The sequence below is a fragment of the Acinetobacter sp. P1(2025) genome (genome assembly GCF_051390655.1).
Lineage (GTDB): Bacteria > Pseudomonadota > Gammaproteobacteria > Pseudomonadales > Moraxellaceae > Acinetobacter > Acinetobacter junii.
In genome coordinates, this window is the sequence record NZ_JBPKBJ010000018.1 from 1 (window position 1) to 52,399 (window position 52,399).

Annotated in this window: 47 protein-coding genes, 1 tRNA gene and 1 pseudogene; 17 read left to right on the forward strand and 32 right to left on the reverse strand. The window is 38.5% G+C overall.

Annotated elements, in window-relative coordinates:
- Positions 1 to 95: 95 nt before the first annotated feature.
- The gene (locus ACSC97_RS06455) at positions 96 to 731 is read right to left on the reverse strand and encodes a hypothetical protein (protein WP_436659981.1); all 636 of its coding nucleotides are present in this window, start codon (positions 729 to 731) and stop codon (positions 96 to 98) included.
- 485 nt (positions 732 to 1,216) lie between these two features.
- Between ACSC97_RS06455 and ACSC97_RS06460 the strand changes: the two genes are divergently transcribed.
- From ACSC97_RS06460 to ACSC97_RS06475, 4 genes are all read left to right on the forward strand, one after another.
- A tRNA-Arg gene (locus ACSC97_RS06460) sits at positions 1,217 to 1,293 on the forward strand.
- Between the two features lie 186 nt (positions 1,294 to 1,479).
- A complete protein-coding gene (locus ACSC97_RS06465) occupies positions 1,480 to 1,977 on the forward strand; it encodes a YcxB family protein (RefSeq protein ID WP_436659983.1) in 498 nt (165 codons plus the stop codon).
- A gap of 33 nt (positions 1,978 to 2,010) precedes the next feature.
- Positions 2,011 to 2,652 carry a fumarylacetoacetate hydrolase family protein gene (locus tag ACSC97_RS06470; protein WP_099948057.1) on the forward strand — a complete coding sequence of 214 codons (642 nt, stop codon included), beginning with the start codon at positions 2,011 to 2,013 and terminating at the stop codon, positions 2,650 to 2,652.
- 67 nt (positions 2,653 to 2,719) lie between these two features.
- Positions 2,720 to 3,616: a polysaccharide deacetylase family protein gene (locus ACSC97_RS06475; protein WP_436659985.1), complete on the forward strand. Its 897-nt coding sequence runs from the start codon at positions 2,720 to 2,722 to the stop codon at positions 3,614 to 3,616.
- A gap of 2 nt (positions 3,617 to 3,618) precedes the next feature.
- Here the strand turns inward: ACSC97_RS06475 and ACSC97_RS06480 are convergent, their stop codons facing one another.
- Complete coding sequence (locus tag ACSC97_RS06480; protein ID WP_234856499.1) at positions 3,619 to 4,419, reverse strand: helix-turn-helix domain-containing protein; 801 nt, start codon at positions 4,417 to 4,419, stop codon at positions 3,619 to 3,621.
- 103 nt (positions 4,420 to 4,522) lie between these two features.
- Here ACSC97_RS06480 and ACSC97_RS06485 point away from each other — a divergent pair.
- Positions 4,523 to 5,430 (forward strand): annotated as a pseudogene (locus ACSC97_RS06485) (DMT family transporter).
- Positions 5,431 to 5,456: 26 nt separating this feature from the next.
- Here ACSC97_RS06485 and ACSC97_RS06490 read toward each other — a convergent pair.
- Positions 5,457 to 6,707 carry a YihY family inner membrane protein gene (locus tag ACSC97_RS06490; RefSeq protein ID WP_004951878.1) on the reverse strand — a complete coding sequence of 417 codons (1,251 nt, stop codon included), beginning with the start codon at positions 6,705 to 6,707 and terminating at the stop codon, positions 5,457 to 5,459.
- Positions 6,708 to 6,819: 112 nt separating this feature from the next.
- Here ACSC97_RS06490 and wrbA point away from each other — a divergent pair, with 112 nt between their 5' ends.
- Positions 6,820 to 7,419 carry an NAD(P)H:quinone oxidoreductase gene (wrbA, locus tag ACSC97_RS06495; protein ID WP_004951881.1) on the forward strand — a complete coding sequence of 200 codons (600 nt, stop codon included), beginning with the start codon at positions 6,820 to 6,822 and terminating at the stop codon, positions 7,417 to 7,419.
- A 41-nt stretch (positions 7,420 to 7,460) separates the two neighbouring features.
- Here the strand turns inward: wrbA and lgt are convergent, their stop codons facing one another.
- The gene (gene lgt / locus ACSC97_RS06500; RefSeq protein WP_004951884.1) at positions 7,461 to 8,273 is read right to left on the reverse strand and encodes a prolipoprotein diacylglyceryl transferase; all 813 of its coding nucleotides are present in this window, start codon (positions 8,271 to 8,273) and stop codon (positions 7,461 to 7,463) included.
- A gap of 105 nt (positions 8,274 to 8,378) precedes the next feature.
- Here lgt and ACSC97_RS06505 point away from each other — a divergent pair, with 105 nt between their 5' ends.
- Complete coding sequence (locus ACSC97_RS06505; protein ID WP_004951887.1) at positions 8,379 to 9,161, forward strand: NRDE family protein; 783 nt, start codon at positions 8,379 to 8,381, stop codon at positions 9,159 to 9,161.
- A gap of 48 nt (positions 9,162 to 9,209) precedes the next feature.
- Here ACSC97_RS06505 and ACSC97_RS06510 read toward each other — a convergent pair whose 3' ends face one another.
- The 5 genes from ACSC97_RS06510 to rdgB form a co-directional block, all read right to left on the reverse strand.
- Entirely contained in the window at positions 9,210 to 11,405 is a 2,196-nt protein-coding gene (locus ACSC97_RS06510) for a PhoX family protein (protein ID WP_436659989.1), read from the reverse strand.
- A 181-nt stretch (positions 11,406 to 11,586) separates the two neighbouring features.
- Entirely contained in the window at positions 11,587 to 12,297 is a 711-nt protein-coding gene (gene tatC / locus ACSC97_RS06515) for a twin-arginine translocase subunit TatC (protein ID WP_373868756.1), read from the reverse strand.
- 71 nt (positions 12,298 to 12,368) lie between these two features.
- Positions 12,369 to 12,812, reverse strand: coding sequence for a Sec-independent protein translocase protein TatB (gene tatB / locus ACSC97_RS06520; RefSeq protein ID WP_416703211.1), 444 nt, complete (start codon positions 12,810 to 12,812; stop codon positions 12,369 to 12,371).
- A gap of 12 nt (positions 12,813 to 12,824) precedes the next feature.
- A complete protein-coding gene (gene tatA / locus ACSC97_RS06525) occupies positions 12,825 to 13,040 on the reverse strand; it encodes a Sec-independent protein translocase subunit TatA (RefSeq protein WP_004760687.1) in 216 nt (71 codons plus the stop codon).
- A 242-nt stretch (positions 13,041 to 13,282) separates the two neighbouring features.
- Positions 13,283 to 13,906 carry an RdgB/HAM1 family non-canonical purine NTP pyrophosphatase gene (rdgB, locus tag ACSC97_RS06530; protein ID WP_436659992.1) on the reverse strand — a complete coding sequence of 208 codons (624 nt, stop codon included), beginning with the start codon at positions 13,904 to 13,906 and terminating at the stop codon, positions 13,283 to 13,285.
- Positions 13,907 to 14,052: 146 nt separating this feature from the next.
- Between rdgB and ACSC97_RS06535 the strand changes: the two genes are divergently transcribed.
- Positions 14,053 to 14,310, forward strand: coding sequence for a cytoplasmic protein (locus ACSC97_RS06535; protein ID WP_125299759.1), 258 nt, complete (start codon positions 14,053 to 14,055; stop codon positions 14,308 to 14,310).
- An 85-nt stretch (positions 14,311 to 14,395) separates the two neighbouring features.
- Here ACSC97_RS06535 and ACSC97_RS06540 read toward each other — a convergent pair whose 3' ends face one another.
- The 6 genes from ACSC97_RS06540 to ACSC97_RS06565 all read right to left on the reverse strand — a co-directional run bounded on the left by ACSC97_RS06540 (position 14,396) and on the right by ACSC97_RS06565 (position 22,026).
- Positions 14,396 to 14,983, reverse strand: a complete 588-nt coding sequence (locus ACSC97_RS06540; RefSeq protein WP_436659994.1) for a tetratricopeptide repeat protein — start codon at positions 14,981 to 14,983, stop codon at positions 14,396 to 14,398.
- Positions 14,980 to 15,573 carry a methionine biosynthesis protein MetW gene (metW, locus tag ACSC97_RS06545; RefSeq protein WP_004909236.1) on the reverse strand — a complete coding sequence of 198 codons (594 nt, stop codon included), beginning with the start codon at positions 15,571 to 15,573 and terminating at the stop codon, positions 14,980 to 14,982. Before metW ends, ACSC97_RS06540 begins: the two co-directional genes overlap by 4 nt.
- Complete coding sequence (gene metX, locus ACSC97_RS06550; RefSeq protein ID WP_004951903.1) at positions 15,573 to 16,733, reverse strand: homoserine O-succinyltransferase MetX; 1,161 nt, start codon at positions 16,731 to 16,733, stop codon at positions 15,573 to 15,575. Before metX ends, metW begins: the two co-directional genes overlap by 1 nt.
- A gap of 99 nt (positions 16,734 to 16,832) precedes the next feature.
- The gene (gene leuA, locus ACSC97_RS06555; protein ID WP_005403228.1) at positions 16,833 to 18,530 is read right to left on the reverse strand and encodes a 2-isopropylmalate synthase; all 1,698 of its coding nucleotides are present in this window, start codon (positions 18,528 to 18,530) and stop codon (positions 16,833 to 16,835) included.
- A 455-nt stretch (positions 18,531 to 18,985) separates the two neighbouring features.
- A complete protein-coding gene (locus tag ACSC97_RS06560) occupies positions 18,986 to 19,669 on the reverse strand; it encodes a Fe2+-dependent dioxygenase (RefSeq protein ID WP_168154847.1) in 684 nt (227 codons plus the stop codon).
- Between the two features lie 98 nt (positions 19,670 to 19,767).
- Positions 19,768 to 22,026 carry a TonB-dependent receptor gene (locus ACSC97_RS06565; RefSeq protein ID WP_151825808.1) on the reverse strand — a complete coding sequence of 753 codons (2,259 nt, stop codon included), beginning with the start codon at positions 22,024 to 22,026 and terminating at the stop codon, positions 19,768 to 19,770.
- Between the two features lie 384 nt (positions 22,027 to 22,410).
- Here ACSC97_RS06565 and tig point away from each other — a divergent pair, with 384 nt between their 5' ends.
- The 4 genes from tig (at position 22,411) to ACSC97_RS06585 (ending at position 26,751) form a co-directional block, all read left to right on the forward strand.
- Positions 22,411 to 23,742, forward strand: coding sequence for a trigger factor (tig, locus tag ACSC97_RS06570; RefSeq protein WP_004909227.1), 1,332 nt, complete (start codon positions 22,411 to 22,413; stop codon positions 23,740 to 23,742).
- Between the two features lie 197 nt (positions 23,743 to 23,939).
- Positions 23,940 to 24,545, forward strand: a complete 606-nt coding sequence (gene clpP / locus ACSC97_RS06575) for an ATP-dependent Clp endopeptidase proteolytic subunit ClpP (RefSeq protein WP_004909225.1) — start codon at positions 23,940 to 23,942, stop codon at positions 24,543 to 24,545.
- Positions 24,546 to 24,572: 27 nt separating this feature from the next.
- Complete coding sequence (clpX, locus tag ACSC97_RS06580) at positions 24,573 to 25,883, forward strand: ATP-dependent Clp protease ATP-binding subunit ClpX (protein ID WP_039048174.1); 1,311 nt, start codon at positions 24,573 to 24,575, stop codon at positions 25,881 to 25,883.
- A gap of 151 nt (positions 25,884 to 26,034) precedes the next feature.
- Positions 26,035 to 26,751 (forward strand): DUF2846 domain-containing protein, encoded by a 717-nt coding sequence (locus ACSC97_RS06585; RefSeq protein ID WP_004909219.1) that lies wholly within the window; start codon positions 26,035 to 26,037, stop codon positions 26,749 to 26,751.
- A 23-nt stretch (positions 26,752 to 26,774) separates the two neighbouring features.
- On the opposite strand, the gene ACSC97_RS06590 is transcribed toward ACSC97_RS06585, so the two are convergent.
- The 3 genes from ACSC97_RS06590 to ACSC97_RS06600 all read right to left on the reverse strand — a co-directional run bounded on the left by ACSC97_RS06590 (position 26,775) and on the right by ACSC97_RS06600 (position 29,949).
- Complete coding sequence (locus tag ACSC97_RS06590; protein ID WP_283324450.1) at positions 26,775 to 27,317, reverse strand: DUF2059 domain-containing protein; 543 nt, start codon at positions 27,315 to 27,317, stop codon at positions 26,775 to 26,777.
- Positions 27,318 to 27,416: 99 nt separating this feature from the next.
- Positions 27,417 to 28,943: a fumarate hydratase gene (locus ACSC97_RS06595; protein WP_004909213.1), complete on the reverse strand. Its 1,527-nt coding sequence runs from the start codon at positions 28,941 to 28,943 to the stop codon at positions 27,417 to 27,419.
- Between the two features lie 139 nt (positions 28,944 to 29,082).
- Positions 29,083 to 29,949: a helix-turn-helix transcriptional regulator gene (locus ACSC97_RS06600; RefSeq protein WP_436660000.1), complete on the reverse strand. Its 867-nt coding sequence runs from the start codon at positions 29,947 to 29,949 to the stop codon at positions 29,083 to 29,085.
- Positions 29,950 to 30,131: 182 nt separating this feature from the next.
- Here ACSC97_RS06600 and ACSC97_RS06605 point away from each other — a divergent pair, with 182 nt between their 5' ends.
- Positions 30,132 to 31,028 carry a DMT family transporter gene (locus ACSC97_RS06605; RefSeq protein WP_436660002.1) on the forward strand — a complete coding sequence of 299 codons (897 nt, stop codon included), beginning with the start codon at positions 30,132 to 30,134 and terminating at the stop codon, positions 31,026 to 31,028.
- A gap of 67 nt (positions 31,029 to 31,095) precedes the next feature.
- Here the strand turns inward: ACSC97_RS06605 and pta are convergent, their stop codons facing one another.
- From pta to ACSC97_RS06620, 3 genes are all read right to left on the reverse strand, one after another.
- Entirely contained in the window at positions 31,096 to 33,231 is a 2,136-nt protein-coding gene (gene pta, locus ACSC97_RS06610; protein ID WP_436660004.1) for a phosphate acetyltransferase, read from the reverse strand.
- A gap of 34 nt (positions 33,232 to 33,265) precedes the next feature.
- Positions 33,266 to 34,441: an acetate/propionate family kinase gene (locus ACSC97_RS06615; RefSeq protein WP_005403220.1), complete on the reverse strand. Its 1,176-nt coding sequence runs from the start codon at positions 34,439 to 34,441 to the stop codon at positions 33,266 to 33,268.
- Between the two features lie 285 nt (positions 34,442 to 34,726).
- Positions 34,727 to 35,992 carry a glutamate-5-semialdehyde dehydrogenase gene (locus ACSC97_RS06620; protein WP_039048171.1) on the reverse strand — a complete coding sequence of 422 codons (1,266 nt, stop codon included), beginning with the start codon at positions 35,990 to 35,992 and terminating at the stop codon, positions 34,727 to 34,729.
- Between the two features lie 355 nt (positions 35,993 to 36,347).
- On the opposite strand from ACSC97_RS06620, the gene ACSC97_RS06625 reads away from it, so the two are divergent.
- A complete protein-coding gene (locus ACSC97_RS06625; protein WP_125299767.1) occupies positions 36,348 to 37,658 on the forward strand; it encodes an alpha/beta fold hydrolase in 1,311 nt (436 codons plus the stop codon).
- A gap of 43 nt (positions 37,659 to 37,701) precedes the next feature.
- Here ACSC97_RS06625 and ACSC97_RS06630 read toward each other — a convergent pair whose 3' ends face one another.
- Both ACSC97_RS06630 and nagZ read right to left on the reverse strand, forming a co-directional pair.
- Entirely contained in the window at positions 37,702 to 38,544 is an 843-nt protein-coding gene (locus ACSC97_RS06630; protein ID WP_436660008.1) for a class I SAM-dependent methyltransferase, read from the reverse strand.
- A gap of 129 nt (positions 38,545 to 38,673) precedes the next feature.
- Positions 38,674 to 39,693, reverse strand: coding sequence for a beta-N-acetylhexosaminidase (nagZ, locus tag ACSC97_RS06635; protein WP_004951937.1), 1,020 nt, complete (start codon positions 39,691 to 39,693; stop codon positions 38,674 to 38,676).
- Positions 39,694 to 39,928: 235 nt separating this feature from the next.
- Between nagZ and ACSC97_RS06640 the strand changes: the two genes are divergently transcribed.
- Positions 39,929 to 42,112, forward strand: a complete 2,184-nt coding sequence (locus tag ACSC97_RS06640; protein ID WP_436660010.1) for a carboxy terminal-processing peptidase — start codon at positions 39,929 to 39,931, stop codon at positions 42,110 to 42,112.
- Between the two features lie 49 nt (positions 42,113 to 42,161).
- On the opposite strand, the gene ACSC97_RS06645 is transcribed toward ACSC97_RS06640, so the two are convergent.
- The 5 genes from ACSC97_RS06645 to hflX all read right to left on the reverse strand — a co-directional run bounded on the left by ACSC97_RS06645 (position 42,162) and on the right by hflX (position 45,818).
- The gene (locus tag ACSC97_RS06645) at positions 42,162 to 42,620 is read right to left on the reverse strand and encodes a DUF2147 domain-containing protein (protein ID WP_436660012.1); all 459 of its coding nucleotides are present in this window, start codon (positions 42,618 to 42,620) and stop codon (positions 42,162 to 42,164) included.
- 236 nt (positions 42,621 to 42,856) lie between these two features.
- Positions 42,857 to 43,300: a DUF2147 domain-containing protein gene (locus ACSC97_RS06650; RefSeq protein ID WP_420481976.1), complete on the reverse strand. Its 444-nt coding sequence runs from the start codon at positions 43,298 to 43,300 to the stop codon at positions 42,857 to 42,859.
- An 87-nt stretch (positions 43,301 to 43,387) separates the two neighbouring features.
- On the reverse strand, positions 43,388 to 44,056 hold the full coding sequence (locus ACSC97_RS06655) for an LrgB family protein (RefSeq protein WP_004909187.1): 669 nt from the start codon (positions 44,054 to 44,056) through the stop codon (positions 43,388 to 43,390).
- A gap of 12 nt (positions 44,057 to 44,068) precedes the next feature.
- Positions 44,069 to 44,431, reverse strand: a complete 363-nt coding sequence (locus ACSC97_RS06660; RefSeq protein ID WP_005403212.1) for a hypothetical protein — start codon at positions 44,429 to 44,431, stop codon at positions 44,069 to 44,071.
- Between the two features lie 37 nt (positions 44,432 to 44,468).
- Positions 44,469 to 45,818: a ribosome rescue GTPase HflX gene (gene hflX, locus ACSC97_RS06665; protein WP_004951954.1), complete on the reverse strand. Its 1,350-nt coding sequence runs from the start codon at positions 45,816 to 45,818 to the stop codon at positions 44,469 to 44,471.
- Between the two features lie 395 nt (positions 45,819 to 46,213).
- Here hflX and ACSC97_RS06670 point away from each other — a divergent pair, with 395 nt between their 5' ends.
- Positions 46,214 to 47,041: a lysophospholipid acyltransferase family protein gene (locus ACSC97_RS06670; RefSeq protein ID WP_005403210.1), complete on the forward strand. Its 828-nt coding sequence runs from the start codon at positions 46,214 to 46,216 to the stop codon at positions 47,039 to 47,041.
- On the opposite strand, the gene ACSC97_RS06675 is transcribed toward ACSC97_RS06670, so the two are convergent.
- Positions 47,034 to 48,599: a phospholipase D family protein gene (locus tag ACSC97_RS06675; RefSeq protein WP_227540274.1), complete on the reverse strand. Its 1,566-nt coding sequence runs from the start codon at positions 48,597 to 48,599 to the stop codon at positions 47,034 to 47,036. The two genes, ACSC97_RS06670 and ACSC97_RS06675, sit on opposite strands and share 8 nt — an antisense overlap.
- A gap of 163 nt (positions 48,600 to 48,762) precedes the next feature.
- Between ACSC97_RS06675 and ACSC97_RS06680 the strand changes: the two genes are divergently transcribed.
- Complete coding sequence (locus ACSC97_RS06680; protein WP_436660017.1) at positions 48,763 to 49,773, forward strand: metallophosphoesterase; 1,011 nt, start codon at positions 48,763 to 48,765, stop codon at positions 49,771 to 49,773.
- A gap of 42 nt (positions 49,774 to 49,815) precedes the next feature.
- Here the strand turns inward: ACSC97_RS06680 and ACSC97_RS06685 are convergent, their stop codons facing one another.
- Genes ACSC97_RS06685 through ACSC97_RS06695 form a run of 3 tightly spaced genes read right to left on the reverse strand, consistent with a single transcriptional unit; the run spans position 49,816 to position 52,006 of the window.
- Positions 49,816 to 50,295: an OmpA family protein gene (locus tag ACSC97_RS06685; protein WP_004964195.1), complete on the reverse strand. Its 480-nt coding sequence runs from the start codon at positions 50,293 to 50,295 to the stop codon at positions 49,816 to 49,818.
- Positions 50,296 to 50,303: 8 nt separating this feature from the next.
- Positions 50,304 to 51,527 carry a diguanylate cyclase domain-containing protein gene (locus tag ACSC97_RS06690; RefSeq protein WP_004951965.1) on the reverse strand — a complete coding sequence of 408 codons (1,224 nt, stop codon included), beginning with the start codon at positions 51,525 to 51,527 and terminating at the stop codon, positions 50,304 to 50,306.
- A gap of 5 nt (positions 51,528 to 51,532) precedes the next feature.
- Positions 51,533 to 52,006 carry a YfiR family protein gene (locus ACSC97_RS06695; protein ID WP_436660019.1) on the reverse strand — a complete coding sequence of 158 codons (474 nt, stop codon included), beginning with the start codon at positions 52,004 to 52,006 and terminating at the stop codon, positions 51,533 to 51,535.
- Positions 52,007 to 52,399 lie beyond the last annotated feature (393 nt).

Sequence of the window (52,399 nt, forward strand, 5' to 3'; positions counted from 1 at the left end):
ATATAAATGGGTAGAGTACAGGTTGCTGTAGAAGCATGTTTAATTCGTCTAATCACAGATACTTTATAAAGCATTTTAATACTTTTTTGAATCTGTCAATGCGTAAGTCCTAAGTAATTGATTAAATCATTGCTATTATTGAATTGGCTAAGAACATCACCATTCATTGATTGATTAATCGTGTTGCTTAAAAAACTAAAAGAGCCGCTGTTGCTACTACTTGTGATTGTTTGGACAGTGTTGGTAACAGTGGTAAATGTAGTTGATTGGCTAGAGCTGAATGTATTTGTAATTGTACTACTCGATTGCTCAACAAATTGTTGCGTTACAGCAGCATTTTTGACGTTTCCAACAATATTAATTGGTGCATCTAAAGGATTGCTACTTGGAAGGTTCGGAACACCACCACTCATATTGGGTACAACTTTGAATGGAATGCTTACTAGACTTTTATAATTCCCAGCACTGCTCGATAGATCGTCAAAACTACTGGTAAAGGTTGTGACGGGATTAAAGCCTCCTAGAATATTCGTAACTGAACTAAATGAATTCGTGTTGATATTGCTGGTAATGCTACTCACCATGCTGCTTATGCTTTGCATGGCAAGAAATTGAGATGTAAGTGAGTAAGGAACTTGCGTTAAGCTACCTGCTGGTGACACCGCAAAATTACCATCAAACGAATCTGAGGTAATGCTTTGAATTGGCGATAGAAGACTTTTAAAGTGCATAAGGGTACCTATATATTATTAAAATGATTCCATTTCGAATATTTTTTGATCGATGATATTGTTTTTGTGATTAATATCACATTAATCTTTTTTAGTGTTATGTTTGTCGTTTTCTTTGTCAATGTTGAGTAATAAATCTATAAAAGTGTGTAAATAGTCATTTTATTCAATTATTTATGGTTTTTAAAAAATAATCAGCTAGGCTAATAAAATTCAATATTAATGATTATATTTGTTTATATATTATGAATATCATATGTTTATGCTGACCATTTTTACCAATAGGACAGAAATGTGATGCTGGTCACAATTTATTGCTATTCGTCTGAAAATTGTATTTAAATATTTAGGCGTTAAGGTTTTTAGCAATGTGTTTTTATTTGAACTTAAGATTGATAGGCGAATCTATCACCATTTGACGACGATAAGATGAAAAAACGCTTATCAATATGAAAAAAATGCGTATAATGCCCCCTATCAAATATGCGCTCATAGCTCAGCTGGATAGAGCACTTGGCTACGAACTAAGGGGTCGGGAGTTCGAATCTCTCTGAGCGCACCAATTTGAAGAATTAACCGCTTAACAGCGGTTTTTTTGTGTCTAAAATTTATGTAATTTGCATATAAGTTTATAAATCCAAAAACTGAATCTGTTGCAAAGTTCATAGCAAAAAAAACAACAGTGATAGTGTGCCAAAATTAATTTATGTTCTAATAGGGCACGTCTTTCAAATGTAAGAAATAAGAAATGTCTGAACAACGTCCAACACTATCGCTGCGTTATTATCTCAATTTAGAAGAGTCTCAAGATGGTTTTGCTTTAGTGACTTTTGGCAAGAAAACCATCACTCGTTTTCTGACACCAGTGATTAGTATTGCAGTGATTCTATGGGGATTCTATTTAGGTTTAACGGGTGTTGGTCGTTATTATGTTGCATTGGGTGTTTTTTTCTTGCTTATGCAAGGGTTAATGCGTTATTGGTTATTACCATTGCTGTTTAAACGACAATTTGTTCGTTACCAGTTTGGCAAAAGTGAACAGGGAATTGATTTATATCAAGACCAATTTGAGCTTTACGCAGCAGGGAAAAAGCAAACAGTACAATACACAGAGGTTCAATCTTTTGCGATTGGAAAGCTAACGTATATGTTGGAGTTAAAAAATCATACTGTTGTTATTGTGCCTAAACGCGCATTTACAGATTCTAATGATCAAAATAAGTTTGAAAATAGCTTTAAAAAATAAATTTTTCATCGGTTATAAAAGCAAGGAGCTTTCATGAGTACACATCCTTCAAAAATTGTTTGTGTGGGTCGAAATTATGCAGAACATGCAAAAGAATTAGGAAATGCTATTCCAGATCGCCCGATTTTATTCATGAAGCCTCCAAGTAGTTTAGGTTCCTTAGAAAAAGGAATTGATTGGAATAAAGCATTGGGTGAATGTCACTACGAATGTGAAATTTGCGTACAAATTGCACATCCACTTTCAAAAGAAACTGACATCTCAAAGGCATTAGAAGCCGTAGGTGCAATTACTTTAGGTTTGGATTTGACTCTTCGTGATCTCCAAAGTGATTTAAAAGAAAAAGGGCAGCCTTGGGAGCGAGCAAAAGCATTTGATGGCGCTTGCTTGCTTGCGGAATGGATTGAGATTGATGAAATTGGCGATTTGCAAGAGCTAGAACTTATTCTGATGATCAATGGAGTTGAACGTCAACATGGATTTAGTCGCGATATGCTATTTGATATCGGTGCTTTGTTAGTTGAGATCAATCAATCATTTAGTTTACAAACTGGTGATGTGATTATGACAGGTACTCCAGCAGGTGTAGGGGCATTGAAACCCCATGATAAATTGACAATGAAATTGATTACTCAGACTGGTGAGTATGATTGGGATACTTTTGTTAATGCATAATGCATGATCTTATGGCATTGATTTGAATGAATTAATGCCATTTTTTATATAAAGAATGAAAAATAAAATGAAACTGTGTTTTTTCCTTGTGATCTTATTGATCACAACTATCAGTCATAGCAAGCAGCTGGCTTTAAGTTTTGATGATGGGGTCAATCCTGATCTAAATCCGAATGCCCAACAAATTAATCAAAGAATTCTAGAACAACTTAAACAAAATCATATACGAAGTATTGTTTATCCAAGTGTAATTAAAATCGGTGATTATAAAGGCTTGAGCTTGGTTGCCGCATGGGGAAAGCAAGAGCATAAAATCGGTAATCACAGTGAATTGCATTCCAATTTAAACAAGGAGCAGGTCACAACGCAGCAATATATTGATCAAATTTTCAGAGCCGAACAAGTATTTAAACCATTGACTGGTTGGGTTCCCAGATATCGTTATCCGTTTTTGAAAGAAGGCAATACCATAGAAAAAAGAGATACAGTGGCGCATTATTTACAACAGCAGGGTTATGAATCAGGTGCTGTGAGTATTGATGCTAGTGACTGGTTTTATAATTTAAAATATCTTTCTTATACTAAAAATGGACAAACAGCTGATCTTGAAAAATTAAAGAATGCTTATATTGATCATTTATTGGATCGAGCAAATTATTATGATCAATTGGCGATACAGACTGTCGGGTATTCTCCAAAGCATGTATTGCTACTTCATGTAAATGCAATCAATGCAGCATTTCTCAATGATGTAGTCGAGGCATTTAAGCTGCATCAGTGGCAATTTATAGATAGTGAAACTGCTTACCAAGATCCGATATATCGATTAAAAACAAATGTTTTGCCAGCAGGGGAAAGTATTGTTTGGTCTTTAGCTAAACAACAAGCTAAGGCTCAGTTGCGTTATCCTGCTGAAGATGCGCCATATGAACTTGAGCGACTAAAACGGTTTGGTTTGGAATAAATTTAGCGTCCTTGATAGTATTTTCTAAACTGATCAGGGGTGTAATTCATCCAACGTTTAAACATATAAATAAAGGCTGATGAACTTGCATAACCTAAGTCTAGAGCAATACTTTCAATCGTGTAACCTTGATTTAATAAAGACATCGCTTTCATTACCTTTAAACGTTGTCGCCATTCGTGTAAGGACATCCCGAGTTCTTTTTGACAATGTCTCGCCAATGTTCTTTCAGTCATATTTATCATCGCTGCCAGCTCAGCTAGAGTGCTGTTGTCAGCAGGATGTAAATGTAGGTGATTTAATATTTGAGCTAAAGCAGGGTGCTCTGTACTGGGTAAATAACTCCCGATGATTTCGGCATGGCTTAAGGTATCAAGTAGAACATGCAATATTCGCAAATATTCCGGATCGTGATCTTTAAAAGCATGTTTTTGTATATGTTCAAGTAGTGCTGGCACCAGTGGTGCGGTCAGTAAAATTCCTGCCCGTTGGGGCATTTTTTCACAAAGTGATTCATGAACATAAAGGGTGCAATGCGTTACATCATTTCGATTCACACCACTATGTTGAGTATGTGGCGGTAACCAAATCCCATACGGTGGTGGAGTGAGATAATGTACCTGATCAATATTTACTTCTAAAACACCATCAAAAGCATAGATAAACTCTCCCCAAGCATGCGCATGTTGAGGATAAACCGTTGCAGCAGGTGCATCGCGTATGCTGAGCCACAGAAGTTCAGGTATTTCGTTATAAGCAGGGAGTTCCTGAAAATCTTGAACTCGCTGTGCTGATTTTTTCATAGAAAGAATTGCCTGAAAACACACATATTTTGTCTATTTTTCACTATATCATTAAAATACGACAGTCTTATAGTGGTTCAATATCGTGTATATGGAGCTTGCTATGGACGAGCGTAAAGCCTTAGATCAGACAGCCTCAAGTCTAATGATCGTGTTGTGTATGGTTTGGGGGCTACAGCAAGTTATTTTAAAAATGGCAGCTTCAGACATTAGTCCTTTGATGCAAATTGCTTTGCGATCTGGGTTAGCAGCATACTTTTATTGCCGTTGGTGTTGCTTGATCAAAAAAGTCAATTAATGAATCCCAAGAATGTGAAAGCTGGAGCATTAGTCGCTGTTCTATTTTCTTTAGAATTCTTTTTACTCGCACAAGCACTCCAGTTGACTTCTGCTTCGCATGCAGTTGTTTTGCTTTACACAGCCCCTATCTTTGTGGCGCTAGGTTTACATTGGAAGTTACCATCTGAGCGCCTAACGATATTGCAATGGACTGGCATTGGTATCGCTTTTATCGGTATTGTGGTTACTTTTATTCGTCCGCAACAGATTGGGGTAAATACATTTCAGCAACAGATGTTATGGGGAGATTTATACGCCTTAGCTGCGGCAATTGCTTGGGCGGCCACTACAGTTACGGTACGTTTATCCTCTTTGGCTCAAGCTGCAGTCACCCAAACTTTATTTTATCAGTTGGCTGGTAGCTTTATTCTGTTGCTAGGTTTGGCATTTTTCATGGGACAAGCAGTTGTACAGTGGACACCATTAGTAATAGGGAGTTTAGCTTTTCATACTTTGATCGTATCTTTTGCTAGTTTTTTAGCATGGTTTTGGTTATTACGAAATTATTTAGCCTCTCGACTGGGAGTGTTTTCATTCCTCACCCCTTTGTTTGGAATCATATTTGGCGTATGGCTGTTAGATGAGAATATAGAAGCAAATTTCATTTTCGGGACGGCATTGGTATTACTTGGAATTTTAGTTGTGAGTTTGCAGGGATGGTTGAGGAAATAAAAAGACCTCCGAAGAGGTCTATTCAATTATTTTTGTTCAAAAATAGTTGAAAGTGGGATGGAGAGTTTTGCTGCTAAGTAGTCATTACTTTCCACTAGCGATGGCCCAAGGCGTTCAATCCATTCATCATCTTCATGAATATTGGCAACATCGTGGCGTAATGGCAATGGATACGGTAGAGCTGTAAAAAAGCTCCAAAAATCGACTTGTGCTAGATTTCGTACCAGAACATATTCGTCCGTATCGGTGCGTTTAATCAGATTTTGCTTTTCAAGCTGAAGAATGTAAGAGGGTAAACGACCAAGCTCACCACGACCAATAATATTGAGTAGCTCTTGTTCGCTAACACTTTCACCGATTTGTTGCTTACGGTAAAACAATTCTAAAATATCCAATAACATCAAAATTGGATGGCGCTTTTTTTCTTTACCAGAATGAAAGGCGGTGAGTGCATAACTCACTTCTACACCCAATAAAATGATATTCCAAGACAGATAGATCCAAAGTAGAAAAATAGGAACTGCTGCAAAAGCACCATAAACGATTTCATAGCTGGTGAAATTACTCATGATCCAGCCAAATAAACGTTTTAAAATTTCAAAAACGGTCGCACTGAAACATGCCGCAATCACAGCTGAAAAAATTGGTACCGTCCGATTGGGGATCGTCCAATATAAAATGAAGAATCCGACAATGGTCAAAATAAAGGAAATGAGCCATAAAATTAACGCACCATCAAGCTGATAACCCGCGAAGTTATTACTTAAAACATTCATTGATGCGACAGTTGAAGAAAGTACAAACGCACTTCCCAGCACAATTGGACCTAATGAAATGATTGTCCAATAGCGCATGAAACCGACAAGACCAGTTCGTGTTTCTTTGACACGCCAAATGCGATTAAATACTGTTTCAATCGAAGTCAGCATTAAGACTGTGGTCACAAATAAAAACAACACACCAATCACAGTCAAATTACTGGATTTTTCAGTAAATGCATTCAGGGCTTTGTCAAAGGCGATCGTGCTTTTAGGTAAAAAATTACTATAGATCAGTTGTTGTAACTGCTGTCTTGCTGGCTCTAATGCTTTGATGGAGGAGATGATGACTAAAAAAACTGTCAACATCGGAACAACAGCAAAAAGGGTCGTATAGGTAAGTGATCCAGCTTGCTCTCGGCATCGGTCAGCCTCAAAACGTCGTAACACAAATACAATAAATTGAAACCATGTTTTCTCTAAAAACGCTCGGTTTTTTAGATAACGGTCTAAGATCATGGGTTCTATCCTAATTATTTTTAATCAAATCCTATGCATACATAGGAATTACTACCGCGAAAAGTATAAAAAATGTCGTATAGTGTTCTTTTTAACAAAATACTTGAAAGCGATGCAACCTTACGTTCTTGTACTTTATTACAGTAAATATGGTTCAACCAAACAAATGGCACATTTGATTGCTGATGGTGTAGAAGCAACTGGCGTTACGGCTCGTATCAGAACAGTCCCCAATCTTGCGACTGTTGTGACTCAAGCTGAAGCAAGTATCCCTAGTGAAGGCGATATATATTGTACTTTAGATGATTTAACCCACTGTTCTGGTTTGGCACTTGGTTCACCGACTCGTTTTGGAAATATGGCGAGTGAAATGAAATATTTTTGGGATCAAACGACCAGTTTGTGGTTGAATGGGGCATTACATAATAAACCTGCCTGTGTATTCACTTCTTCTGGTTCGATGCATGGTGGACAGGAAAGTACATTACTAACAATGCTGCCTCCTTTGTTTCATCACGGCATGATCATTTTAGGTCTACCTAATTCAATCCCTGCATTATCAAATACCAAAACAGGTGGAACACCTTATGGGGCGAGTCATGTTAGTGGGCCGCGTCATGATCAGAGTTTAAGCCAAGATGAAAAACTCTTGTGTGAAGCTCAAGGTAAGCGTTTGGGCGAAGTGGTTAAGGCATTATCGGTTCAATTATAAGTTTTGAAACTTAATAAAAAGGGAGCATTTGCTCCCTTTAATTATTTTTTAAGCTGCCAATCATAGATATTTTTACGGTAGGCGTACCAAATCATCCAGAGTCCAATGATGATCATTGGGAAGCTGAGAATCTGTCCTTTGGTCATCCAGCCGAATAGGATAAAACCTTGGTCTGCATCGGGTTGACGGAAGAATTCCATAAAGAAACGCGCGACTCCATAACCAACCAAGAACAAAGCAGATACTGCCATGCGCGGGCGAGGTTTAGAGCTAAACCACCATAAGACGATAAATAGAATCAGGCCTTCACAGATTGCTTGATAGATTTGCGATGGATGACGAACTAAACCTAAAGGGTCAGTTGGGAAAATCATACCAAATGCATAGTTCGGATCTTGAACTTGGCGACCATAAAGTTCACCACCAATAAAATTCCCAAAACGACCAAACATCAAGCCTGTCGGTACGCATGGGGCTATAAAATCTAAAGTCTCAAACCAAGTCTTTTGATATTTTTTACACCAAAATAACATGGCAATAATGACACCAAGGAAACCCCCGTGGAAACTCATACCGCCTGTCCACACTTGGAATAACCAAAGTGGATTTTCCAGAAATTTCCCAAACTCATAAAATAAGACGTAACCGACGCGTCCACCGAGCACTACACCTAATGCACCGTAGAACACAAGGTCGGAAATCATGTCTCCTGTCCAGCCATCACGTTGTTTGGCACGATAGGAAGCGAGTCCCCATGCAAAAAGAAATGCCAATAAATACATAAGTCCATACCAATGTACTTTGACAGGTCCTAAACTCAATGCAACTGGATCTATATTTGGATAGGTCAGCATTGCTGTTCCTCAATTTTGAATTTGAAATTAAGTTTTGAGCAGATTGTAGCGGAATGATCTGAAAAATGTTGTACATTCAATGTGTAAAGATGTGAGAACAAAATAATGTGTATTGTTGCTTTTGCATGGCATGTGCTTGAAGACATGCCACTTTGTTTACTTTCAAATCGTGATGAATTTTACCATCGACCGAGCGCAATGCTGCATTCATGGGAGCAGAGTTCGATCATAGCAGGCAAAGATTTGCAATCGGGTGGATCATGGATGGGGGTCACAGCTTCAGGTCGCTGGGCGATTGTGACTAATTTTCGTAATGGACGAGATCAAAATCATTACGAACCTTCACGTGGCAAACTCATTCAAGATTTTTTAGAAAGTGATTTAGCACCTATACGTTTTGCTCAACAATTGGAAGGCAAACAACAGGATTATGCAGGATTTAACCTGTTTGTCGGGGATAGAGAACAAGCTGTTTACATGAGTAATCGGGGAGAAGCACCACAGGTTTTGGCAAATGGTGTATATGTCGTTTCAAATGGGCTAATGTCAGAGGACTGGGAGAAAACGAAGCATTTGCGTAAGCGGTTTACCCAAGAATTTTTGCCGATGTTACAGCAGACTCACATTCCTCAACATGATCTAAATTATGCTGCATGGGATATTTTGGAAGATGAGCGGAAAATTATTCCAGATCTATTACCCGATACGGGGATTAGTAAAGAAATGGAAGAGTTACTTTCTTCGACTTTTATTCAAAGTCCGATTTATGGCACACGATGTTCCAATTTTTTAAGAATGACGACTGATCAATGGCAATGGATTGAAAAAACACAACAAGGTGAACAGCAAGGAAATTTCATCGAATTAACTATTCCATTAGTAAAATAAAAAAGAGCCTATCATTGTAGATAGGCTCTTTTGGGGTGATTTTAGGGTTTAGCCTGCAATCACACCACCATCTTTACGAGTGATCACAACAGTCGCTGAACGTGGACGTGCAGTTTTGTTGCTTGGGTTCGTTTGAGTTGCTGGCCAGTTACTTGAAGGAGATGCATAGTCTGCAGAGTCTTCACCTGGATGCTGAACATTAATAAAGATTGCTTTGTAATCAGGTGTCATCGCAATACCCGTGATTTCACATTCTTTCGGTCCAACAAGGAAACGACGCAAGGTTTCATCTGTTACTTTCTTACCAACTAAGGTTTCAGTACCATTTGAAGTCGTTGCTTTAGCTCCATCACCAATCTGACCTGGAAGTGCAGCTAGCATCATACAGTTCGTTACGTCAGTGTATGCGCCGTCATCTGTCTGAATCCAAAGAACACCACGAGGGTCAAACCACATACCATCTGGGCTTGAAAGATCATTATTATCTGTCAAACCTGAAAGGTTGATGTTTGCAGCCATAGAAGCTTCAGCACCAAATAGATAGATATCCCATTTGAAACTTTCAGCAGTAGTTAAGTCAGCAGTTTCACGGAAACGAATAATGTGACCGTTTACATTGCCTTTTTGAGTTTTTGTATTGTTATATAAGTCTTCATAACTGCGAGGGTTCGCCGCATCTGTTGGATAGTTTGAACCACGGTTCGAGTTGTTGGTCAATGTAACGTAGACTTCACCATTCTCTGGATTTACCGTACACCATTCTGGACGATCCATTTTTGTTGCACCAACCGCATCAGCTGCTAAACGAGCAAAAGTCACAACATCAGCTTGAGAACTAAATGGATAGACTGAATTACTTTGGTTCAAACCATTCTTACCAAAAGATAATTCGATCCATTGACCTGTACCGTCATTATTGAATTTGGCAACATAAAGTTTACCTGCATTCATATATTTATCACCAGCAGCATAGCCACCGTTGATATCTTTGGCATCCCATTTTGCATCTGAAACGAATTTGTAGATATATTCTCCACGAGAGTCGTCACCCATATAGAATGCTAATGGTTGTCCTGCGATTGCACGGCAAGCACTATCTTCATGAGCAAAACGACCTAATGAAGTACGTTTTACAGGATTTTGGCGACCATCAAACGGATCAATTTCTACCATCCAACCAAATGTATTAGGACCATTACGGTAATCTTCGGCTGCTGTAGTAGCTTTTACATCAGCTGACCAACGATCATATAAGTCTTGAGACTCGACACTGCCAACAGCAGTTTCCCAACCATAACGAGAACTTGAACCCGCTTTTAAACCATAGCGTTTAAGTGCAATAATTTCTTCTGGACGACGCAAAGTGTCATCTGTCGCACTACGAGCAAAGTAACCAATAAAGTTTTCTTCAGTCGTTAGGTATGTTCCCCAAGGTGTATAACCATTACCACAGTTATTATGTGTACCGCGAGTTTGGCGAGCTGCTGGAGAATAGGCAGTAGCTAGAAGAGTTGAGCCTGCAGCAGCACCTGCCAAGTCCATCACTGTAGAGCCTGTAATACGACGGTTAAAAACTGAGTTTTTAACAACTTCTACTTTTTGTGAAGTTTTGTCTTTTTTGATTTCGATCACCGAAACACCGTGAGCATTCACTTCACGAATAACTTCATCCTCAGGTCGACGACCATCAACTTTCGTTGGACCTTTAGGGTGCAAGAATGTTGGATTGATATATTCATGGTTCATGACTAATAAACCACGATCTGAAACACTTTCATCAAAACGTTGTGTTGTTGAATTCATGCCGAAATAGTGCATACCATCATGACAATCACCAGAACGGAATTGAAAACTTGGACCAGAAGGAATGTTGTTATCATCCCAAGCACCATATGTCGGATTGATTGAATCCCCTAAAGCATAAAGTACAGTTGCTTCATAACCTTCAGGCACTGTTACGATGTCATTTAAATTTTTAGCAACAGGAGAGAAGTTTAATTTTTCTGGTTTTTTATTTGGATCAACAGGTGTTGGCGGTGTTCCACCGTTATTGCTCGAATTATTATCGTCGTCGTTACAGCCAGTTAATGTCGATGCTAAAGTTAATGCAACAGCACCACTCGCAGTTTTAGTGATGAGACTGCGGCGGCTAATGTGCTGTTCTAAAATGTCACGGAAATGAATATTATCCGATGTGTTGTTATCCAACTCTTGATCTTCATGATATGGCGATAGCTCGGTCATGGAATTTTTCCTAAAAAATATAACAGTTGTTCTAAAAGTTTTCCCCCAATAAACTTAATGTTTAAATGTGACGAAGCCTTGACACTTGTGTGACAGCTTTGTGAAAAATCAATTAAAAATTAAAGTAATAAAATTAAAAAAACAGGCGAGAAGCCTGTTTGTAGTTATAAGAACTAAGTAATCAAGTTGTTTTTCTTTTTTCGATAATCTTGCCAAAAAATAATCCAATCTCAAACAATAACCACATCGGAACGGCTAACATGATCATAGAAATAGCATCAGGCGGTGTAACAAACATTGCTACGAAAAAACAGCCAACAATGATAAATCTTCGTTTCTCAATCAGACTTTGTGTACTCACGACTCCAATCAGAATCAAAAGTAGTGTAATCACTGGAATCTCAAAGGTTAAACCAAATACGAGAAATAGCTTTAAACAGAACGCTAGATAGCTATTGATATCTGTCATTGGCGCTACAGTTTCAGGTGAAACACTGATGAAAAAATGTAAAATCGAAGGTAATGCAACAAAATATGCAAAGGCAATTCCTGCATAAAATAGAAAAATACTGCTTAGTAATAACGGAAGAGCAAGTGTTTTTTCGCGTTCATATAATGCAGGTTTAGCAAATGCCCAAATCTGATAAATAATAAAAGGCATTGCTAACATCAGTGCAACAAAAAAGTTCAGCTTAAAGGGTGCCATGAATGTTGCAGTCACATCTGTTGCGATCATTGATGAGCTAACAGGAAGCTGAGCTCGCAAAGGTTCAGAAAGTAACTGATAGGTACGATTTGCAAATGGTAATAAACAAAAGAATAAGAGTAATAAAATTCCAACTATCTTGAATAAATGCTGACGCAAGATCATTAAATGCTTGGTAATCGGCATTTCTTCAAGTTCAATCTTTTGTTTTGATTCTTCAATCGATTGAGCAGGTAACTGAGAATGAGAGGATGTACTCATACGGCCACCTTAAATTCAGGTTGATGATCTGGTGCAGTAAAAATAGTGGTCTGAGCCTTTTGAATATTTTTTTCCACATATACAAATGAAGAATGCTCTTTCACATAGTGATAAGTAGGATAACTAATGTTATCTATTGTTTGTTCTTGTTTACTTGGTTGAACAAACATTTCTCGTTTTTGTTGTTCGAGCTCAGACATTTGAGCTTGCATTTTTTGTTCTAGTTCAGCAATACGTTGCATTTCTTGCTGCATCTGCTCGCGTAATTCAGATAGGCGTAATTCACGATCAATATCGTTTTGCACATTACTGACAAGGCGCTTTACTTTGCCATACCATTTCCCGATAAATCGAGCTGCTTGAGGTAATTTATCTGGTCCAAGCACAAGTAAAGCAATAATGCCGAACACCAAAAGTTCGGACATTCCAACATCTAACATATTGTTGCTCGCTTAACTTTTGATTGAGCTTTCAGTATTTTTTACTTGTGCATCAATCGTACGGGGTTCATTTAGAGATGCTGCCGCTTCGTCATCTTTCATTGATTTTTTGAAATCTTTAACGGCACCACCGACATCTTTACCTAAGTTTTTAAGCTTTGATGTACCGAAAAGTAAAATAACCACGATTGCGAAAATGAGTACGTGCCAAATTGATAAACCAGCCATAATTTTATTCCTATCAAACTTTGTATATATCTCAACAGCTTGGCATGACAAATATGTGACACTTATATTGCAATTTTGCGACAGACGGATAAGTAACTTTAAATAGTTGAATAGATAATTTTACTTTTTGGTTTGTAATCAAGGTTTAATACAAGGTTTTTGTTATTCTAAATTCAGCGTGTTTGATTTTTATTTTATCTAAAAGTGCTCTAGTTTTTATTAACTAGAGCACGCAGTGCGATTTATATTAAGCTAGCTTTGAAGAGCTGCATCGCTTTACCACGATGACTAATTTTACTTTTTTCTTCTTTGCTGAGTTCAGCACTCGAACAGTTACGTTCAGCTACCCAAAAGAGGGGATCATAACCAAATCCATTTTCTCCGCGAGCAGTTTCTAAAATTTCACCTTTCCAAATACCTTGAAAGATTTGTGGTAGAGGGTCTTCGGCATGGGTAACCAATGCAAGTACGCAAACAAACATGCCTTCAATCACTTCGCTGTCTTTGCGGAAAGGTGCGAGGTCAGCTAAAAGTTTTTGGTTGTTGGCAGCATCGTTACCATGTTCGCCAGCATATCGCGCTGAGTAAATGCCTGGTGCTCCCCCTAAGATTGGCACACATAAACCCGAGTCATCTGCAATAGCAGGTTTGCCTGAAAGTTTAGATGCATGGCGAGCTTTAATAATTGCATTTTCAACAAAGCTTAAACCATCTTCAATCGCATCTTCGATATTGAGTTTACCTTGAGGAATGATTTCGACGGGTAGATTGAGTTGTTGAAATATATGATCAAATTCAGCAATTTTACCTTTGTTATTGCTTGCAAGCACAAGGCTGCCTTGATTAAGCCATAATGGAGTAGACATATTTATAATGCTGTTAACGAGAATTAGGTGTATCTTATCGTATTCTTGATGATAGGTTTAGAATTTAGAAAAATTTGAGCATATCTTGTGTATGTGCTATTTCATAATAGGTATAAGTAATAATCTCTACCATTCTAGTTAGAATAATGAATAATTTTGATCAAGCTGACGTCGTTAAGGCTCATAAATCTTCAAGCTATCATCGTCATATTTTAAGAGATAGCGCATTTTGTGGTTGTTTTTATTGCTTGGATATTTTTGAGTATAAAAACATTCAAGATTGGTGTGATGATGCTAATACCGCTTTATGTCCTAGTTGTGGTATTGATGCAGTAATTGGCTTAAAGTCTAATGATTTAATAACACAAGAATTTTTAAAAGCGATGCAAAAATATTGGTTTTAACTCAATTTAAGATTGATGTTTACACTTAAAAGAAAACCGACTATCACAAGTCGGTTTCTATATTACTCAATAGATCTAAATAAGATTATTGTGCTTGAATCCATTTATCAGCACGGTCACGTGCGGTACGGATTTGCTCTTGAGTTAAGTTTGCAGCCAAAGCTGTTTTCCTACCTTCAGAAAGACTAATCACTTTAGTATCGAGCATGCCATCACGAGTTGAAAGCTCATACCATTGATATGCACCTACGTAGTTTTTCTTTTGCTCTTCCATCATGGCAAGATTGAAGCTTGCACGATTGTCGCCGTTACTTGCTGCTTTTTCGAAATATTTGCGAGCCAATACTTCATCTTTCTTTGTGCCAATGCCATCTGCATACATACGACCAACATTTAGTTGAGCCGCAGAGATACCTTGATCGGCCGCAGCCTTAAACAATGCAAAAGCTTGTTTCTCGTCTTTAGCGACATCTTTACCATATTGATAGCGTGTAGCTAGATAAAACTGCGCACCAGCTTGACCAGCTTTTGCAGCGCTTTGTAACTCGCCAATACTCATCACAGAGTATCTAGCTGCTTGTGTTGCTACTGACTGTGGTTGAGCAACATAGTCTGCATGCGCTTGAAAGCTGACTATGCCAAATAAAAACGTGCTGATTAATGTCTTTTTCATAGAGCGCTCACTCGATAAATTGCGACTTCACCAAATAGGTTCGGCATATGCTTACTCAGCACACTACCTTGTTGGTCACCATTAACGGCAAGTCGATTAATAATTTTAATTCCGTTTTCTGCACATAAGGCTTCGAAATCACGGAAAGTACATAAATGAATATTTGGGGTGTTATACCACATATAGGGTAAAGCTTCAGAAACAGGCATTTTTCCTTTCAATGCAAGAAAAGAACGAGTCTTCCAATACGCAAAGTTTGGAAAAGTAATAATTGCCTGTTTTCCGACACGCACCATATCACGAAGTAATACATCGGGCGCATCTACAGCTTGCAAAGCTTGTGCCATAACCACAGAGTCAAACGACTGGTCGGCAAAACGGCTTAAACCCAAGTTTAAATCCTGTTGGATAATATTTAACCCTCGACTGATGGCAATTGCAATCTTTTCTTGATCAATTTCTAAGCCATAAGCACGAATATTGTGCTGTTTGCTCATATGAGCCAACAGTTCGCCATCACCACAACCCAAGTCTAGTACGCTAGAATTAGGGCTAATCCATTTTTCAGCGAGTCGTTGATCTATACGCATTAGTGAAGCTCCTGCGGTGTCGATTGCAACTGTTGTTCTCCACCTAAAAATGCTCGAAGTGTTTTGACATAAAGCGGGATTGGGAATAAGAACGAGTCATGCCCTTGTTCAGCATCGATATCTAAATAGCTGACAGGTTTATGATTATCAATCAAAGCATCAACCAATTCTTGTGAGCGACTCGGGCTAAAACGCCAATCTGTAGTAAATGAAATCACCAAGAATTTACATTTAGGCTTGCTCATTGCTTTAGTCAATGAATGTTCATACTCACGAGATGGATCAAAATAATCTAGGGCCTTGGTCATAATCAAGTAAGTATTTGCATCAAAATTGCGACTAAATTGTTCACCTTGATAACGTAAATAACTTTCAACTTGGAATTCGACATCAAAGCCGTACATAAATTTGCCTGATTTGAGATCACGACCAAATTTCTGTTTCATCGCTTCTTCAGACAGATAAGTAATATGGCCAACCATACGCGCTAAAATTAAGCCACGTTTTGGATAGCTATCATGTTCCAAATAACGCCCATGATGGAAATCTGGATCAGAGAGAATCGATTGGCGAGCAACTTCGTTAAAGGCAATATTTTGTGCAGAAAGTTTAGGTGCACTGGCAATAATTGCACACTTTTGTAAGCGGTCAGGATAATCCAATGACCATTGTAATGCTTGCATTCCACCTAAGGAGCCACCAATCACCGCATACCAAATATCAATACCAAGACGATCAGATAGCATGGCTTGAGTTTTTACCCAGTCACGAACTGTAACTAGTGGAAAATCAGGACCATAAGGACGGTTTTCATTTTCTGGATTTGGTGAGGTTGGTCCTGTAGAACCATTACAGCCACCGATATTATTTAAAGAAACGACAAAAAAATGATTTGTATCAATCGCTTTTCCAGGTCCAATACAACTGTCCCACCAGCCCGCCTTTTTATCATCCTCATGATGATAGCCTGCGGCATGATGATGACCTGACAATGCATGACAAATTAAAATGGCATTCGATTTATCTGCATTGAGTGTTCCATAGGTTTCAACCATTAAATCAAAACGGGGCAGAATACGCCCGCATTCAAGTTCAAGAGGTTGTTCGAACTGAAACTTTTGTGGTGTGACTAAACCCACTGAATCCGATGGAAAAGACACTGGAATAATTCGCCTGTATAAATCTTTTATCAATAATGAAAAGGATACCAATTCAGGTATCCTTTCAAAAGCCATTTTTTCTGTTATTACAACATAAGCTTAGACTGCGGCAGCAACCACTTGATCAGTTGTTAATACACCTTGTTCGATCAAACGGTTTGTACATGCAATAATCGCATCGATTGAAGAGGTTACGATGTTGTCGTGTACACCTGCACCAAATGCACTCTTACCTGTACCTTTGACTTGAAGTTCAATCAATGCAAGGGCTTTGGCATTTGCTCCTGAACTAATACTACGTTCTTCATAGTTCACAACGTCAATCGGTAACTGTAAAGCATTTAACATTGCTGAGATTGGGCCGTTACCTTCACCACGTAGGCGTTGAATTTCACCTTCAATTTCAATATCTAATTCAATGATTTGTGTGCCATTGATGTCTGATAATTGATAATGTTTAGTTTGGTAGTGATGGTTTTTGATATCGACATAAGTTTTCTCAAACAATGTCCAGATCTCATGTGCACTGATTTCAGTACCATTCTCATCAGTATGTTGTTGAACAATCTGACTAAATTCAATCTGAACACGACGTGGCAATGCAACGTTATAGTTTGATTCTAATAAGTAAGCGATACCACCTTTACCTGATTGACTATTTACACGAATAACAGCGTCATAGTCACGACCTAAATCTTTAGGATCGATTGGTAAATAAGGCATATCCCAAATTTCTTCGTTTTTCTGGAACTCAAAGCCTTTTTTGATCGCATCTTGGTGAGAACCAGAGAAAGCTGTGAAGACTAAATCACCTGCATATGGATGACGAGGGTGAACAGGTAAGCCTGTACATTCTTCAACAGTTGCAATGATTTCGTTGATGTTCGAGAAATCTAAATTTGGTGCAACACCTTGGGTATACATGTTCAAGGCAATTGCTGCAACATCGACATTACCCGTACGTTCGCCATTTCCAAACACACAACCCTCAACACGGTCAGCACCTGCCATAATGGCTAATTCAGATGCAGCAATACCACAACCACGGTCATTGTGACAGTGAACTGAGATAATTACGCCATCACGACGTTGCAAGTTACGGTGCATCCACTCAATTTGATCTGCATAAACATTTGGTGTTGAAACTTCAACTGTTGCAGGTAAGTTCAAAATCACTTTATTGGTTGGAGATGCTTCCCAAATTTCAGTAACCGCATCACAAACATCTTTGGCAACTTCTAATTCTGTTGCTGAGAAACATTCAGGGCTATATTGGAAAATCCATTCTGTTTCAGGATATTGTGCTGCATATTCTTTCACTTTATTCGCAGCATTAATCGCAAGTTGTTTCGCACCATTTACATCTACATTCAAAACTTTTTGACGGAAAGTCGGAGAGTTCGAGTTATAGATATGCACAATTGCACGTTTAGCACCAATCAATGACTCGAAAGTACGCTCAATCAAATGATCACGAGCTTGAACCAAGACTTCGATATAAACATCATCAGGAATCAAATTTTCTTCGATTAACATACGGGTAAAATCGAAATCAATTTGAGACGCAGATGGGAAACCAATTTCAATATGTTTAAAGCCGATTTTGACTAACATTTTGAACATCTTTAATTTTTGATCCATATTCATTGGTTCAAAAATCGCTTGGTTACCATCACGAAGGTCGGTACTCATCCAAATCGGTGCTTGGTTGATTTCGTTATTCGGCCATTGACGATCTGGTAAATCCACTCGTTGATACATACGGCGGTATTTTTTGCTTGGGTCAGCCAACATCATGAGGTAACTCCTTGTCATAGCAGGGGTCGCGGATTTTTATAAATGCAACGTACTATAAATATATATGGTGTCTATACGAATAAATTAAAAGAGAATATTTGGATCGAATGCCTTCAAACTTAGGCAATAAAATTTATACGCGCGCGAGGCGCAGCATCAGGAGAGCAGCAAGATGGTTTATATTCGACGGATGGGTAAAGCCGTAATTTGTTTTCATCATTAACCATTCAAAATTATGATTCGGTTTTGCAGCTATATTAATCATCTAATAAAAATCAGTCTAGGTGAAAATAAGCTGGCTGCAAAGGTCTATAACAGCATTCTAGCTCTTAATTGTGGAAAATGTTTTCCTGTTTTTTGCAAGAATTGATAGTTGAGTGGGATATTTTTTCTAAATAAGTCTATTTTTTAATAAAAATTATAGAATTTATTCTGAATGGCGAAAAATGAAGTGGTCAGAGTTCTGACCACATACGAATGAGATTGTGATAAATATTGGTGAGTTTCATTACTTCTGTATATGCATCACCATGATCTATGCGAAGTTGACGAATACTTTCATCCAAATTAAAGAGCATATGACGCTTTTGATCATCTCTAATCAAACTTTGTACCCAAAAAAAAGAAGCAAAACGGGTGCCACGCGTAATACTACTGACTTCATGCAAGCTTGTTGAAGGGTAGAGTACGACATCACCTGCTGGTAATTTCACTTCATGGTAGCCATAAGTATCCTCAATAACGAGATCACCACCATCATATTCTTCAGGTTCACTCAAAAATAAAGTACACGATAAATCTGTGCGAAGTTGTTGATGAGTCCCTCTCACTAAACGAATTGAATTATCGACATGAAAACCAAAACTTTCGTGTTCATCGTAGCGATTAAACAAAGGTGGAATCATTTGCTTGGGGAGTGCAGCTGCTTGGAAAGTTGGATTTTTCCAAATTGCATCCATCACAAGTGCACTAAGTTGGTGGGTTAAAGGGTCACTCTCTGAAAGTTGTTGATTACGTTTTACGGAAGCTGAGAGTGTGCCTGCTGTAATTTTTCCACCGACCCAATCTGCTGCTTCCATTAATTTACGGAATTCGGCGACTTGTTCTTTCGTCAAAACATTCGGAATGTGATGGATCACGGAGCATATCCCTTTCAATTGATTATTATAAAAAAATAGCCTCATAGAGAGGCTATTTTAGATGAGTTTAAGTAAATACCCTAATTTTTTTAAGGGATTTAGTACTTAAAGTTGATCGCAAGAACTGCGTTGCGGCCATCACCTTCGTTTGCGTAGTGTGAAGCATGAGCACTTGTAAAATAACGCTTATCTGAAATGTTATTTACATTCAACTGTAAGTTTACATTCTTGTTTACATCATACTTTGCCATCGCATTGTAGATAGTAAACGTTGGTAAAATTTTCGTTGAAGTGGTGGCTGTGTTTGGATTCGTATTCGCAAAAACTTGATCGCGATATTGAACGCCTGCACCAAGTGTTAATTTTGGAAGTACTTGGTATGTACTCCACAAGTTAGCACTCTGTTTAGCAACGAATGGAAGAGGGCGACCTTCTTGGGCAACTAAGTTATAAGCTGCTTTGGTTAATTCGCTATCTAAGTAGCTATAGCCAAGTGCCATTTCCCATTTATCAGTAATGTGACCTGTCAAAGCAAGTTCAAAACCATCAACTTTACTTTCACCAGCATTAGTTACTGTATTCGCATCTATATTAATACGTGTATTTTGCTTCTCAGTACGGAAGATTGCAGCTGTCGCATTGGCACGGTTGTTCCAAAGGCTCCATTTCGTTCCGATCTCAAATGTACGAGCTTTTTCTGGTTCTAAGTCTTTATTTGAAGCACTAAGTGAATCAAGATCAGGATCGATACCTACAGGGTTGGCAGCAGTTGCGAAACTTGCATAGATACTACCATGCTCTGTTGGGCGGAATACTACACCTGCTTGATAAGAGAAGTAGTCTGTATCATTTGAATACACAGTACCTGCTGGCGTTGTCACACCACGAGCTGTTACATCTTTGTTATATTTTAATTCTGTATCAAATTGATCCCAACGTACGCCAAGATTTAATAACCAATATTTATTGAATTCAATACTGTCTAATGCATATACAGATACTGTTTCATTGGTCATTGTAGTCTGTTTAGTATTTGGTGTTAGTGTGCCTAACCATGGATCATTCGCATTTGGATTATTGAGATCCGTGCACCAGCCATTGTTATCATTACATTTATCATTGAAACCAGCAGTCGTTGTACCTGTATATCCAGGATAACTAATATTATAGTTACCGCGATTGGTTTCTTCGCGATTATATTCAGCACCAACATTGAAGCTATGTGCTATTGCTCCAGTTTTGAATTTCCCAGCTAAAGAAAGTTGATCGGTAAATGCATCGGTGTCACGAATGGTCTGTGTTGCACGACGGTAGACTTTACCTTTGTAGATATTGCTTTTTGAATCATCTGGATTTGTATACATATAGCTTGCTTTAGAATGGCTATATGTTGCAGTGTTTGAAACTGTTAAGTCATCATTAAAATCATGTTCAAGCTTCAATGAGCCAATGTGGTTTTCACGCTTATCAAAATCACGATCCTTCCAGCCATAGTAAGAACCTTGTTTTACATTTGCTGGGCGACCATCAGCTTTGATCGAGCCTGGAGGTGGATTGTTAGGGTTGTTAAATGGAATGCCTGAATCTGGCTCATCATTACTTTTGATAAAGTAGTAACTTAAGGTCGCACGGTTTTCAGTTCCTAAACCGAAAGCTAGACTAGGCGCAATACCAACACGAGCATATTCTGCACCATTGTGCTGTCCTGGTTTCTCATTTTCATGACCCATCGCAATAACACGACCCGCGATTCCATTACCAAAGTCTTTGTTTGCGTCAAGTACGATATGCTTATAGTTATCTGTGCCGCCTGCAACACTTCCTTGATATTCATCACCTTCATGCGCAACTTTTGGAATCATGTTGATACTGCCACCAACACCACTTCCGCCAGTTAGAGCAGAGCTTGAGCCTTTAGTTACTTCGACTTGTTCAATCGCAAACATATCACGTGTTTGAGTTGTTGAGTTGCGCACACCATCTACATAGATCGCGCTTTGTCCGTTATAACCACGAATATAAGGAATATCTGTATACGGAATGCCGCCTTCACCAGCACCTAGTGTGATACCAGGCTCATTACGAAGTGCTTCTAATAAAGTATTTGAATTTGTTTCTTTCAATAACTTTTGAGATAAGACAGACACTGTCTTTGGTGTGTCTTTTAATGGCGCAACATATTTCTTGTTTGCAGATACATCAACTTTTAATTGTTCAGCAGTTGCTTCTGCATGAATCGTTGGGAGTTGAACCACATTTTCTTTATCTTGCGCGATTGCTGCAGTTGCAATCATAGAAAGAGATGATGCAATCGCAGATGAAACAAACTTCTTACGTGTTCTGATAAAAGAAGACATATCGTATCCATGTAAACCTTAAAATTCATGCAAATAATAATTATTCTTATTATTATATGCAATTTTTCTCGATTGGATTTAACGATGCTTAGATCATATAAATTTGGAAAAAGAAATAGAATAGTGTAGCGAAATGTAAGATTGTGTTGTAATTGATTGGGTGAAAATTAAGCATATTGATCTAATAGAATTCTTCACGAAATTACCCAAGAACAACCGAGTTTATTCATAAACTATGAAAAATAATAAATCGTGGATGACTTGCTGATATGTTCAGATCAACTTTTACTGCTAGAATGCTTGTCGAATTTTGTATATCAGCAAAGTTGTCATATAATGTGGCACTTTAAAAATTGTTACTACTAACTATATATCGAGGAAGCCATGCAAGTAACGACTGAAGCGGTTTCGGGCGTTGCCCGTCGTTTAAATGTTTCTGTACCGACGAGCCGTGTTAACGAGCAATTTGAAGCTCGCTTAAAACGCACTGCCAAAACTGTGAAGATCAACGGCTTCCGTCCAGGTAAAGTGCCTTTAAATGTTGTTCGCCGTGAATATGGTGCGAGCATCTATCAAGAAGTTGTGAATGACCTTATTCGCGATACAGTATTCGAAGCAATTCAACAAGAAAAAATCAATGCTGTAGGCATGCCGAACATTGAAAAAGTTGAAAACAAAGATGACGCTTTAGTTTATGAAGCGACTGTAGAAGTGTATCCAGAAGTAGAAGTTAAATCTTTTGCTGACTTAGAGATTGATCGTAAATCATCTGAAATCAACGATGCAGACGTTGATGTAATGATTGAAAACTTACAAAAGCAACGTGCTTCTTGGACTGAAACCAAAGGCATGGCGAAAAAAGATATGCAAGTGACTTTCGATTTCGAAGGTACTGTTGATGGTGAGAAGTTTGAAGGCGGTGCAGCTGAAGACTTTAAACTTGTTCTTGGTTCAGGTCGTATGATTCCTGGCTTTGAAGACGGTATCGTTGGCATGAAGAAAGGCGAAGAGAAAGTTATTGATGTAACTTTCCCTGAAGACTACCAAGCTGAAAATTTAGCAGGTAAAGCAGCTCAGTTTAAAATCACTGTGAAACTTGTTGAAAAACAAAAACTTCCAGAGATTGATGCTGAATTCTTAAAAATCTTTGGTTTAACTGAAGAAGAAGGCTTAGACAAGTTAAAAGCTGACGTTCGTAAAAACATGGAACGTGAAGTTCGTAACGGTCTTCGCAACCAAGTTAAACAAGCTGCGTTTGATGCGCTTGTAGCTGCGAACGAAATCGAAGTTCCAGCATCAATGGTTGCTCAAGAAATTGATCGTCAACGTCAACAAATGATCCAACAATTCACTCAACAGTTTGGTGCTCAAGGTGCAGGCGCATTTGACAGCAGCATGCTTCCAGATGAATTGTTCAAAGAACAAGCTGAGAAATCAGTGAAGCTTGGTGTATTGGTAAGCAAAGTATTAGCTGATGCTAAACTTGAAGTTGACCAAGCACGCGTTGATGCTTATATCAATGACATGGCTTCTTCTTATGAAGATCCAACAGAAGTTGTTGAATACTTCAAAAATGACAAACAACAACGTGCTCAAATCGAAGCAGTTGTGTTAGAAGACCAAGTTGTTGATCACATCTTGGCTGCTGCTAAAGTAAATGATGTGGCTGTAAGCTACGAAGACTTATTAAAAGAACAACAAGCTCGCCGTGGCTAATCTTTTAAAAGTTGAAAAGAAAGGCGCGTAATGCGCCTTTTTTTATATGTGTTATGAATGTGTTAATTTGTCTAAAAAATGCCAGATTTTAGTCTAAATATTCGAATATTTCAGATTGAACCTTTTGCAATTTCAGCGATTATCCCTCATATTGTTGGCATAGATCGAGTCACAATAATTTAGGAATAAGTAAACATATGTATGTTCCAACAATTGAAAATGCTTTAGTTCCTGTTGTCGTTGAACAATCATCTCGTGGTGAGCGTTCTTTTGATATTTACTCACGTTTGTTACGTGAGCGTGTTATTTTCTTGACAGGTGAAGTTGAAGATAACATGGCGAATTTAATCGTCGCGCAGATGTTATTTTTAGAAGCAGAAAACCCAGAAAAAGATATTCACCTTTATATTAACTCTCCAGGTGGTTCAGTAACGGCAGGTATGGCAATTTACGATACTATGCAGTTTATTAAGCCCGATGTTGTGACATACTGTATGGGGCAAGCTGCCTCTATGGGTGCATTCCTTTTGAATGCTGGTGCAAAAGGTAAACGTTATTGCTTGGAAAATGCACGTGTGATGATCCATCAACCATTAGGTGGTTTCCGTGGACAAGCATCTGATATTGAAATCCATGCACGTGAGATTTTGTTTATTAAAGAGCGTTTAAATCGTTTAATGGCGCAACATAGCGGACAGGATTACGAGACAGTTGCTCGTGATACTGATCGTGATAATTTCATGACTGCTGAAGCTGCAAAACAGTATGGTTTGGTTGATCAAGTACTTAGTAAGCGTCCGTAATTTTTAAGATTCAAGATTGGAGTAAATATGTCCGAACATCCTCAAGGACAAAAACATTGTTCATTTTGCGGTAAAACGCAGTCTGAAGTCGGGAAACTGATTGCAGGTGAGGACGCATATATTTGTAATGAATGTGTAGATGTCTGCTTAGACTTAGTTCAAACAAGTCAACAGGTTGAAGCGGGTGATTGGGCAACCAAAGCACTGCCAAAGCCACATGAAATACGTGCAGCGCTTGATCAATATGTCATTGGGCAGGATCTTGCGAAGAAAACGTTATCTGTTGCGGTGTATAACCACTATAAGCGTTTGAAAGTTGGGCAAACACATCATGCACATCAAGACATCGAAATTGCTAAGAGTAATATTTTATTAATTGGACCAACAGGTTCTGGTAAGACTTTACTTGCTCAAACACTTGCACGTTTACTTGATGTCCCTTTTGCTATGGCGGATGCGACAACACTTACCGAAGCGGGTTACGTGGGTGAAGATGTTGAAAATATCGTGCAAAAATTGCTGCAAAAGGCAGATTATGATGTAGAGAAAGCTCAAAAAGGCATTATCTATATTGATGAAATTGACAAGATCACGCGTAAGTCTGAGAATCCATCGATTACTCGGGATGTTTCGGGTGAGGGTGTACAACAAGCATTATTAAAAATGATTGAAGGTACAGTGGCTTCGATTCCTCCACAAGGAGGGCGTAAGCATCCTCAACAAGAATTTATCCAAATCGATACTTCAAATATATTATTTATTTGCGGTGGCGCATTCTCAGGTTTGGAAAAAATTGTACAGCAACGTCAGGAAAAAGGCGGTATCGGTTTCACAGCTGATGTGAAAAATAAAGATGACAGTAAAAAAGTCTCTGAGTTATTCCGTCAGGTTGAAGCAACAGATTTGGTGAAATTTGGTTTAATTCCTGAATTTATCGGTCGTTTGCCAGTGATTGCAACGCTTGATGAGTTGGATGAAGAAGCATTGATGCAGATTTTGACTGAACCAAAAAATGCATTAACTCGCCAATATCAGTATTTATTCACGATGGAAGATGTTGACCTTGTATTTGATGAGTCTGCATTACGAGCAGTGGCGAAGAAAGCCCTTGAGCGTAATACTGGCGCACGTGGTCTACGTTCTATCTTGGAAAATGTACTACTTGAAACAATGTATGATTTACCAAGTCGCAAAGATGTCGGCACGGTTATTGTTGATGAGGCTGTGATTAATGGAACAGCTAAACCGACATATAAGCCAGAGCGTTTACCACAAACGACAGCGGCTGAATTGATTGAGAAGAAAGATTTGAAAGTTGTAGATTCAAAATCTGCTTAATTCACATTCATCTAAAAAAGCATGAAAGGCTTAGCTTTTCATGCTTTTTTTATTTGCAATTGAACGGTGAGGTGTTAATCTTAAAAATTGAATAATCCGCATAGTTTTGCGCTGTTAAAAATAAATCCAAGAAAACGCCTTGAGGGATGTCATGCGTTATTTAATATTGTCATTATGTTGTGTAGGGATTTTGGCGGGCTGTCAAAGCCATAAAGCAGTTGAAGAAAATCCAGCCGTCTTAACAGCAACTTTACCTCCTGTCGATACAGATAAGAAACCAGGTTTATTTGATCAATATCATGTGGGGGGGTTTACTGTTGGTGGATGGGTAAACCAAAAATTAGGTCAATATTACGCTCCTATCAAGCCACAAAATGAGCAAGCCGCGGTAGTCTATTTATATCGCCCAGACACTCGCTGGAATCGCCAAGAAATTGCTGCTGCTAATCTATTTATCAATGGTCATCGCATTCCAAGTCTATTACATAATCATTATTATTGGTTGGAATTACCAGCTGGAACTTATCGCTTAAGTGTAAGTCGTCCTTTAGCAGGTTTGCATTTTCAAAAACCGAAATATTTAGATTTTACAGTTGATGCAGCTCAAACTTATTTCATTAAATATGACGAAGAGAATAAGTTACCAAGAAGTGAGCCAACAGGTCCATTTATGTCAATGCCAGAGAAAGTCGCACGTCAAGAAATTGCATTTACTCGATTAAAATCATCTAGTTATAATTTTGTTGCGCAAGATGCTTCAGGTAAAGTTCGTTCTAAGCCTCAGGAGTTAAAACCTGCTAAATATGATCAAAAGTCAGAGGTTCACTTGGTTAAACCATTTAAACTTTGGAATCCTTTAACTTGGTAATTGATTGTATTAATGAGCAATTTCTATTCCTGTTGAATTAGTGGTTGAATGATAGATAGAAATTGCTCTTTCAATTGAATGCTTTGTTCAGGATCGCTTAGCGTTTTTTGGCTTAGGGTATTCATATATTGAAATACATTTGTACTAATCTGTAAGTTTTTCTGATTGATTGACTTACCCTCAGGGGTTTTTAAAAACTTTAAATAAGCCTGAATTTCTTCTTCACTGAGTGTGTCTTTATAAATTTTTTCAATCGCTTGAATTGTTTCAGGTCGAGCAAATAATTTTGAACTAGTCTCTTTTAATAATTGGCTGAGTTCTAATACTGCTAAGAGTTCTTGATTGGTTGTTAATTTTTCTTTATTTAAAATACCTAAAATAATCCTTTCAGCTTCTAAGTCTAAAGCAGGTTGCATTTCTTCAAAGGAGTTATTCAGTACTTTTTCTAAGTCACTGGCTTTAATTAATTCTTGAACAGATTTAGTTTGCGCAGGAGTAGCTGATACATTCTGTGAAGTACAAATAGCAAGGCATAGCAGCAGATAATGGAATGGTTTTATGTTCATATTTGCCTCGTTATTGTTATTCATTTTTATAATTTAACAGAAGCTTTAAATAAAAAAACAGCCGAATGCAGTGATTCGGCTATTTTTTTGATGAGCGGATTATTGTGCCGCAGCATCTACAACTGGAATTTTACCAATTTTTGCTTGCCAGATTTTTGGAGCAGTTGCGTGGATAGACGTACCATTCACATCAACGGCAACAGAAACAGGCATATCTTCAACCACAAACTTGTAGATTGCTTCCATACCGAGGTCAGCAAATGCAACAACTTCAGCTTCACGTACAGCTTTAGAAACGAGGTAAGCAGCGCCACCCACAGCCATTAAGTAAGTTGCTTTATTGTCTTTGATTGCTTCAACAGCCGCTGGACCACGATCCGCTTTACCGATCATGCCGAACAAGCCAGTTGCTTCTAAGACTTGACGCGTAAATTTATCCATACGCGTTGCAGTTGTAGGACCAGCAGGACCAACGACTTCATCACGAACAGGATCAACAGGACCAACGTAGTAAATGAATTTACCTTTTAAGTCGACTGGAAGTTCTTCACCATTGTTTAACATGTCGACCATGCGCTTATGTGCAGCATCACGACCAGTATAAATTGTACCGTTAAGAAGTAATGTATCGCCTGGTTTCCAAGAATTCATTTCTTCTTGTGTAATGGTATCTAGATTCACACGTTTTGATTGAGATGAATCCCAAGTTACGGCAGGGTAGTCTTCAAGTTTAGGTGCTTGGATGTGTGCTACACCTGTACCATCTAACTGGAAGTGTGCGTGGCGTGTGGCCGCACAGTTCGGAATCATACCCACTGGTTTACCCGCAGCGTGACATGGGTAATCCTTGATTTTAATATCAAGAACAGTCGTCAAACCACCAAGACCTTGAGCACCAATACCCAGCGCATTTACTTTTTCGAAGATCTCGATACGGAGTTCTTCCATCTTACTTTGTGGGCCACGACGAAGTAATTCGTCCATGTTGATTTCTTCCATGAGTGCTTCTTTTGCAAGCATCATGGCTTTTTCAGCAGTACCACCGATACCAATACCGAGCATACCTGGTGGACACCAGCCTGCACCCATCGTTGGTACAGTTTTAAGTACCCAATCTACGATTGAATCAGATGGGTTTAGCATCGCAAGTTTGGATTTATTTTCTGAACCGCCACCTTTAGCTGCAACGGTAATATCAACTTTATTACCTGGTACGAGTTTGTAGTGGATGACAGCAGGTGTATTGTCTTTAGTATTTTTACGACCAAAAGCTGGATCAGCAAGCACTGAAGCACGAAGTACGTTAGAGTTTTCTAAGTAACCTTGGCGTACACCTTCGTTCACTGCATCGTCTAAGCTCATGGTTAAATCAAATTTAACATCTAAGCCGACTTCAAGGAAAACGTTGACGATCCCTGTATCTTGACAGATAGGTCGATGACCTTCAGCACACATACGTGAGTTGATGAGGATTTGAGCAATTGCATCTTTTGCAGCTTTGTTTTCTTCACGATCATAAGCACGGCTCATCGCTTGGATGAAGTCTTGAGGGTGATAGTAAGAAATAAACTGGAGGGCATCCTTGATTGATGTAATCAAGTCATCTTGTTTGATGATCGTTGTCATATCAAAATTCTCTTGAGCGGGCGATAAGCTGGCGGGCTAAATTATATGACAAAAAGCTTGGATTGTGGGAGTTTTAAACGACTTTTGGCTAAAGGTCTATATACAAAAGTAGATTTTAAAATATGTGAAACTTCAAAGATTAGCTTAGTTTTTTTCGCATCTGTGAAGGTGCATATCCAAAATGTTTTTTAAAACGATGGCTAAAATGACTGCTCGAGCTAAAGCCATATCGCATTGAAATTTCAGTTAAATTTAATTTGGTTGCGTGTAGAGCTTGATGGGCTAACTCAAGTCGACGTTGCATCACGTATTGGTGTGGTGGCATTTTCATGGATTGTTTGAACATATGCGCAAAATGATATTCACTTAATTGCGCTTGTTCAGCTAAATCCGTGAGCGTCAAACTTAAATGCAAATGTTGATCAATCCATTGTAAAACTTGTTTGAGCACATATGGTGAAAGCCCACCTTTTACGACAGGTGCTTGCCACTGTGCATGACTATAATTCTTGATGAGATGATTAAGCAATAGCGTAGTTGCTGTACTCATCTGTAAATGATTTTCGCGGTTTTCCCATTCAGCATTCAGTAAAAAATGCCGATAGATTATTGAGATTTGGGGATCAGCGACGAAGATTTGTGGATTTAAAATAATTTGGCTAGGTTCTTTATCCCAAACTTGTTCTGCTACACGTTTTAGATGTTGTTCTGTGTAGTAAAGATGAACAAAAGTTAGTGGATCACGCAAGTCCCATGTTGACTCATAATCTTGGGGCATGAGGCACATACGGTCAGGCCCACCGCCATTGTGCCAACCTTGAGGTGTCTTTTGATAACTCTGATAACCACCATGAATATACATACTTAAAGTATGGTGATTGCTACAGACATTGACGCGATCTTGATTATTTTCCCACATGGCCAATTGCATACCTGAACCCAATTCAACTGAGTCAAGCAATTGAGCTTTATGTTGCTGTAATTGATCAAGAATTTGATATTTCATCTTCTATACAAAGTGTTAAGTATGATTGTTTTAAGTGTAGGACGTTCAGCCTTAGTTGTCATCTGAATATAACGAACATTAAAAAACGCAAGTAAATGACAATCATCACAAGAAAATGAAAGAAATGAAATGCTGCAAAGATGCAAACTTTTCAATGTGGTATTAAGTTTGGTTAAAAAGCTATGAATGTATTGTTATATGCTTTGGTTGTGGTGATCTGGGGGACGACATGGATTGCAATTACACTGCAACAGCAAAGTGAAATATCGACCACAGTTGCGGTGTTTTGGCGATTTTTTATTTCAGCAATCGTCTTGTTTGCTTTTGTTGTGATGAGTCGCAAGTTGCAAAAACTGGCAACTCACGATCATTTATTTTGCTTGTTGCAGGCATGCTGTATTTTTGGATTTAACTTTGTCTGTTTCTATTATGCAGTGCAATACATTAGTAGTGGCTTGGAAGCGGTGATCTTTTCGATGGCTGTGATTTTCAATACGATCAATGCCAAACTATTCTTTGCTCAGCAAATATCGTCACGTTTTTATCCTGCTGCATTATTTGGTCTGTTTGGGATCATCGCTTTGTTTTGGCACGATGTCATGGGTACAACCTTGAATAGCAATACGTTGATGGGTATTGGACTATGTATTTTAGGGACTTATGGTTTTTCTCTAGGAAACATGATTAGTACGCGCCATCAAAAACAAGGATTGGATATTTTTACGACTAATGCCTATGCCATGTTGTATGGTTCTTTGCTAATGGCTTTAATTTCATGGTTTAAGCATGACAACTTTTTTCCGAGCATGTCAGGGAGTTCGGTTAGCGCATTACTGTATTTAGCGATTTTTGGTTCAGTGATTGGCTTTACGGCTTACTTTTATTTGGTTGGTCGAATTGGGGCGGGGAAAGCTGCATATAGCACCTTGTTATTTCCTTTGGTGGCGTTGGTTATATCGACTATATGGGAAGGTTATCATTGGCAAATGAATGCGGTGATTGGTGTGATTCTCATTTTATGTGGTAATGCGATTTTCTTTATCAAACTGCCACGATTCAGAGCAATTAAAACTTCATAGCCAAGAACATAAAAAGCCATCAACGTTGATCAAGTGATGGCTTTTTCTTTATTGCAAAAAGGTCGGACTAGTCTTGTTGCTTTGCCTGAATCGCAGTCAAGGCAATGGTAAACACAATATCATCCACCAAAGCGCCACGAGACAAATCATTTACGGGTTTGTTTAAGCCTTGTAGCATCGGGCCGACACTTACAACATTGGCAGCACGTTGCACCGCTTTGTAGGTTGTATTACCTGTATTGAGGTCAGGGAAGATAAATACGTTGGCGCGACCAGCTACTTGCGAGTCTGGTGCTTTTTGGCGACCAACACTTTCAACGGACGCTGCATCGTATTGTAAAGGACCATCAATCAATAAATCAGGGCGGCGTTGTTTTGCAATTTTAGTCGCTTCTGCAACTTTTTCCACATCCGCACCAGTCCCCGAAGTTCCTGTTGAATAACTGATCATTGCAATACGAGGGTCGAGACCAAAAGCTTTTGCAGAATCAGCCGATTGAATCGCAATCTCTGCAAGCTGTTCAGCATTTGGATCAGGATTAATTGCACAGTCTCCGTATACATAAACTTCATCAGGCAATAGCATGAAAAAGATTGATGAAACCAGTGAGTAATTTGGTGCAGTTTTTATTAATTGAAATGCTGGACGTACAGTATTGGCCGTTGTATGAATGGCACCTGAAACTAAACCATCAACCTGATCAAGTGCTAGCATCATCGTACCGAGAACCACAGTGTCTTGCAGTTGAGCTTTAGCTTGTAGTGCATCAAGCTTACCTTTACGCAATTCAACCATCGGTTCAATATATTGGTCACGAATGCTGTCAGGGTCAATAATTTCTAAATCATTTGGTAGTTGAATGCCACGTGCTTTTGCAACCTCAGCAACTGATTCTGGTTTTGCAAGCAAGATACAGTGCGCGATTCCGCGAGATTGGCAAATTGCAGCAGCTTGAACAGTACGTGGTTCATCACCTTCAGGTAGAACGATACGCTTCTTGGCTGCAATCGATTTTTGTACCAACTCGTAGCGGAAAGCAGAAGGGGATAATCGTGGATGTAGATTATTCTGAGTATGTTGATCAAGCCAGTTATTATCAATATGACTAGAAACAAAGCGAGTTACTTGTTCAGCACGCTCAGTATCATCGACTGGGATTTCATTACCAAAATGGTGTAAGCGCTGAGCTGTTTCTAGCGTATCTAAAGGTGTGTGTAAAATAGGTAAACCTTGTTTTATGGCACCTTGGCAGAACTCTAGAACGTTATTCGCTGGGGCCGATTGTTCTGTTAAAACTAATCCAGCTAAAGGAATCCCGTTGCTAGTTGCGACACTGGCTGCAAGTAAAGTGTCAGTTCGCTGTGCTGCACTGATGATCAGCTCACCAGCAACGAATTTTTGCAATTCGGCTTCGATATCTGAAGCAATCAAGCTAGTATGAAGAATTCGACGTTGTTTTGCTTCACCCTCGTGTAACCAAGTCCCATCAACCACCGATGCAATGTCTAAACTGCGTAGAACACTCAGAATGTTGCTAAAAGGGACTAAACCAATAATCGGTAAGTCATCTGTGCCCATAAAACGATTATAACGTTGCAGTTCTTTTGAAAATTCTGCAATTTTTTCATCTAAACGTAAGCTTGGGTCGAGTGTAACAGGAATCTCAGCCGTGCCTTCAGGAAGTCCTTTGGTGCGCATAAAGAGCACACCTGTAGTACGTGCTGATGCAGCACCACCAAATTGACGTAGATGTGCATCAACTTTTTCAGCTGTTTTACGTGGGTCTGCAAGATCAGCTGTACTGACTAATACGACTTGTGCATCTAGTGCTTGTGCAAGTGCGGCATTGATTTCACTAGCAAAATGATCCTGACCATTTGGGACAAGTCCTTCAACAATAATGACATCATGATTTGCAGCGATTTGACGATGTAAGGCAACTGCTTCTTCGAGTAATTCGTCAGTTTCACCCAAAGCAATCAGTTGAGTTAACTTTTCATAAATAATCGGTTCAACTGACTTATGTTGAAAAAGGTGACTATACAGCGTAGTAGTACGGTCAATGGTGGTATCTGCAATTTGTGAAAAAGGTTTTAGAAACCCTGCGTTAATCCCTTTGCAATCCAATGCGTAAATCATACCTAAGCATGCTGATGTTAAACCAACACCTTCACCTGTAGGGATCAATAAAATTGTATTCATAATGACCTTAATTTTTGTCTAACTGTTTTGTGGTTTAAGCAGTCTGTTCAATGACTTGACGCGTTTCTTTGGCAATACGCCCTTCTTCATCGGTTGGAACAACCCAAATTTGAGGACCTGTTCCAGCATCAATTCGTCCTTCAGTACCACGTGCTAGGGCATTGTTTTTATCTTGGCTAAACTGTAAGCCGAAGTGTGGTAAATATCCCAACGTTTTTTCACGTACGTAAGCTGAGTTTTCACCGATCCCACCCGTAAATACTAAACCATCCAAACGTGGTAGACCGCAACTTAAAGCTGACAGAGATTTGGCTAAGCGATAACAGAACACTTCGATTGCCAAAGTCGCACCTTCATGACCATTTTCAGAAGCTTCCACGAGGGTACGCATATCATTGGATAAGCCTGATAAACCAAGTAAACCACTTTCTTTGTTTAGCATGGTGTCGATCTTTTGAATATCCCACCCTAAGTTACTAGCTAAAAATAAGTGTAAGCTTGGATCAACATCACCACTACGTGTACCCATAACTACACCTTCTAAAGGTGTCATACCCATAGAGGTATCAAGGCTTTGACCATTCCAAACTGCACAAGTAGAACTGCCATTGCCTAGGTGAGCGCTGAGCCAGCCGCCTTGATTTTTGGCACCTGCAAGTTCGCTGGCACGTTCAGTGACATAGGCATGGCTAGTTCCATGGAAGCCATAACGACGTACTTGATGTTCAGTATATAAATTTTGTGGCAATGCATAACGATATGCACGTTCAGGCATCGTTTGGTGGAATGCAGTATCGAAAACAGCAACTTGCGGTAATTCTGGGAATAAGCGCATGGTTGCTTCGATTCCTATCAAATGCGCAGGATTGTGTAGAGGTGCAAGTGGTGTGGCTGCTTCGATACGCTTCACGATTTCAGGTGTTAAAAGTTCGGCTTTCGTTAGATTTCCACCATGAACCACACGATGTCCAATTGCTTGAGGATTATAATTTGCTAAACGAGCTAATAACGTTTCCAGTGCTTTTGCATGATCTGCATGTGGAATTGATAATTCAAGCGGTTCGCCACCGACCGTTACCCCCTTAATACGCGCATCAGCAGAGCCTAAGTTTTCTGCCAAGCCATAAATACGATCTTCACGACGTTCTGAAACAAGCGCGTATTTGATCGACGATGAACCACAGTTAATTACAAGTACAGATTTAGCCACGTTTGAACACCTAACTGATTTTAAATTTTATGACGAACACTTTGATCTTGCTGCAACGCATGGGGCAGTGGAATCAAGCGCAATGTTTTAACATGGGTTGTAACTTAGGCGAAGATAGACTTTAGCCTATACAACTGATTTATAATTGAATCTGATCAGTATAGTCTGTAAATTAAAATGTTCTTTTGATTGATTTGTTTGTTTTAAGCGTATCTTTTGTATAAAAACACGATAAAGATCAAAATGATGCTTTATCGTGTTTGATCGATCTATTCTAGGATTATCTTATTGGCGAATTTGACCATCACCAAATACAATCCATTTTTGTGATGTTAAGCCTTCTAAGCCAACTGGACCACGTGCATGAATTTTATCGGTTGAAATACCAATTTCGGCACCGAGACCATACTCAAAACCATCTGCAAAACGAGTCGAAGCATTGATCATGACTGAGCTTGAGTCTACTCGTGCAAGGAACTCACGCGCTAAACTGAAATTTTCAGTGATGATGGCATCAGTGTGATGTGAACCATATTTATTGATGTGATCAATCGCTTCATCCATGCCACTGACAACTTTAATCGCCAAGATTGGCCCCAAGTATTCTGTGTACCAGTCTTCTTCAGTCGCCGTTTTTACTGAATCGCCAAGAATACGTTGAGTTTCAGGGCAACCGCGTAGTTCAACTTGTTTTTCTGCGTAAAGTTCAGCAATACTCGGCAAGAACTCTTCTGCGATCACTTCATCGACTAAAAGTGTTTCCATCGCATTACACACACCATAGCGATGTGTTTTGGCATTTAATGCAATTGGTAATGCTTTTTGTAAATCAGCTTGAGCTTCAACAAATACATGGCAGTTGCCATCTAAGTGCTTAATCACAGGAATGCGAGCTTCATTGCTAATTCGTTCGATGAGGCTTTTACCACCACGTGGCACAATCACATCAACAAACTCAGTCATTGTGATCAAATGACCAACTGCAGCACGATCAGAAGTTTCAATAACTTGAACTGCATGTTCAGGTAACCCCGAAACCTGTAAACCATGTTGAATTGCTGTTGCAATCGCTTTATTGGATTCAAGTGCTTCAGAACCGCCACGTAAAATAATGGCATTTCCCGATTTTAAAGCTAATGATGCTGCTTCAAGTGTTACGTTTGGACGTGATTCATAAATCATTCCAATTACACCGAGCGGTACACGCATTTTTCCGAGTTGAATCCCTGAGGGGCGATAAGCAAGATCTGTGATTTCACCAATAGGATCGACCAAAGCAATGACATCTTTTAATCCTTGTAACATCCCTTTAAAACGAGCAGGGGTTAATTCCAAGCGATCTAAAAGCGCATTATCTAATTGGCGTTGGCGCCCATTTTCCATATCAATTTGATTGGCTGCTAAAATTTGCGCTTGGTTATTTTCCAAAGCCGTGTAAATAGCAGACAGTGCATGATTTTTCAAATGAGTGGATGCACTAGTTAAAACTCGAGACGCACGACGTGCCTGAGTACCAACCTGTTGCATATAGTTTTCAATAGAATCTTGCATAGCATTTTAACGATTGCATGTATTTATAATGATAGTAACAGTCAAATGAAGAACAATGAATAGCCTGAACTCATAATTCAAGAAATTATAAATTGTTAATTAGCGCAATTTTTCTTATATAAATGAGATGCACATGTTAAATATAAACCTTTGGTAAAATATTTTGCAAAAGATTATTGCTTTAAACAGGACGAGTGGTGAAGGAAATGATTGCGTATAAAACGTGCATTTGTATAGAATGAAAAATGTAGAGGATAAATGTAATACAAATTTTATAAATTTGTTAATTTGCAAGTAGAAATCGCCAAAAATGAGACTCTTGCAGCAGAAAAATAAACAAGGATGGAGGAAGGATATGAATTCCATTATCCAAATGGACTCGGATTTAAATCATACCTATACAGGTTTTGGTTTTTTCGACATTTACAATAAAAACAGTTTTAAACAACCAGCGCGTACAACATGGATAGATGGTTGGAAAATTGAATATATGGCAATTGCAGATCCTAAAACGATCAACAATACGCCAATTGTAATTGTCGGGGGCGCATTTCAAAACTTTAACTCTTATAAGTATTGTGTTGAGCAACTCTTTGAGAGTGGGCCTGTTATTTTAATCGACTTACCGTCAATGGGTGCAAATCAGCAGATTCGCAATGTTGATACAGGTGAGTCAGCTGGAATTTTAGAATTACCAGATTTGTCTAAGATGCTCGGTCAATGGCTTGATATCGTCGGAATTGAGAAAGTTTCCGTGATGGGAATGTCATTGGGTTCGGTTGTCGCATCATCATTTGCCTATCAACGACCGGAATTGGTTGACCGTATGGTATTGATGGGTGTGATGCAAAAGACCCGTAAAAGCTGGCGTATGCTACTTGAAGAATCACTTCACCTCATGCGAGAAGACCGCATGGAGGAGTTTGGTCAGGCGGTGATTTTGTACCTTGTAAATCATGCTAAGCTTGATAAAACGCGGATGTCTCCGACAGCTAAGCGCTTGTTCTTTAGACAGATGGCGGATTTTACCGCGACAGAGCGTGAGCGTTATGAAATCAACTGCAATCGTTTGTTGCGTTTAAGTGATGTACCTGTACCTCAATGTAAAACTTTGGTAGCTGCGGGACAGTACGATAGCTTTACTTTGCCTCACGAAAATGCTGATTTTGCGCTTCAGTGCGAGAACATGGAATTTGCTTTAATTGCAAATGCTGATCATGTGCCTCAATTGCAGCGTCGCAAAGAAACTATGAATTTGTTTACGTCCTTTTTAAAGGGTGAATCCATCGATAACCTTGATGGAATTATCACGATGACACGTGATCAAATGAAAAAAATTGAGCGTCGTGGTGAAGAGCGTATTCCTGTACTCAATCCCCATTCTAAGTTATCACATCGCCATGATGTGACAGAAGCGCCAGTAGAAATTGTTGATATTACTTTCTTTGGTGTTTACTTAAAGTTGGAACAACTTGAGCAGTTAGAGTTTGTGAAGCAACATCCACGTGATCTTGCATTGCATTTATCTGATGAAGAGGGCGATTTTAAAATCGAATGCTTAATCTTTGATGCAACTGAGCAAGGATTACGTATTTTATTTAAACATGGTAATTTTGAAGTTGCAGATCGTTTGCTTCGATTTATTGAACGTCAGAAACAAGCTTAATTATTGTAAAAAAAGAAGTGGTCTATATGACCACTTTTTTATTTTAAGAATTTGATGCTTTAATCATCCATACAAGATCACCTAAATGTTGTTCTGAGTTTTCCAACCTTACATTTTCAAAAAATTGTTTAGGCTGTTGTACGATAACTTGATGAAAACCTGCTTCGTGGAAAAAATGTTCAACTTCTTTTGGTGTTTTGAAATGAAAGCTAAAAGCGCTTCTCGACATCCATCTCAGTAATCTGCTGCTATTCCAAATAATTGTAGCTAGTTTATTTTGGGTGGGTTCGGGATAAAGGTCAGTGAGATAATGTAATTGTTTAAAATCACGACCATAATTGGCAATAGCTTGAATGAGTTGTTGTAGCAATGGTTTTTCAAAATAGTTGATTAAACCTTCACTGATCACAACCAAGGGGCGATGAGGATCAAAAACGGTAAAAGCAGAAGCAAAAGCTTCGGTAAATAAATCAACAGAAAGTACATCATCTGCATCGGTTTCAATTTGTTGTAGTGCCGCTTGTTTGGTGGCTGCCATATCAGGCAAATCCAATTCACGATAACAAATACTAGGGTGGTGCTGTCTAAACCACCATCCACGTGGTGATAATCCACACGCAATTTCAAGCACCTGAAGGTCTGGATACTTTTGAATAAGATCTTCTAAATGCTGATCAAGCATCGTATGGCGTTGTTTCAACGTTGTGCGCATACTGCCACCAACATATTTCTCAGCCCAGCTTTCGATTGGATGTACAAGCGCAGCCAGTGTTTTTCCTTTCGCCGTAGCAAAGACAGGATGAGAAATCCCCATTTGATACCAAATGTATCCCGTATAGTGCGCAGTAAATGAAATGTGGCGATGTTTTGAAAGTTGTTGTGTCATCTGTCCTAGACTCAATTCTTAATTTTATTCTATTTCCATGCACAACCTATTTGCGCGAGGATGTTGACCCATTCAATCCTGAACAGGTCAATCAGATGATGAGTTAAATCATCTTTTATTTATCGCAAGTTAAAACGAATTCTTAAACTCTTCAATGACTTTTCTGACGTTGTTCCAATTTTCATCTAACACGAGTGTAGTACCCACTTCGATATTTGGAATTTTACCGCGCATACGTTCTAAACGTTGTTGATTTGGTAAAGCCAATGTTCCAATACCATCTAAGGCGATACATGCAGCTGCACGGTCATTACACACCAACCCCATGTCACAACCTGCATTTAATGCTGCTTGAATACGCGCATCTGCACCACCTGCAACACATGCGGCTTGCATGCTTAAGTCATCAGAAAATAGTACACCATCAAATTTTAGTTCTTGGCGTAAAATCTGTTGTAACCAAAATGGAGAAAAGCCTGCTGGATTTGGATCAACTTGATCATAAATCACATGTGCAGGCATAAGAGCATCTAATTGGGGCATAAGCTGAATAAAGCTTTGCATATCTTTGTCATAAATTTCTTGATATGAGCGACTATCAATTGCAGCTGCAACATGCGAATCGGCTTTGACTGAGCCGTGACCAGGGAAGTGTTTGCCTGTAGTTGCCATGCCTGCTTTTTTCATACCACGCATAAAGGCAGATGCAAGAGGTACTATATCTTGCATATTTTTAGCAAAACCACGATCACCAATCACATCACTAATGTCATTTAGATCCAGTACAGGTGCGAAACTGAAGTCAATACCTACAGCCAGTACTTCAGTTGCCATCAACCAACCACATTGCTCAGCCAAAGTAACGGCTTGTTCTGGCTGATCTAAGTAACGTTCTCCAAGTCTTCCCATTGCAGGAAGTAGGGTGAAACCTTGTCTTAAACGTTGAACACGTCCACCTTCTTGATCTACAGCAATCAAAATGTCAGGGCGAACTTGTCGCATATGATCGGTTAAAGCACGTACTTGTTGAGGTGATTCAATATTTCGAGCAAATAAAATCATTCCACCGACTTGCGGTGCTTGTAATAGTTCAATATCTTCTTGTGTAAGTTCTGTGCCAGCAATATCTAGCATCAATGCGCCGATCATATAGATTCCGTTTGAATTTTGATGTAAAAAACGATAGATAAATTGTGCAATGATTTGCTACATTTTGTCAGTACAGAATATGATAAAACTACATGATATTGATGATAAATACTTGTTGGTCATTTATTTAACACAGCCGATAAGTAGACACATTGGTTAAAAACGAATGAAATATGTTCATCTCGATTCGATCAGCGTGTAATAATTGCCATATCCAAGGAAGTACCAAAATTTTATGAAACTTCAAATGATAGCGTGTGCAGTTGCAATAGCGACTGGTGGATTATTTTTCTCTCATACTGTAAATGAGGCATTTGCAGCGACAGAGTCGCCAGTCGTTTCGACGGTAATTAAACCTTCACAAGAACAAGCATTAGTCGCACGCCAGTTAGCAACACTCGTTGATCGCCAGCATTATTTAAATATGCGTTTAGATGCGGCAACATCTAATCGTATTTTGGATATGTATTTGGATAGTTTAGATCCAGATCATTCTTTATTTTTAAGCAGTGAAGTTGAAGACTATAAAAATAAATATGGCTCAAGTTTTGGTAGTGCTTTAAAAGCTGGGAACTTGACTGGACCATATGCCATTCATGCTCAATATCGTGAACGTTTAAAGCAGTTTTATGAGTACATGTTGGCAGAGTTGAAGAAGCCACAAAACTTAAATCAAAAAGATGTTTATCTTGAGATTGATCGTGAAAAAGCGCCGTATTTCAAAACATCGGCAGAGCAACAAAATCATTGGCAGAAAATGCTAGTTTCACAGTTGATCAATTTGACGATCAGCAAAGAAGAAGAGCAAGCGAAGCAAAAGGCACTAAAGGCAAATCCTTCTCTCGCCAATGGTCAAGATTTGACGGGTCCAGAAGACCTCACGCCAGTTCAAACACTCACTAAGCGTTATACACGTCAGTTAGAAAGAATAGGTCGTGTAAAAAGTGATGATGTTTTAGACAAAACTCTAAATGCAATGTTGGCGACCTATGATCCACATAGCAATTACTATCCACCAATTGATGCAATGGAGTTGAATCGTCAGACAACTTTGCAGTTGGAGGGAATTGGTGTATCGATTCGTCCTGAACGTGGCAATGAAGATTACACCAAAATTGAAACCATCGTAGAAGGTGGACCAGCAAGTAAATCTGGTCAAGTCAAATCAGGCGATCGTATTATTGGCGTAGCCCAAGATGGCGAAAAAATGGTTGATGTTATTGGTTGGCCGAGTTCAGAAATTGTTGGTCTGATTCGTGGTAAACGTGGAACAAAAGTCGTTGTGCGCTTACTTGGTCCAGGCGCATCCATGAGTCAGGCTCGTAACGTTACTTTAGTGCGTGATGTCATCCAAGAAGAAGATGCAGGTGTTCGTTCACGTACCGTTGAAATCAATCGAGATGGCAAAAAGCATGTATTTGGTGTCATAGAAATTCCATCATTCTATTTTGATTATCGTTCACGTCGTGCTGGTGCTGAATATCGTTCTGTGTCTGAAGATACTGCAAAAGCGTTTGAATCATTAAAAGCACAAAAAGTGGAAGGTGTGTTAGTCGATCTGCGTAATGATCCAGGTGGTTCTTTAGAAGAAGTTGCTCGTATGCTTGGACAAGTGATTAAGTCTGGACCAGTGGTACAAATCAGAGATGGCAACGGTAATGTGAATGTCTTTGAAGATACCGATGGGGGTGAGCAAATTTATGCAGGACCTATGGCAGTTCTAGTTAATTTAGCATCTGCATCTGCAAGTGAAATTTACTCTGCAGCGATCCAAGATTATGAGCGCGGTATCATTATTGGTAGTACTACCACAGGTAAAGGTACAGCCCAAGTTCAACTAGATTCTTTGGCACATGGTCAGGCGACCTTAACACAGCGTAAGTTTTATCGCGTTACAGGTGGAAGTACTCAAAATAAAGGCGTGATTCCTGATATTAAATTGGTCGATATTTATAACGATGAATTTGGTGAGCGTAAAGCTAAGAATGCCTTAAAGTGGGATACCATTCCTACTGCGCCATTTAAACGTGAAGGTTCAGTCCAGCCGTATACAGTGAAGTTAACTCAGTTATCTCAGCAACGTGTAGCACTTGATCCGCAGTTTAAGTATTTAGAAGAGCGTAAAGCAATTTCACAAAAAACAGCTGATCAAAAGAAAGTAGTATTGGATATTGATCAACGTCGAGCGGAATTGATAAATCTTGAGAAGCAAACTTTAGATGCAGAAAACCAACGTCGTAAAGCGACTGGACAGGCTCCTTATGCAAATTGGGAAAGTTATCAAGCTTCAATTGATGCTTTGGTTGAGTCACGTGCAAAAATGAAAGCTCATCTTCGTCCATCGCTACCAGAGGAAGAAACTTTTATTACTGAAGCTGCAAATGTCTTATTGGATTATGCAAAATTGCAAGGTCGATAATCTTTAAATGTCATAGAAAGAAGCCCTGATCATCAGGGCTTCTTTTGTATTACTCGGCAGCTTTATTATTTACCCGAATCCAGATCTGGCTGCGGCCCAATACTGATACCCCAACATAACCACGTAAATGTAAACGTTGTCCATTTGAGCTGAGTTTTGCTGTCAAGCTATACATTCTTCCGCTATTAGGGTCTAAAATCTTTCCACCTGTATAAGTACTCTCTTTTTTGTGCTTAAGTTTGGTAATGACATTTAATCCCAATATCGGCTTATTTGTATAAGGTGCTGGGCAACCAGTACATAATTCTTTCGGTGTGTAACCTGTACGAGGCGTGATTTTTATGATTTTGCCTGTGAAAGTACCATTTGCCTCTTGAGTAATTTCAACTTGTCCTTTGGGTGCTCCCGTAAGATCATCCACACTTTGCCAGATCCCCGTAATATCTTGAGCAAAAGCGAAATGGCTAAGACTAAATAAAATGAAAAATGTAATAACTTTTTTATACATGTTTGAGCCTCTCAGCCATGATTGTTGTTTAGCTATTATTTCGGATTACTAACAATAGATTCAATCATTATTTTACAATTGTGAATTATTTTAATATTTGAAATTTCAATGATTTTTTACTAGAAATAAAAAAGCCTCATGATGATTAAATGATCATTAATGAGGCTTTTTTAGTGCTGAACCGTAGTCTTAAATAAGTTGTAATATGGGAATAGATGCTCGATATTCTTCAAGATTTAATCATTACGGATCCAAATTTGATTACGACCAAGAGCAGAAACACCGAGGTATCCACGTAAGTGTAATCGTTTTCCATTTGCACTTAATTTTGCTTTCATACTGTAAATCTTGCCCGTATTTGGATCAAGAATACGACCATTGGTATAGTTCAAACCTTCACCATGCTTTAAACCTGTTACCACATCCATACCTAAAATAGGTTTGTTGGTATATGGCGCTGGACAGTTTACACAAGTTTCCTTAGGTGTATATCCTGCACGAGGTGTAATTTTGATGACTTTTCCTGAATATGTGCCATTCGCTTCTTCACGAATTTCAATCAATGCTTTAGGTGCGCCAGTTTTGTCATCTATACTTTGCCAAATTCCTGTAATGTCATTTGCAAATGAAAAACTGCTGATCACTGATAAAAATAATGCACCTATAAGTTGTTTGCCCATCATTAAAAATCCTTTTAACGTTTGATATTCCATTATGTAGGATTTGTGACAACTAGTTCAATCTTTATGTGATATTTGCGGCAAATTTTAAGATAAAGACAAGATAAATGTAGGCAGCCAAATCGCTGTAAATACTCCGTTTACAGCCATACCAAAAGCAGCATAGCGTCCAGTGACAGGACCACGTTGCCAAGCTTGTGCTGTACCAATTGCATGTGCAGCTAAACCTAAAGCCAAACCTGATGCACGTTCATCATGAATATGCTTCAGAATCCATGGAGAAAATGCAGCACCAATCACGCCAGATAGAATTACGATCAAGGTCACCATCATTAAAGGAGCATGCAATAAGGTTGCAATATTTAATGCTATAGGCGTAGTGACTGCACGAGTTGCAAATGCCAAGATTGTCGGCTCAGACATATGCAAAAGATATGCAAGTCCCATTGGTAAAGCGACCGCACTGATACTTGCAAAACATAAAATACCGAGCATAGACTTGAGAGGTAAATCGTCATAGCGCATTGCAGCCAATGGAATTGCTAAGGCAACGGTGACATAACCTAGTAAATGATTAAAAACATCATTTACACTTTTCATGTATTGCTCGTAGGGGATTCCTAAGACAGCCAGAAAACCAATCACGATAAACATCGCAAAGACAATCAGTGGAATTTGTGGCATACGTTTATTCAGTGGTTTGGCGATCAGATAGCTAACTAACGTGATTATAAAGCCATAAATAATCATGAACATATTTAGAGACTCCTATAACCAGCGTTTTGCCATTTTTGCGTAAATCCACAATGGCAATAAAGTACTGAGAGTTAATACAAACAAAAACATTGGAATTTCTTTGCCCAAATGTACCAACATAATCAATGAACCAGCACAAATAGGAAGAAAGGCGAAAGCACTCTCTTTCATAATCTTGTTATTGGTGTCAATGAGACGATTCGAGATTTTTCTGAAACGTCTCCATATTAATAATGTGACCAATAAACCTATAAGACCTACTAAATTACCTAATTCAGGATGGTGAAAGACTTTGGTAATTGCAACAGCACCTTCACGAAACACAATAATTAACAGGATCGTGCAAAACCAAGCTGTCCAATCTATATCTTTCATTTCTCTTAAACTCGTATCTATATTCTCAAGGTCGCTGTTAATGCGATATGGTGGTGTCATTTAGCTCAAACTCTTCCAATGGTCGTTGGAAAAGAGTCGCTTTTTGTCCCAGAATTTCATCGAATGGCAAATGAGCTTGTTTAATAAGCTGCTCAAGTTTATTGGGTGCCATACACACGGTTAACTGTAAATTACCTTGTTCATCATAATGTTCAGATTGAATAACATTCAGAGTGTATAGCTGAGTGCGTAGTTTACCGTAGGCAGGTTTAAGAACTAAATCGAAGTGTTGTAACTGTCCCATAAGGCATTGTTGAACAGCTTGACTCAATAATTCAAGTCCTTGTCCTGAATGTGCTGAGACATAAACTCGATCTGGAACATCGGGGGCTTTGTAGATGATTTTTGCTGCATCACCGCTGAGATCAATTTTATTATAGACATGCAAAATAGGGGCATCTGCTCCGATTTCTTTTAACACGCTTTCAACGGCTTCAATTTGTTCATCCATATTGGGACTACTGCTATCAATAACATGTAATAGCAATGTTGCTTCCAAAGTTTCTTCTAAGGTTGCTTTGAAAGATTCAACTAAGTCGTGTTGAAGATTGCGGACAAAACCAACTGTATCAGCTAAAACAACGGTACCGATACCATCCCATTCCAAACGTCTTAAAGTTGGGTCTAAGGTTGCAAATAATTGATCTGCTGCATAGACATCACTTTTTGCCAAGATGTTAAATAAAGTCGATTTTCCAGCATTGGTATAACCGACTAAAGAAATGGTCGGTATCGCCGCTTTCTGACGTGCCGCACGACCTTGTAATCGAGTCTGTTGAACTTTAACTAACTTATCTTTGAGTTGAGTAATTCGAACACGAATCAGGCGACGATCTGTTTCTAATTGTGATTCACCTGGACCTCGAAGACCAATACCACCTTTTTGCTGTTCTAAATTTCCAGTGAAACCGCGAATTAAGCGAGTGGATAAGTGTTTGAGTTGTGCAAGTTCAACTTGAAGTTTACCTTCGTGTGTACGGGCACGTAAGGCGAAAATATCTAAAATAAGTCCAGTGCGATCAATTACACGACATTTCAGGATGCGTTCCAAATTCCGTTCTTGAGCAGGAGAGAGTGAATGGTCAAAAATGACTAACTCAGCTTCTAATTCTTGTACCAACTCAGCAATTTCATCTACCTTACCGGAACCAATAAAGAATTTAGGATCTGGTTTATTTCTTTGCACAGAAATATGTTCAAGAATTTCTGCACCTGCGGATTGTGCGAGCAATTGGAACTCTTCAGCATCAAGGTCATCGAGCATTTGAACAGAGATACTAACTAAAACTGCTCGCTCACCACTTTGTCGCTGTGTAATATTTTCCACGCTGTATCTTATCCTAGGCATTGAACTCCTATTCTAGAATAAACTTCAACGAAAGGGCAAAAAGTTAGACTGTTTATATGAGATTACGACGTAATAGCTCAATAAAACCAATCAGGGTGCCCATATATAGAATTGACCAACCTAGAAACATTTTAAGAGCGTATCCATAAGAAATTTTAACGTCTTCGTGGTGAGTGCTCATTTCGGGAGTCATAATCTTACCTTTTGATCAGTTATTTCGATTTATTTATGATAATTAATCTGTTTATTCATTTAAAATTGAAAAAAATTATCTCCACGTTCGCTTTTTGTCATCAATGAAACTTTTATCCAAAGATATTTGCGTGATATAACAAGTTAATAACATGCAGACTTGCATACGGTTTTAGTGATTTATGACTCAAGAAACAGCAGCAGTTACTGGTACACCTTTAAATTTGTTATCAAAATTTAGTTTATACAGTAGAAAATTGGCTTCGGGCTTAGAAACGATTGGTGAAGGTTTTTATCTCATTTATCGTCACGGCTTATATAAAGATCCTAATAACCCTGTTAACACACGTTATGTACAGTATTTTTGTCGACGTTTATGCGAGGTTTTCAATATTGAGGTACAAGTTCATGGAACTATTCCTCGTGAGCCAGCGCTTTGGGTGAGCAATCATATCTCATGGTTAGATGTAGCGGTGCTTGGTTCAGGTGCTCGCATTTTCTTTTTGGCAAAAGCTGAAGTTGAGAAATGGCCAATTTTAGGCAATCTTGCAAAGGGCGGTGGAACACTTTTTATTAAACGTGGTTCAGGTGATTCTCTCCGAATTAAAGAACAGATCACTGAGTTTTTGAAAAAAGATATTCCTGTTCTTTTTTTCCCAGAAGCCACCACGACAGATGGTCGTAAAGTCAAAAAAGTTCATGGTCGATTATTGGGGGCAGCGATTGAAGCTCAGCGCCCTGTGCAGATTTGCGTGATTTGCTATGTCAACCAACAAGGTGAATTGGACATGATCGCACCTTTTATTGGTGAAATGTCTTTTGCAGAGCATGTACAAAGAGTTTTGGAAATGCCTCAAGTCACGGCTCACTTACTAACTTTACCTGCAATTCCTGTAACTGGACATACAGTCGATACACTGACCAAAGAAGTTGATCAAAAGATGAGAGAGGGACTTGCTGAGTTACATCGTAAGGTATTAAAAGTGATGCCTGACAGCGATGTTACATAAAGCCTTCTATAGGTAGCCATGACAGGAATTTTACACCAGCTTTTTGCCACCATTTCATTCGAGGCTCTTTGGTGTGATTAATCATGCCTTCATTAGTTTGACGTTGCCAATTAATTTTTTTGTTAGCATCTAACACTAATTTATATGCATACTTGCTTAAGTTTTGATCCATCGTGTTATGAACAGCTTGGGCTAGAGGTGGGCTATTTAATAAAACTCCGATTTCTGTATTGAGATAAGCTGAGCGTGGATCGAAATTAAAGGAGCCAATAAATACCTGTTTTTCATCTAAAGCCATCAGTTTGGCATGTAAACTTGAACGGCTTAAACCTTTCATATTGACCTTGGCTTTTTTTGCCAAATCATCGGTATGCTTATCCAAATCTTCTTTGTCTAAAGCTGGCACAAATTCATAAAGTTGAACGCCGTCTTCAAGCAATCTCTGACGATACTTACCATAAAAAGCGTGTACTACAGCGACATCATTGGCTTTAAAAGAGTTCGTTAGAACTCTAACCTTGACACCACTTTGCGCTAAGTCGCCTAATGTTTTCGCACCCTTTTTTTCTGGAACGAAATAAGCAGAGATCAAGTCGATATTTTTTTCAGGTTTTTCTAGGTGATTAATCAGCTGAAAGTTTAAATGTTCATGCTTTTTTGCTTTTGATTTCACTTTGTCGGGAGAGTCTTTTACTACTTCAGCTTTAACCCAGTCTAATGCAATCTCGCGATTCATTAGTGACGTGATCGCGGTGGATTCGCTGGTTAAATCAAGATAATTCTGCACCGTTGATTTTTTATAGTGATCATCTAATTGTTGTTTTAAGCTTTCGTAGCTTAAGCGATGTGATTTAGGATTGACGATTTCTCTAACATCATAAGCATATTCATGATTCCAGTAATCATCAAAAGATTGGGAAATATCATTGACTGCCGTACCGAAAAGCATCACATCAACATCAGAGAACTGATAACTATCACTAACATTGTAGTACTGATTTGTCATATTTCGACCACCGATCAGGGCAACTTGATGGTCTGTAATAAAGCTCTTATTGTGCATCCGACGGTTAATACGTTTTAAGTCAAAAATCATATCTAAGGCACGATATTTGCGAAAACGATATGGATTAAATAATTTAACTTGAATATTAGGATGCTGTGCTAAGGCGAGGAAAATCCCTTCAGTTTGTTTGGCATTATTATCATCAATCAATAAGCGTACTTTGACGCCGCGATCCGCTGCTCGAATCAGTGCATGTAAGGCGAGTGCACCGACTTTGTCATTATCCCAAATATAATATTGAAGATCTAAAGTTTTTTCAGCTTTATCAATTAAACTTAGACGAGCCGCCAATGCTTCTAAAGGTTCAAAAAGAACATGATACCCAGTCAAATTTGGGTTTTGTTGCTGTAAAGGCTCGATGATTTGAGCTAAAGTGGTTTCTGAAGTGTCAATAGGTTCTACGGCAACTGAAGCTGTAGGCAAGGTTTTATGTTCAGGTAAGGTACTACAGCCACTAACGCCGATCGCAATACTGCAATAAATCGCAAGCATAGTTTTATTGTAAGTAGTTGTACTTATATGTATATGCTGACTATTTATCTGAGAAAATTGCGTCATAATTATTACTGATTAAATGTTGTGCTTGAGTATAGCATTTCATCAAAAAAGATAAATATAAGCATGCTGTCCTTGGGTGAGGTTGATGAAGTCTGTAATGTATAGTTCAGATACAGTTATTATTATTTTCTATGCTATTTTTGCACTTCTAGCACTTTGGGGATTAATTCAAGCTTGGATCCATCAATCTCGGACTGAAACCATACATCCTTTTAAAGCATTTATTCATTTATTAGCCTTTTATTTATCCTATTTGTTAATTCCGCTTTGGTTTTTTAGCTTATATGCAGGTTGGTCTGACTATTATAGTTTGCACCAAAGTACTTTCGTATTTTTATTGAGTAGTTTGTTAATTTACGCTCGATTTATTGAACCTCATATTGTTCAAGTGAAGCACCATCAATATCGGTTGCACCCAGACCGTGAATTTACTAAGCCTGTAAAATTGGCAGTGGTTGCAGACATGCATGTTGGATTATTTTCAGGACATGAACGCCAATTAAAAACCATCGTCAAAAAACTGAATCAGCAACAACCAGACCTTGTTGTCGTTGCAGGTGATTGGACTTATGAGCCTGAAAATAGATTGGTTCAAGAGTTAGCAATTTTGCGTGAAATCCATGCGCCAGTTTATTCAGTACCTGGTAATCATGATGAGCAATATCCTGGACCACCGATTCAAGCGTTGTTGAAACAAGCATTAGAACACAATGATGTTATAGATATAGAAGGTAAGATTGTTGAGTTTGATGAGTTTCGATTGATCGGTGTTGGAGATCTTTGGGCAGGTAAAGCGAACATGCGATACATGCCTGAATTACCACAGAATAAACCATGGCTAATATTGTCTCATAACCCTGATACCGTAGATATGGTTCCAGAATTGCCTACACGACCTTTGATGGTTTCTGGACATACTCATGGTGGGCAAATTGAATTGCCGTGGATTACTAATTATATTATGAAGCGAGTCTCGATTTTAGGGCATAAAAAGGGCTTTTATACCCACGAACATGCTGATGTATTTGTGACCGTAGGTACAGGTATGGTTGGTGTACCATTTCGATTCCGAGTTCCACCGACAATAGATATCATTGTGCTAAAATAAAAAAGCCAACATTACAGTTGGCTTTTCTCAGTAAATTTTAATTTAAGGAATAATAATAATCGCTACACGACGATTACTAGCTCGATTTTCATCTGATGTGTTAGGTACGAAAGGTTGATTTGAACCACGACCAATCACATTTAAATTTGTTTGTTTAAAGCCTTCGTTCAAGAAAATGCCTGCAACACTTTGAGCTCGCTCTTCAGAAAGCTTCTGATTGTATTCAGGGTTTCCAATATCATCTGTATGACCCACGATTTTCAGTTTTTGTAGATCATACTTGTTAAGTTGTTTGGCCAAGCGAACAATTTCTTTGCCATTCTCAGGTTTAATATCTGATTTATTAAAATCAAAAAGTAATCGTTCAGGTAATCCTAAGCTCCAGCCTTCTTCTGTCAGCACAAAGCCTTCTTTTTTTAACATTTTGACCTGACGATACTTCAATGGACCAAAACTCAAGCAGCCAGCCAATGTTAGGCAGAGTAACGCTATAAATGAAATTTTAATGGTTTGAGCGCGCATAACATGTCCTAAATTTCTGGTTTATATAAAAACCAATGAGGGATTAAATTTTTAGCTTTATACATCGCTTGATCTGCTTGCATTACCAAATCTTCTGGATTCTCTGCATATTGGGAGAAAGCGATACCTAAGCTAAAACCAAAGTGAATAATTTCACCGTTAAAATCTAAAGGCTCCTTACAACTTGCGAGTAAACCTTCAGCAATCGCTTCGAGATGATCAGCGTGATGAATTGAATGCAAAATAATCGCAAACTCATCACCACCTAAGCGAGCAATAAAATCTTCTTGTCTGACAGATTGTTTTAAACGTAGAGCCATTTCTCTTAAAACAGCATCACCTGCTAAGTGCCCATAACGATCATTGATCACTTTAAACTTATTGTTATCAATAAAAATTAAAGCAGAATTTTCTCTATAACTTGGATTTTCAAAGATATTCAATAATTCTTCATAGAAAAAATGACGATTAGGTAGTGTCGTAAGTTGATCGTGATGAGCTTTGAAGGATAACTGCCTGTTTTCTTTCTGTAGGTTCGTATTCCAAATTTGAATTTCCTCTAATAGCTCATTAAATACATTGTTCAAATTTTGGAATTCTTTAATGTGATTATTAGGAAATCTTAAGTTATAAGCTTTTTGATCACTGACTAGCTGAGCAATATGTGTAAGTGGTTTGATTGCTTGCATAATTTGACGATAAGTTAAATTGACTGACCAAAGTAATGCAATCACGATAAAAAACATTGAAATGGCTAAACCAATAATAATCGTCTTTAAAAAGTGAACAATATTTTCTGAGCTACCATAAAGAACCAATTCTCCGACCTTCTTTTGGTGGTGGAAAATCATCAGTTTAATTGGATCATGCAGGAACCATTCATCCAACATTTTTTGTAAAAAAGACGTACTGGCTATTTTTTTTGTACTTTCTGCTAACAATTGTTGTTGTGGATCATAAACATGAATACTACGTATGGCGTGTTCGGTTGTGTAATCCTTTAAAATTTGATCAATTGCCCCTTTATCCTTAAACACGACTGCTGGTTGAATCCGTTCAATAACCGTTTGGCTTAACAACTGCAGATTTTGTTTGGCGTAGGTTTCCATTGTAAACATAGAAATCGTAGCGAAAGTACATGAGCAAATCACAAAAGTAATAGCAAAAATAGTAAATTGAGATTTACGGAATAATGCATGTAATGAAGTAGATTGATATAAATTTGAAATCACTTTAACTACTCCGTGTTCTTCGCCAAGATTAAGACTCGAGGGTCGATGTGAACCTTGGAATAACTTAATGCATCCAAATTAACTTTAAACGTAGGAAATGATTTTCTATTGTAAAGACAAAAAATACTGCCTATTTCACAAGCAGGATTATTGGTACTAAGTGAAAGTAAATAGCGAGATGGATAAGACTGAATTAAAGATTGTTGTTGTTGAGGTGAGGTATTTGAAAAATACGCCACATGACATTCTGTTCTAGGAAATTCTTTTGTATTAACAGATTGAACCTGATAGTCGTAAGTGAGCAGCTTAATACTCGTTTGAAATTGATTGGCTGCTTCTGGATTATCTAAAACACAAATCACGGGTTTAGATGTGTTCGGCCATTTAGTATAATTTAATATAGTTAACGTCAGTTCATAAAAGGTATGATTTGAAAGGGCGTAACTGAGCTGACCTATAGTTATTGAAACTATAAGCAATATAAATTGAGCCGTTGCATGCAAAAACCGTACTTTCAATCAAAAAAAACCAAAAATGTGAACCAAGAGGCACATTCTACTGGAGTTAATTGTTTAAAAAAAGTTCTTAATACTAAATCTAAATGATAAAAAATTACTATTTAGTCTAAAAAGTGTTCTGTTGAATAAGTTTTTTTTGGAAAGGTATTGCAAGCGATTAGAAATGCTGTAGAATGCACATCCATCGGCGGTGATGCGGATAAAAACTTGTTGAGAAACAAGGATTTGGCTAAAGTAGTTAGATTCTTGAGTTGGTTGATAAGTTTTAAAAATATCTAAATTACCTGTTGACTTTAAAGAAATTTAGAGTAATATAGCCGACCTAGCTTGATGATGACGAATCATCGAGAAGAT

What these genes read in the sequence shown, in the direction of transcription:
- ACSC97_RS06455 (WP_436659981.1), bottom strand. Translation starts at nt 731, where the DNA reads ATGCACTTTAAAAGTCTTCTATCGCCAATTCAAAGCATTACCTCAGAT.
- ACSC97_RS06465 (WP_436659983.1), top strand. Translation starts at nt 1,480, where the DNA reads ATGTCTGAACAACGTCCAACACTATCGCTGCGTTATTATCTCAATTTA.
- ACSC97_RS06470 (WP_099948057.1), top strand. Translation starts at nt 2,011, where the DNA reads ATGAGTACACATCCTTCAAAAATTGTTTGTGTGGGTCGAAATTATGCA.
- ACSC97_RS06475 (WP_436659985.1), top strand. Translation starts at nt 2,720, where the DNA reads ATGAAACTGTGTTTTTTCCTTGTGATCTTATTGATCACAACTATCAGT.
- ACSC97_RS06480 (WP_234856499.1), bottom strand. Translation starts at nt 4,419, where the DNA reads ATGAAAAAATCAGCACAGCGAGTTCAAGATTTTCAGGAACTCCCTGCT.
- ACSC97_RS06490 (WP_004951878.1), bottom strand. Translation starts at nt 6,707, where the DNA reads ATGATCTTAGACCGTTATCTAAAAAACCGAGCGTTTTTAGAGAAAACA.
- wrbA (WP_004951881.1), top strand. Translation starts at nt 6,820, where the DNA reads ATGCAACCTTACGTTCTTGTACTTTATTACAGTAAATATGGTTCAACC.
- lgt (WP_004951884.1), bottom strand. Translation starts at nt 8,273, where the DNA reads ATGCTGACCTATCCAAATATAGATCCAGTTGCATTGAGTTTAGGACCT.
- ACSC97_RS06505 (WP_004951887.1), top strand. Translation starts at nt 8,379, where the DNA reads ATGTGTATTGTTGCTTTTGCATGGCATGTGCTTGAAGACATGCCACTT.
- ACSC97_RS06510 (WP_436659989.1), bottom strand. Translation starts at nt 11,405, where the DNA reads ATGACCGAGCTATCGCCATATCATGAAGATCAAGAGTTGGATAACAAC.
- tatC (WP_373868756.1), bottom strand. Translation starts at nt 12,297, where the DNA reads ATGCCGATTACCAAGCATTTAATGATCTTGCGTCAGCATTTATTCAAG.
- tatB (WP_416703211.1), bottom strand. Translation starts at nt 12,812, where the DNA reads ATGTTAGATGTTGGAATGTCCGAACTTTTGGTGTTCGGCATTATTGCT.
- tatA (WP_004760687.1), bottom strand. Translation starts at nt 13,040, where the DNA reads ATGGCTGGTTTATCAATTTGGCACGTACTCATTTTCGCAATCGTGGTT.
- rdgB (WP_436659992.1), bottom strand. Translation starts at nt 13,906, where the DNA reads ATGTCTACTCCATTATGGCTTAATCAAGGCAGCCTTGTGCTTGCAAGC.
- ACSC97_RS06535 (WP_125299759.1), top strand. Translation starts at nt 14,053, where the DNA reads ATGAATAATTTTGATCAAGCTGACGTCGTTAAGGCTCATAAATCTTCA.
- ACSC97_RS06540 (WP_436659994.1), bottom strand. Translation starts at nt 14,983, where the DNA reads ATGAAAAAGACATTAATCAGCACGTTTTTATTTGGCATAGTCAGCTTT.
- metW (WP_004909236.1), bottom strand. Translation starts at nt 15,573, where the DNA reads ATGCGTATAGATCAACGACTCGCTGAAAAATGGATTAGCCCTAATTCT.
- leuA (WP_005403228.1), bottom strand. Translation starts at nt 18,530, where the DNA reads ATGATGTTGGCTGACCCAAGCAAAAAATACCGCCGTATGTATCAACGA.
- ACSC97_RS06565 (WP_151825808.1), bottom strand. Translation starts at nt 22,026, where the DNA reads ATGTCTTCTTTTATCAGAACACGTAAGAAGTTTGTTTCATCTGCGATT.
- tig (WP_004909227.1), top strand. Translation starts at nt 22,411, where the DNA reads ATGCAAGTAACGACTGAAGCGGTTTCGGGCGTTGCCCGTCGTTTAAAT.
- clpP (WP_004909225.1), top strand. Translation starts at nt 23,940, where the DNA reads ATGTATGTTCCAACAATTGAAAATGCTTTAGTTCCTGTTGTCGTTGAA.
- clpX (WP_039048174.1), top strand. Translation starts at nt 24,573, where the DNA reads ATGTCCGAACATCCTCAAGGACAAAAACATTGTTCATTTTGCGGTAAA.
- ACSC97_RS06585 (WP_004909219.1), top strand. Translation starts at nt 26,035, where the DNA reads ATGCGTTATTTAATATTGTCATTATGTTGTGTAGGGATTTTGGCGGGC.
- ACSC97_RS06590 (WP_283324450.1), bottom strand. Translation starts at nt 27,317, where the DNA reads ATGAACATAAAACCATTCCATTATCTGCTGCTATGCCTTGCTATTTGT.
- ACSC97_RS06595 (WP_004909213.1), bottom strand. Translation starts at nt 28,943, where the DNA reads ATGACAACGATCATCAAACAAGATGACTTGATTACATCAATCAAGGAT.
- ACSC97_RS06600 (WP_436660000.1), bottom strand. Translation starts at nt 29,949, where the DNA reads ATGAAATATCAAATTCTTGATCAATTACAGCAACATAAAGCTCAATTG.
- ACSC97_RS06605 (WP_436660002.1), top strand. Translation starts at nt 30,132, where the DNA reads ATGAATGTATTGTTATATGCTTTGGTTGTGGTGATCTGGGGGACGACA.
- pta (WP_436660004.1), bottom strand. Translation starts at nt 33,231, where the DNA reads ATGAATACAATTTTATTGATCCCTACAGGTGAAGGTGTTGGTTTAACA.
- ACSC97_RS06620 (WP_039048171.1), bottom strand. Translation starts at nt 35,992, where the DNA reads ATGCAAGATTCTATTGAAAACTATATGCAACAGGTTGGTACTCAGGCA.
- ACSC97_RS06625 (WP_125299767.1), top strand. Translation starts at nt 36,348, where the DNA reads ATGAATTCCATTATCCAAATGGACTCGGATTTAAATCATACCTATACA.
- ACSC97_RS06630 (WP_436660008.1), bottom strand. Translation starts at nt 38,544, where the DNA reads ATGACACAACAACTTTCAAAACATCGCCACATTTCATTTACTGCGCAC.
- nagZ (WP_004951937.1), bottom strand. Translation starts at nt 39,693, where the DNA reads ATGATCGGCGCATTGATGCTAGATATTGCTGGCACAGAACTTACACAA.
- ACSC97_RS06640 (WP_436660010.1), top strand. Translation starts at nt 39,929, where the DNA reads ATGAAACTTCAAATGATAGCGTGTGCAGTTGCAATAGCGACTGGTGGA.
- ACSC97_RS06645 (WP_436660012.1), bottom strand. Translation starts at nt 42,620, where the DNA reads ATGTATAAAAAAGTTATTACATTTTTCATTTTATTTAGTCTTAGCCAT.
- ACSC97_RS06650 (WP_420481976.1), bottom strand. Translation starts at nt 43,300, where the DNA reads ATGGGCAAACAACTTATAGGTGCATTATTTTTATCAGTGATCAGCAGT.
- ACSC97_RS06655 (WP_004909187.1), bottom strand. Translation starts at nt 44,056, where the DNA reads ATGTTCATGATTATTTATGGCTTTATAATCACGTTAGTTAGCTATCTG.
- ACSC97_RS06660 (WP_005403212.1), bottom strand. Translation starts at nt 44,431, where the DNA reads ATGAAAGATATAGATTGGACAGCTTGGTTTTGCACGATCCTGTTAATT.
- ACSC97_RS06670 (WP_005403210.1), top strand. Translation starts at nt 46,214, where the DNA reads ATGACTCAAGAAACAGCAGCAGTTACTGGTACACCTTTAAATTTGTTA.
- ACSC97_RS06675 (WP_227540274.1), bottom strand. Translation starts at nt 48,599, where the DNA reads ATGCTTGCGATTTATTGCAGTATTGCGATCGGCGTTAGTGGCTGTAGT.
- ACSC97_RS06680 (WP_436660017.1), top strand. Translation starts at nt 48,763, where the DNA reads ATGTATAGTTCAGATACAGTTATTATTATTTTCTATGCTATTTTTGCA.
- ACSC97_RS06685 (WP_004964195.1), bottom strand. Translation starts at nt 50,295, where the DNA reads ATGCGCGCTCAAACCATTAAAATTTCATTTATAGCGTTACTCTGCCTA.